Source organism: Pseudomonas sp. ENNP23, assembly GCF_001728945.1.
Classification (GTDB): Bacteria; Pseudomonadota; Gammaproteobacteria; order Pseudomonadales; family Pseudomonadaceae; genus Metapseudomonas; species Metapseudomonas otitidis.
In genome coordinates, this window is the sequence record NZ_LYSP01000012.1 from 56379 (window position 1) to 112927 (window position 56549).

A 56549-nucleotide genomic window follows, 5' to 3' on the forward strand; every position below is an offset into this window, starting at 1 on the left:
GAAATCGACAATCTTCAGCCCACCTACACCCAGCCGGGTCTCATAGGCGTTGTACAGGGCTTTTTCCGCGACACGATCGCGGGTGTCGTCATCAGAAGTGGTCAGCCGCGAAGGGGGGCGCGCGTCTTCTGAGTCGCTGGCCTGTCGAGGCTCTGTCTGCCCATCGGGCTGACCGATAAGCAGTTGGTGATAACGATGAATCGCCTCATCGATCTTGCCGCTGTAATGCACGCTACCGGCGTCGATGACGACACCGCGATCACATATCCTCAGCAGGGTGTCCGTGGCATGCGACACCACGAGGATCGTGCGCCCCTCGTTCATCAGGCTGCGAATCTTCTGATAACAGCGGTGCTGGAACTGGGTGTCGCCCACACTCAGTGCCTCGTCCACCACCAGGATTTCCGGGTCCACATGTATGGCTGCCGCAAAAGCGACGCGCACGAACATGCCTGACGAGTAGGTCTTCACGGGTTGATCGAAGAACTCGCCTATATCCGCGAATGCCTCTATATCCGGGAGTCTCTTGAGCATTTCCTGACGTGAAACGCCCATGATTGCGCCGTTGAGAATCACATTCTCGCGGCCGCTGAACTCCGGATTGAAGCCTGCCCCCAGCTCAAGCAATGCAGAGACACGCCCTTGGACCAGAACTTCGCCACGGGTCGGGCGCATGACGGAACAGATGATCTGCAGCAGGGTCGACTTGCCCGAGCCATTGCGCCCCAGTATCCCAACCACCTCCCCTCTGCGCACATCAAGGCTGACATTCTCTAGCGCCCAGAACTCATGGTGGTAGCGCTTGCGCAAGGGATGCAGGGCCTCGCGGATTCGATCGCCTGGAGACGGGAACAGCCGGAATTTCTTGGCGACATTGCGCACAGATATGACGATATCCTTCTCCATTCACGCCTCACATCACATCGGGGAATTCAGGCTTGAGCCGGTTGAAGGTGTAGTAGCCGAGCAACAGGAGCAACAACGTGATGCCCCAGAAACAGGCCGTTGACTCGACGGAAGGCAGGTGCACATCCGAGGAGATCAGCACGCCACGGTATCCCTCGACGATGTACTGAGCCGGGTTGAGTGAAAGCAGGCGCCAATAGGTTTCAGGAATCAGCTCGCGGTGCCAAACGATGGGAGTGACCCAGAACCAGATGTTGAGAATGATCGATAGCCCGTGGCCGACATCCCGGAAAAATACCTGGAGAGACGCCAGTACCCAGCCCAGTCCTATCAGCAATACGCAGGTGCAGCCGAGGAAGTACACAACCAACAGGCGCTCCGGGCGCAACGAGATGCCGTAGCCGAACAACAATCCCAGCAGCAGCAGCAGGAACACCGCATGCGGCAGCAACCCGGCGATCAGGTTCACCATCGGAAGCGTTTCGGTTGGAAACAGGGTCTTCTTCACTAGGTGCGAGTTGCCGATCACTGAATGGGTGATCGCCTGCAGGGTCTCGCTGAAGAACAGCCAAGGCACCAACCCGGCGACGAACCACGGCACGAACGGAGTCCCTTGCGGGCCCTGGGCACGAAAACCGACTGCAAACACAAAATAATAGACAGTCACCAGTGCCAGTGGCTGTGCAAGCGCCCACAGAAAACCACCGATGGAGCCTGCATACCGCGCCTGGAGATCCCGGATCGCCATGGCCCAGATGACGTGCCGGTGCCCAATGAAGTGACGTGCGATCTGGCTCGGCGTGCTCATGCCTCCACCTTAGGTTCGGGCGTCTCTGGCATCGCCGTGACATCGCCGTAGCCGAGCGTCCGGCAGAGTGAGTCCAGATCGGGCGCGAAGAGTCGCTTCACCTGGCTGATCATGTCGTAGTGGTGAGGGGCCAGAACGTTGACGTGATCGCCAGGCATGCCTTTGCGGAAGTGGGCGCCGGTCCCGGCCTCTCGTGCACGGACCTGCCGCATGCTGTCCAGGCTGGAGGCCTGGTATATCGCCTCGATCCGTTCAGGCGTTACCTGAATGCCCAGGTAATCGGCAATTCGCTGTATTTCCACCCGTTTGTTGAGTACCAACCGATCGTAGACAACCACCAGGCAAGGGTTCTCGGCGGCATAACGGAGCATTTCCTGGATCTGCCGCAGGTAATAGCCGTATCCGCTCCAGTGGAAACGCTCGGAAGTCGCCCCGCAGATGACCAACGACAACCCGGCGTGCAGGTTCATTCCGGCGAAATAGTCCCGTGTTCCCGTACTGAAGCCAATCTCCGCATCCACGTCATTGGCGAAGTGGAAGTACTGGGAAACCACCAGGTCGTAGATGTTGCGCACCAGGAAGATGGGGCGTGCCCCAGCATCCGCGATACGACGCTGAACCGCGTCGCTGGGAACGTTGTGCCAGGTAAAGAAATGACCCGGCAGAAAGCGTATAGGACTGGCGTCTTCGTAGTCAGGCTCGCTGTGGAAGGCAGGCGCATCAATGGCCAGTCCGGTCAGCTCGGAAACGATCAAGTCCAGAAGTTTGGTGCCGGACTTGAATACCGTTGCCAGGAAGACTGGCGATGCATCGACGTTGAAGCTCTCCGAGCGCGGCAGGTTCATGGTGGTCACAGTACATATCCCAGGTCAGTGAAACTCTTCTGCGCATTGGGGCTGACCAGCTTGTCGAATGCCTCGATCTTCCAGTCTGGCCAGCCTGCCCGCAGTTCGTCAGGGCGAACCCGCAGATTGTGCTCGCCCCGGAAGGGTTGCCATATCCAGCTGTAGATCTGATCCAGCAAACGATGGTCGTACTTGACCCGACCGTGGGTGATGTAGTCGATGATTTCGCAGAACAATCCCCTATCAGTGACGACACGCTCGATCGGAATCTGCCGGATCGGCATCTTCGAGTCCGCAGCCACGTCGTTCATCTTCCACATGCCCTGGTAGGTGGTCCAGATCTCGATATCGTCCTTGGTGTAGGGCATGAGGTCGAGCCGACGAAAGAGCTCGTGGTCGCAGCCATTGGCCCACTCATGCTCCAGAGGGGCACCCTCCCCCCCTAGCATCCGCATGTTGGTGGTGCGCCAGCGCACGTGGAAATACAACCAGGCATACGGATGGCGGGTCAGTTGGACGATGCGCACCAGATCGGGCCACTGCTCGAGCACGGGGTGCATCATGGTCGGCCGATAGGAATAGCAATCTCCGATTGCGGTGTAGGTCATCCCGACATCCGCCATGAAGCGGGTGAACTTGATCAGGTCCGGTCGCTGCGCACGCGTACGCTCCTCCGGGAAGTATTTTGGACGGGAACCCTCGTTTGCCAGGTAGGTCATGAGCTCCGGATGGGCATTGAGCGCTTTGACGAACCAGGCGAACCAGTGATCGGCGCCATACCCCCACGAGGTCACGTAGAACACATGGCTGAGCGCATCGCTGATTGCAGCGTCGGAAATGGGTCTGATGGACATGCTTGCTACACGGTCTCCTGAAAAAATTCGGCGATGCTGTTTCACATCGTCCGTCTCCGATCTCGTCATCGGTATCGCCCGGACTCTCCCCCTGGATGAGTCCGGGCGCTGCAACCCCCCTACCCTTGCATCCACTGGGCCAGCCTGCGCAAAAGCGAAGGCCGGGGTGGCGGTATCAACTCATGCAGTTCTTCGGACGCGGCCAACGGCTCGGGCAGTCGAAGGGGCTGAACCTCATCGATCTGGATCTCCTGAAGCGCAATAGAGCAACCACCCTGGGGTTTTCGCTGAGGCGGTGCTTCGTCGGACCAGGACACGAAATAGGTGGCACGTTGCTCATCGCTGAACGCTGGGCCGTCCACGTGAAGCATGGCGTCTTTAGCGCGTACATGATCAGGCGCCAATGACAGCGCCTGCTGGTAGTGCATTCGGGCGCCGCCCACAGCTCCAACCTGAAGCAGCGCATCTGCAAAATCACAGTGCCGCTCGGGATCGAACGGACGGGAGCCCAGCGCTGATCCATAGGACTTCAGCATGTGTTCAGCCGGGCCCAGTTGGCGATAGAAGTGCCCCATGAACAAACGAGCAGGACGTGCATCATGAACCTCCCTTGCGTTCGTTGATGGCAGCCTAGGACGACGCCTATCCGGCGGTGTCTGGTTCCCCGTGCACTCAGCACTCCAGGTCATCGAGCACCTGTTGGGCACGATGAATCCAGCGGTGGCGCTCACGGATGACCTTGGCAGCCCGCTCACCAACGGCACGTCGGGCAGAGTCATCGCAAAGCCATCGCTGGGCCTCGTCGTAGAAGTTCTCCGGTGTGTACATGCCGTAGTGCACACCCGGCTCGAACTCGGTTTGCATCCCCCCCGCCTTATTGTCGTGGGGAGAGTGGTGCATGAACACGAATCCACCGACAGCCATGCATTCCAGTGTGCGGCTGTGCAGCCCCAATCCGTGCGTGTTGTTGTTGAGGTTGAGTTTCGACCGGCAATAGACACGCAGCAGGTCATCCTGGTTGGTGATGATCCCCTTCAGGTGCGGGGCTGCGAACGCGTGGGCACTCAGGCCCGGCCCCCAGAGTTCGAGGGATGGCGAGACCTGCAAGGCCAATTCCACGAGCAGTTGCCTGTCCATGATTCGAGGGTGTGACTGGGAAAAGTAACTGATGGCTCGCTGCTCTGCCGTCAGATCCGCGTCAGCCTGGAACGCGGTCTCGTTAGCCAGGTAACGCGTCAACCGAGCACGCCAGTCGCGCCGTCCACGCGAGGCCGCGGCGTAGGGCTTGAGTATGCGGGCCAGCGATCCATCCTTGCGAGCTCGGGCCGCCGGTCGAGTGGGGCCTGCGCCTATCAACTCGACCTGCGCCTTCATTGCCTCGGCCAGTTCGTGTATATCCAGCTCCCCTCGCAACGGCCGGTAGAAGCCCTCCACGATCATGGCGATCGCTTTCAGGCTGGCATACGGCACGTAGTCCACGGGCAACCTCTTGCTGAACAAGGCCTTGCGCAAGAGCCAGAATGCCCGGGAGCGCCCAATGAACGGGAGCTGCTCCACCAGTTTGTCCAATGCCCAGAGCAAGTCTGCTCCGCCATTTGGCGTGATCTGAACAGGCGGGGGCAGACCGCCACAGAGCGACATGTCGAGATCTTGCACAACCGCACTTCGAGGGAACCGAAGCATGGCGTCGGTAACCCCGGTGAACAGGCTGTCGACACGACAGGGTACTGGCGCATGAAGGCCCAGAACCTTGGGGTTGCCCAGGGTGTAGAGAATATCGCTGTCCTTGAAGGTTTCCGCGAACCCATCCTGAGTCTCCGGATAGACGTCCTGGAACCAGGCCACGTGGCGCACACCGTCAGGCAGGGGCACTCCCAGATCACGGGTCCGGTTCACCTGAAGCACTACGTCGATGGAAAGGCTCCGGCAAAGCTGAAGCAACTCATGAGCGTCCACAGGGGTGTCTACAGCACCGGCGAAATGTCCCAACGCATTGAAACCCTCGGCAAGCCCCTTGACCATCCGCTGATCATAGGGAGCCGCCACATTCGGGGTTATCAGAATTCTGCGAGTCCTGGCAGTCATTGTGCGAATCCGAGCCTCTTCCTTGTCTTTTTCATGCATTTGAGCGAATAGGTACGACCAACCCACCAAGGCTTGGCCCATCGATACCAGAACGTTGGAAGTACGTCGTAATGGCGAAGCAGCAGGAATGCCAGCGCGATGCGCGCGCGCCCACTCGGTACGCATGGCCACAGGGCTCGCAGGCCCGCCAGCTCGGCTGTTTGCCAGGCAGGCCCCTTCGGCCAGGCCCGCCCCTCCATGGCACGCAAGGCGGCAAAGCGGAAGCGCTGCTCCGTTCGTTGGCAGAACCTGTCACTGAACAACTTCGGCGAGCGCTTCGGACCCTCTGTTTTCAGGGCCAGCAAGGCCTGTTCCAGCCGTTCCTCCCGAGTCAGGGTCTGCCAGAGAAAGCCACCCGCATGCATCCGCATGACGCCATAAGGTCTGGGAACCTGCACGGCACCCTTGAGGCTCGCAAGCGTCAGGGCTGCCAGGAGGTCAGCCAGCCCGCCATGGGTGACGTCAAGCCCGCCGATGGCTTGCAACGTCTCCCGATGGAACAGCAAGGTCGTTCCCGTGAACCAGTTGCCGAGCCTGCTGGCCTGGCTGATACAGGCATCTGGCGACAGGAACACTTCATGCGTTGACAGCAGCGCTGGTGCAAAAAGCCGCTGGGGCTCACCATCAACTCCGGCCATCCAGACCATGGCCGACCACACCCCGGGCCTACCCAGCCGCTCGATCGACTGGCGCGCATCGGCAATCAATTCCCCATGCAGGAAATCATTTGAAGCCAGAAACAGCACGTACTCAGAACAAACCCTGGAAAGTCCGAGATTGAGAGCTCCCATGGTGCCAAGCGGCTGGCCACTACGCAGAATCTGGCTCCCGGGGACATCCTTGAGCATCCGCTGAGCAATCGCGACGCTGTCATCGGTCGACGCATCGTCTACAAAGACGACCTCATCGGGCCGACCGGACTGCTCCAGTACAGAACGCAGGCAGTCGGAAAGATAGGCTGCATCATCACGGTTGGGGATCACTACCGCGATCGTTACCTCTTTGCCTTGGCCATTCATTGACCACCACCCCCTTGCCAAGCCGCCATGTGTACGGCGGCTTTCTGCAACCCTTGACTCACAGGAAGTTGTGGTGGAGCGGTTTAGCTCCGATACCTGGCTGGATTCGCTGAATCCCCTTGGCGTGGTTGTCGAGTGCCACACTCACATAGTGCTGGATAGGCAATGTACCCATCATGCTCCGCGCATCGAAGTTGGGTGACGCAAGATAATCCATTGCCCGCCAATAGCGTTCCGAGCGCCAGATATCGCGGAAGCGCTCCTCGGTAAAGTTGCCGATATGAAGCTTCGAATAACGGGCATTGAAGAACATGCCCGAAGGCGCCACCAATCCACTGCCACTGATCTGCAGGAGGAACTGAGGGCCATAGAACCGGCTGTAGCTCGGCTTGTCACCGTCACGGATCTTGCTCCACTTGACGATCACCTTGGTCTGCTCGTTGCTCATCCCTTCCGCCTGCTCGAGTAGTCCATGGAGGCTCTCGTACTGGCTGTAATCGATCCCCAGGGTGCCTTGCTCATCATCCGAGCAATGCTTGATGACGGCATAGTCCACACCCAGGTCCAGGCCAAGCTGTGCAAACGGGATGATTTCGTCACGCAGGTGGGGCATCAGGACCATTTGGATACCCAGGGTCACCGAGAGGCCGAGTTTGCGCTTGAGTTCAACCGCGTAGCGGATGTGGCTGATCGCCCTGTCAAATACCTGCGTATGTTCGGGCCCTTTGAACATGAGTTCTGCATAGCTCTCCGGTCGGCCAGCAGCGACCGTGAAGCGCACCCATGTCATGTAGGGCAGCACCTGGTCGATCTTCTCGGGCTCCCACTCCCAGGCATTGGTGGCGTTACCCACATCGATCCCCAGCTCCGCCGCGTGCTGGATAAATGGCACGTAAGCGCGCGAGAGCGTGCTCTCGCCGTCGCTGACCAGCGAAACACTGCGAACGCCGATCTCAGCGAAATCATCCAGCAGATTGAGGGCATGAGCCACCTTGATGCTGCTGCGTGCTTGGGACTCCTGCATCATCGCGTAGCAGAACGAACACATTGCGCTACATGCACGAGTCAGCGACATGTCGACGCTGACCGGGGCAATTCGCTCCCCCTCTTCCCAGGCCTGCACGCGGTCGTAGTGGTAAGAAAGCTTGTGCGAGTCGAGAATCAGCGCCCCTTCGCGGGTCTGTACAGCAGCGGTCATAGTGTCTTCACCTCGATTCCACGCAGGTTGCGCAAGGAGTTCTTGTCGCCCAGTGCCTCGGCCCAGACATTCAAGCCGACATCCAGCTTCTCTTTGAGCAACGCCTCGAAGTCCAGCAACAGAGCACCTCGTTCATTGACGGGTACGGGCTGCTCCAGACGAACAATCACCTGACCATCGGACTTGGCCGAAACCACCACCAGCGAATCACGGAAACGAGTTTCGCTGCTCGCATGCAACTGGAGAACCCGGCCCAGGCGCTCTTCGTCATTTGCCGTCACCCAGGCCGGTCCGGGCACGAAGGTGTCGACAGCGGCATAGCGCAGCTTTTCATTCATTTATTACGTCCCCATCACAGCGAATTATGGTTATGCCCAGTTCTAGAAAGGCCCGGAAAAATCCCGATTGGGAACGTCATGCGGCCCATTGCGCTTCATCACGGCCAGCAAGCACTCCCGTCGCCTCGCATCCAGCTCCATGTCCAGAAGGCTCAACACAGCTTCCGCAACATGCCAAGGCTCCGGGTAATAGTGCTCCGTCATGAATGGAGAAGATGGAGCCGGGTAGTCCGGCGAGGCAATGCGAATCGGCGCCTTGCGGAGCGATCCGAATGCACGCTCCGTGACTTGCGCCACCAGTTCTCCCGCCACTCCACCGGTCTTGTGGGCCGTATCGGCCACTATCAATCGACCGGTACGGCGCACGGACTCCAGTACCGAGTCGATATCCAGGGGGCGTGCCGAGCGCATGTCCAGCACCTCGACCGCAATCTCCAGCTCCGCCAGCAGCGCACGCGCTGCAATCAACGACTCGAAGGCCATGTAGGAGAACGCGGCAATGGTGACGCTGTCGCCCTGCTGAAGAACCCGTGCCTTGCCGATGGGAACACGGTAATAGGCCTCTGGTACGTCATCCTTCACATGGTGTAGCCAACGATGCTCGATGAAGATCACCGGGTTGTCGTCCTCGATGGCGGCAATCATCAGCCCCTTGGCGTCGTGGGCCGTGGTAGGCATCACCACCTTCAATCCGGGGATGTGTGCGAACAATGCCTGCAGACTCTGGGAGTGCTGGGGGCCTTGGCCCCAACCCCGCCCGACGATCATCCGAACCACCAGCGGCACGGAGGACTTGCCATCGAACATGTAATGCCACTTGGCGGCATTGTTGATGATCTGGTCCATCGCGAGCATTGCGAAGTCGATGCGCTGGTGGATCATCACCGGGCGCAACCCTGCTATGGCGGCACCGATACAGGCCCCTGTAAGGCCATTCTCGGCAAGCGGCATGTCGAATACCCGCTTGCTCCCGTATTTCTCGCGCAGCCCTGCGGTGGTGTTGAAGATGGCCTTGGGGTCCGGGACCCCTTCGCCGATCACGATGACCCGGCTGTCCTGTGCCATGGCCTGGTCCAGGCCTTCACGCAGAGCGTCGACGAATGTCAATTGGCGGATGATGTTAGGCATGGAGCTTCCCCCGTCCGTCTTCAGTGCTGGGCGTAGGGCTGGCGAGCGCGTAGTCGAAGGCATCTTCGACCTCACGCTCTATTTGCTGAAGCATGTCCTGGTGATCAGCAGAGGCCAATGCGCCTCGCGACATGAGGCTCTCAAGCTGGCGCTGGATCGGACACTGAGCAAGACCAAGCTCGACTTCAGCCGGAGTACGGTAGTTGAGGTGATCGTCGAAATCGGGGCCACAATGCTCGCGCCAGCGATAGACCTGGAACTCCAGGAACTGAGGCCCGGCACCTTCCCGGCAACGCTCGATGGCGGTGTGGGCGGTGCGGGCAATCTGCTCGACATCGTTGCCATCACCCCAGGCCGTTTGCAACCCGTGCGCTGCAGCAATAGGGTGGATTGGCCGCTCCGGCTGGCGTTCGTTGCGACGGGTGTAGACGGAGAAGTCGTTGTTCTCGCACACAAACACAATGGGAAGTCGATGCAGGGCCGCAAAGTTCAGCGACTCATGCACGACGCCCTCCTCGAAACAGCCATCACCGAAGAACACCACGGTCACCTCGTCGGTCCCCTTCAGTGACGCGGCCCAGGCTGCCCCGACCGCCAGCGGGACGGTCCCCCCGACAATCGGGGTAGCCCCCAGAAACCCGGCCGACAGATCGACCAGGTGCATGGAGCCTCCGCGTCCACCACAGCACCCGGTGGATCGGCCATAGAGCTCGGCGACCATCGCCTTCAGGTCCCCGCCCTTGGCCAGGTAATGTCCATGGGCCCGGTGATTGCTGAAAACCTTGTCGGTCGAGCGCAATGCGCTGCACACGCCGGCTGCGATGGCCTCTTGCCCAATGCACAGGTGCATCGGGCAGCGCATCTGCTGCTCCGCGTAGCGTGCGGCCAACACTTCCTCGATCCGCCGGATGCGCAACATCGCAAACAGCAGGCTGGTAGCAGTCATCGGGACGGTTTCCTTCATCATTTAAGTAGGGTGGAAACGTATTTCTTGAGTGCCACTGGATCGATGGGCTCACGGTTGCACACGATCTGTACATCCATGGCGGCTGCCACGCTGCCAACAAATGCAGCGACCTCGGCTGGCAGTCCCTTGCCCAGGCAAAGGGCTGCCAGAGACAGGAATGCATCGCCTGCACCGATCCGATCGATCACCCGCGACGACAGGGCAGGAACTCGATGGAAGGTCTGCCCCATGACCTCATGCATCATGACCCCTCGCGTACCCCGGGTAACGGCCACGTAGCGTGAGCCGAGGTTACCGGCGACACGCTCACTGATCAGCTCCAACGGGTCATGGCGGTTGTGAGCGGCCAGGCGCAACTCCGGCTCGTTCAGGGAGACGAAGCTGGCACTGGGGTAGCGGTTGATGACGTGATACCCACGATTGCCGCTGTTGATCTGGGTATTGACGGCAAGGAAACGCGAGCGTGTGCTCAGGACCTGGACCATTTCGGGGGTGATAAAGCCATTGCCGAAGTCCGCCACGACCACTAGGTCGTAGTCGGATACGTTCTCCACCAGCCAGCGCAGGATGCGTTCGCCATTGCCTTCCAGGACAGGTTCATCGTGAAAGAAGTACACCTCGAACAACTTGGCCAGATCACCGTCGACGAAACGCCGCTTGGTGACCGTGGGTGCATTATTGAAATAGGCGAAATTCGGGGTCACGTTCGGCTGGAGCTTTTCACGGATGAAGGATTCGTGACTGTCCCGGTCCCCTAGTCCTGCGGCCAGGGTCACTGACTCCGCGAAGCGTGCAATGTGGTTTGCAACGGCAATCGATCCCCCTGCGAACTGCTCTTCGGAGTCGTACTGCACGGCCAGAACGTTGCCTTTGCCAGTCTGCCCAAGAGGCGAGACATAGTGGTACTGGTCGATGATCGCATCCCCCACGACCAGCACTCGCAGGTCGCTCAGGCTGTCGACCAGTCCATGAAGCTCGCGATCAGTCCAGCGCTCCTTGAACTGGTCGAGGAAACGCTTGGTCTCCGGAGCGAAAACATCGAAATGCTCGTTGAGCAACTGGCTGGAGCTAAAGGTGATCTCATCGGTGAAGAACATCTCTCCACCGTGGGCTTCGACAGCATCCTGCTCGCGATTGATGTTACCGGTGACGTCATCCGCCTGGACGCGGTATTCGCTGCCCTTGGCGTACACGCTGGGCTGGATGGCATGAAGGGCTTCCACTGCCGTCATCGCTGGGTTGATTGCGACAAAGTCGACGCACTGGAGCGCTGCGAGGTTCTCTGCGCGCAGGTGTTCGTTGAAGATCGGCCGGCCAGGTCCCTTGTTCACGAACTCGTCCGCCGTGACCGTAACCAACAGCACATCACCCTCTTTACGAGCGCGCTGAAGGTAGCGGATGTGCCCTGTATGCATCAGGTCGAAGGTGCCATGGCAAAGTACCGTGCGCTTGCCCTGGCGCTTGAGCTCCAAGGCTCGTTCCGAAAGCTCTTTCAGGCTGAGGACCTTGCTGTTACTCATGCCAGCCTCCCCCTCGCCCCGAAACGGTCGGAAATGTTGTGCAACAGAAACTGATGGCCAATCTCGACAAGCCCGTAATCGTGTGAGTCGAGCCAGAGATTCAAGGTCCCTAGCTCTCGAAGCGGATTGTCCTGTGCAAAGCCCGTAAGCGTGACCACATAGCCACCAACGGAGTTGGCGGCTACAGCGGCATTTCGTATGTTCTGTGATTTGCCCGAGCTGCTGATCGCGATCAGCACGTCACCGGGCGACATCATCTGGCTCAGCATCCGTGCATAGGCATTCTCATAGCCGAAGTCGTTGGCCATGCAGGTCATCAACGAGCTTTCGTGCAACGTCACGGCCTTCAGCTTGCCAACATTGAAGAAATCGGTGGCGGCATGGGCGGCGATACTCGCGCTCCCGCCATTCCCCACTAGGTACAGATTGCGCCCCTGCGCCCGCAACGTGTCCAGCCGATCGCACAACGTGGCGACACCATCCTCCAGGAGCATCTTCAAGCGTGCCTGGTCAGTGATTTCGCAACGACCGATGAGTTCCGCGAACTCGGCTACCCGATTCGCCAACATAAGCGGTGAGTTCACTTGAATGCCCTTATTGGCCGAGGTACTGGAACCAGGCCTGCGTCGCCTGATCGATGCTCTTGGGGTCCCAGACAGGGGCATCGCGCCAGTCATCGATCACGGCAAGCATGTTTTCCACGCCCTGCTCGAAATTGACCCTTGGCTGCCAATCCAGAACCTGCTGGATCCGGGTGGTGTCCGCGAACGTGCAATCCGGCTCTCCAGGACGCTTGGGAATAAACTCAACGGAGCCTCCGAGCAGCTCGACCAAGCGGTTGACGCTGTAGTGACTGCCGCTGCCCACATTCAGGGCAAGGCCTTGGACATCGGAAGCTGCTGCACTAAGAAATGCTCGGGCGACATCTGTCACATAGGTGAAGTCGCGTGTCTGGGTCCCATCCCCCACCACGGTGAATGGGCGCTCAGCTAACTTCTGGGCAAGGAACACCCCAAAGACCGCGCCGTACGCTCCCGTGGTGCGCGAGCGAGGCCCGTAGACATTGAACAGCCGCAACGAGAGCGCTGGGAACCTGTAGACACTCGCCCAGTGCAGCACGAGTTCTTCACCCATGTACTTGGTCAGCGCATAGGGATACTGCGGACGAATGGGGGCGTTCTCCGGGGTAGGATAATGGTCAGGGATGCCGTAGCTGGAGGATGAGGCAGCGTAGACCAGACGCTTCACACCGCCAGCGCGGGCACACTCAAGGACGTTGAACGTCCCCGTGACGTTCGTGCTGTAGTACTGCGCGGGCATCTCGATGGAGGGCACGATATCGGCCAGACCAGCCAAATGGAAAACCCAGTCCACCCCCTCGAACAGCGAACGCATGGCCTCCAGATCGCGTATGTCGACTTGAGCGAAGCTGAATCCCGGCGCACCGCTTACCGGTTGAAGATTCGCAAGGCGCCCGGACGTGAGGTTGTCGAGGGCTATAACGTCGTGCCCTTCACTGATCAGCAATTCACAGAGATGGCTTCCAATGAAGCCGGCACCGCCAGTCACCAAGGCCTTCATGCCTATTTCCTTGTCTTATCGAGTTGACGACCAATACCGACCTGTCCGGCCGGCTCCCAGCAAGGCAGTCAGATGAAGTTCATGTGCTCGATGTTGCCTTCGCGCAGACTGAACAAGTAACGATTGATCTCGTCCATGCGGCAATTCTTGCGGCAATCCTTGATGTTCAACTGGTGCCTCACATAGCGGAAGTTCTCTTCACGCTCAGGGCCTTCCCAGACTGATTGAAAACTGCGCTCGTTGAGGTTCCCGTACATGAAGCGCTTGTCCAGGAGATAGGCGCTGCAGCCATACACCGAACCATCCGCCATGACATAAGCCCAGAAAAATGGTGTGGCATTGCAGTGCGTATAACGGCTTTCCTCCGACTCCATGTACTTCTTCATGGTGTTTTCACGAAACACCACCTGAAAGTCATCGGTGCTGAGCCCTCTGAGGTCGCGAGCCAGTGGCAGATAGTTGGTGTAGTTGATGCCCTCGTAAAGATGGGTATCGCTGAACAGGTGCTGCGAATACGGCTTGACGACCAGATAGTCCAGCCCAATGTCCCGACACAGCGTCGCGAGTGTCACCATCTCGTGCGCGTTCTCAGGCAACAGAACCGCCTGAGCGCCCAATGTGCAGGCGAGCCCGTGTCGGCGTTTGGCTGCCACCGCACTCTTCAGGTTCTCGACCACTCGGTCGAAATCTCGGGGCTTGGTACCGTGGATCTTGGCGTAGGTCTCTGCCGTTCCCGCATTGAGTGAAACCTTGATCCAGGACGTGAGGGGCAACGACCGCTCAATGAAAGCCTCATTCATTACGGTTGCGTTAGTGGTGAACGAGACGTCAATGCCAGCGGCTCGGGTCGCCTCCACAATTTCATTGATCTTCTTGTGCAGGAGTGGCTCCCCCTCTCCCGCATACATGATGCTGCGCACGCCGAGCTGCCCCATTTCTGTCAGTCGCTCGGCGAACCGAGCTGCGTCCAGCATGCGAGCCTGGTAGCCGATGTAGTCGACCGCACAGAATGTGCATCGGTGATTGCAAGCGCCGACAGGTGAAACCTCTACGTAAATCGGGTAGACCTTCTTGGCTTTTTCCCAGTCGTCTCCTGCGTCCAGCATCTGGGCCACCCGTTGCGGATGGTAAATAAGTTTGTGGCTGTCGATGCGGAATCTATCCATTGAACGTCCTTACCTATCCCGAAGCATGTACACCGACAAGGAGTGAAGCAGTCGATGTCCTAACTGGCACCAAGCATTGAAGAAACTGCCTGAAGCCGTATCCGTTCGTCCCTCGAACACACTACCTGATCGAAGCCCAAAGCCAAAGCCAAAACAGATCAGAAACCTAGTTCCAGTGTTATGCACCAAGGCTTTGACGTTTTGGTTACAAGCGCATTGGCACTAGAGCGTAGACCACTAAGCGAGAGTTCAAGAAAAATTTGAACAAGCATATTGCTGCAGTGATACAGGGATCGGTTTCTCGAGAGAGCCTGCACCGTCAACCCACTCGGATGTCCGCCAGCTCCCTCGCGGACTGAAGGCTTTCTCGGTCAGCAGATCTGGTTCAACTCGTCGCTGTTGTTCAGACGCCGAAGGATGCAGGCGTTGAGCAGCCCGAGCTGCGACGTGCCGCCCTTGCTGCGGAGAAACGGGGAAGCGTTCGCTGACTCAGCGGACCACGCGGTCGATGTCCAGGTGCCAAGACACATACCCCATGACGCAAGGCGGGCCGCAGCGACACACAGCCAGTCAGCCCCTTCCTGCGCGCCTGTAGCTCTTTGGGAGGGCCCCGCTACAACGTTTCGCGGATGCCTGCAAGCGCATGACTGAACGCTGACTGAACGGATCGCCTGGCGCGATTGACCTCATACAGGGACGCGCGTAGATTCCGCCCGCCCCTTCCCCAGTAACAGGAGAACCCCTTGGACAGTTGCCCCGGTCGATTGCGACAGGGCTGAACAGCGAGCACGTCCAGCGGTTTCCCCTGCCGCCGTCTCGCTGCCTTCAGCGGACGGTGGCCCGACACGCCCCCTCCTTGACGTTCATCGACGCGCTGCCTGCGCGACGGTGATGCCTGCCTGTGCAATCCACGCCCCTTCAGCGCCGGTCATCCGGCACACACCCCGGCCCCTCGGCCGGACATGAGGTGGAACATGGATTGGAAAGTCTTCCTGCTGCGGGTCGCCGCAGCACTCGCACTCGGCGCGCTGATCGGCGCCGAGCGTCAACTGCGCCAGCGCCTTACCGGCCTGCGCACCAATGCCCTGGTGAGCACCGGCGCCTGCCTGTTCGTGCTGATGAGCCAGGGCGTACCGGGCATGGCCGGCGATGCCTCGCGCATCGCCGCCTACGTGGTCTCCGGCATCGGCTTCCTCGGGGGCGGCGTGATCATGCGCGACGGCCTCAACGTGCGCGGCCTGAACACCGCCGCAACCCTCTGGTGCACCGCCGCCATTGGCGTGCTGTGCAGCATGGGCCTGCTGCTGGAAGCCGCTCTCGGCACCCTGGCAGTGCTCTGCGCCAACATCCTGCTGCGTGACATCGCCCAGCGCCTGAACCACCTGGACACCCTGCCCGGCAGCGAAGTTGAACAACGCTACAGCGTCGACATCGTCTGCCGCGCCGAAGACGAGATTCAGGTGCGCAGCCTGATGCTGCATGACCTGGAGGGCGGCAGCCTGCGCCTTCAATCGCTGCACAGCCAGGACCAGACCACACCCGGGCGCCTGGAAGTACGCGCCGAACTGCTCGGCAAACCCGGCACCACCACCCAACTGGAGCGCCTGGTCAGCCGGGTGAGCCTGGAGAAAGGCGTCAGCTCGGTGCGCTGGCGGCTTCATGACCTGGCAACGGAGGAATAGCCGCTCATGATCAGTACCCGTTTTCACAGATTATTCGTTACGTAACGCAAAAAACGCCAAACACCCTGAATGACGAGATCATCGAGGACTTGCAGGTTTTTGTTACGTAACGATAATCAGCCTCCGACGCCCCCCGGAACTTCCCCATGAGCACGACCGCCCCTCCGCCGCGCAAGCGCGGGCGCCCCTGCAACGGCCAGGCCCAGAGCAACGCCGAACGCCAGCGTGCCTGGCGCCAGCGCCAGGCTGAACAGCGCGAGCGCCTGGCTCTGGACGACCACGCCAGCAGCCGGCTTACCGAGTTCCTCCGCCAGGAGCGCGACCAGGCCCTGGCCGCCCTGGTGGAGGCGCAACACAGGCTGGAAGCCCTCGAAGCCCAGGTCCGGCAGCTGCAGCAGCGCCCCGACGACCGCGATGCGGCGCTGCCCTGGTACCAGGACCACGGCCTGGAGGCGGTCTTCGTCCTGGAGTCACGCCTGCGGGAGGAGCGCACCTGGAAGCGGGTCGCCTCCATGGGCGCCTTCACCCGCCGCGACGTGGCCGAGCAGTGGCTGCAGACCATGCAGGCCCACAGCAGCATGATCGACTACCGCGTCACCCGGCTGCGCTTCTGCGGCGACTGAGCCCTCGCGGCGGAACAGCGTCACCGAAGCCCGCAGCTTGTGGCGGCCGAAGGCGCTCATGCGGGCGAACGCTTCCCGGCTCACCGGCAGGTGCTGGCAATCCAGGGGCTGCCGGCTGTGGTCGACATCGGGGTCGTGGAGGTAGACGAAATCCTCGTCGCACCCGGTGACCACTACCCAGTGCGGTGACTTGGAACGGGTCAGCCGGTAGCTGCTGATCAACACCAGCAGCACCCCACCGGCCCGCAGGCCGCCGTCCAGTTCCGCCCAGGGCGCCTCCACCTGCTCCACGTCGGTACCGGCCAGGGCATCGAGAAACACCTCGTGCACCAGGCGCATCACCGCGCGCTTGTCCTCGCTGCGCACGCCTTCGAGGAACAGCGGCCCGCGCCGGCTCACCTGCAGGCGCACCCGGAAACCCCGTCGCCAGGCCGCCAGGGCCAGGCCCTGGGGGCTGCAGCCACCATGGCCGGCGGTCATGAACACCGTGGTCGCCTCGCGCCACAGCTGCACCTCCTCGCGACGCTCCATGGCCCGCTGCGGGTACAGCGCCGCCATGGCCATCAGCAGGCAGGCCGGGCCGCAGGTGAAGTCGGTGCTCTGTGGGTAATAGGGCACGCGGCGGGTGCCGGCCTGGCGCGGCTGGCGGATGCGCTTCTCGTAGCGCAGCGCGCCGGCGTGGTCCTCGTAGTAGTCGTCGATCACCGCGAAGCGCCGGTAGCCGGCGCGCTCGTAGAGGGCGATGGCCGCCGGGTTGTCGACCCGCACCTCAAGCCGCAGGTAGGCGCAGTCGTGCGCGTGGGCGCAGCGCTCCGCCTGCTCCAGCAACTGCCGACCGATGCCCCGGCCCTGCAGGTGCTCGGCAATGGCCAGGGAATACAGCCGGGCCAGGGAGGTGCCCCGGTGGAACAGCACCAGGGCATAGCCCACCACCGCCCCCTCATGCTCCGCCACGGTGAAGGCGGCATGGGCGCGGTTGACCATCCAGGCCAGGCTGCGGGGGCTGAGCCGGTCGTGACTGAAGGTGCGGTTTTCCAGGGCCACCAGTTCGGGCAGATCCGTCGCCCGAGCAACGCGAAAATCAAGTTTCATGGGAACTCCGTAAAGAGTGCGTAACGGTCCGGGACATTTCCAAAAGCGCGTGCTTAATAGAAAGCCTGTGTTCCCGAACGGATCGATAAATCCCATGAATGCGGTGCAGAACCGGTGGCAGGAAGTATTGGACAGAACACGAACGGCGGCAACTTTCAAATTGAGGCCGATTCAAACGGAAGAACTTTCCAACCATCCCCTGATCATTGTCGAGCGGACCGAAGACTGGTCGGCCTACTTCCCCACGGATTACCTGATCAGTGCGCGCGACTACCTGGAACAGTCGCCCGGCGGGCCTTCCAGGCCGCGCGCGCAGGTCATCAACCTGTGTCGCAACTACAAGTACCTGGGCCACGGTTATTACTGTTCGCTGTTGGCCGAGGCACGCGGACATAAAGTCATCCCGTCGGTGAAGACCATCAATGAGCTGACCCGCAAGTCCATCTACGGGCTGGCGCTGGATGAACTTGAGACGTCACTGGACGATGCACTCGAACAACAACCTTGCGGCAATACCGAAGGGTTCACCTTGAGTCTTTATTTCGGCCACACCGAACTTGAAAGTCTCCAGGACATTGCCCGCCAACTGTTCGAAGCCTTCCCCTGCCCGATCCTGCTGGTGGACTTCCGCAAGGGCGAACGCTGGCAGGTGACCGGTGTACGACCGGGTGCCCTGCACCGCCTGCGGGACGACCAGCAGGACCTCTTCGCCGACGCCCTGGACCGCTTCAGCCGCAAGGTCTGGCGCCAGCCCCGCGCACCGCGCCAGGCCCGCTACGACCTGGCCATCCTGCATGACCCGGGCGAAGCGCTGCCGCCCTCCAACCCACTGGCCCTGCAGCGCTTCGTCGAGGTGGGCGAGCGCCTGGGCATCGCCGTGGACCTGATCGGCCGCAAGGACTATGCACGGCTCGCCGAGTACGACGCCCTGCTGATCCGCGAGACCACCAGCGTCGACAGCCACACCTACCGCTTCGCCCGCAAGGCCGAGAGCGAAGGGCTGGTGGTGATGGACGATCCCAGCTCCATCCTGCGCTGCACCAACAAGGTCTACCTGGCCGACCTACTGGCCAGCCACGGGCTGGGCATGCCCGCCACCGAGATCCTCTACCGCGAGCGCCTCGGCGAGATCGAGCAGGTCGGCGAGCGACTGGGCTTCCCCCTGGTGCTGAAGATCCCCGACGGCTGCTTCTCCCGCGGGGTGATCAAGGTGACCTCCGCCGCCGAGCTGCGCCGCGCGGCCGGCGAGCTGTTCGAGCACTCGGTGCTGCTGCTCGCCCAGGAGTACTGCTACACCGAGTACGACTGGCGCATCGGCGTCCTCAACCGCAAGCCGCTGTATGCCTGCCAGTACTTCATGTCAAAGGGCCACTGGCAGATCTACAACCACAAGGCCAAGGGCGCCGACATCAACGGCGAGTGCCGCACCCTGCCGGTGCACGAGGCGCCCCGTGCCGTGGTTGACCTGGCCCTGCAGGCCGCCGGGCTGATCGGCGATGGCCTCTACGGGGTGGACCTGAAGCAGGCCGGCGACCGCGTGGTGGTGATCGAGGTGAACGACAACCCCAACCTGGACGCCGGCATCGAGGACGCCTACCTGCAGGACGACCTCTACGCTCTGGTGCTGGAGGAGTTCATCCGCCGCCTCGACCTCCGCCGTCGCGGCCAGGCCTGGTGAGCCCATGCTCGATGCCTACCGCCTGGGCGAGGGCCGCCTGCAGCGCACCACCGAAGCGGACGCCAGCGTGCTGCTGTGCGTCGACCCCGATGCCGGCGAACGCGAGCACCTGTGCCGCACCTGGCAACTGGACCAGCACGCGCTGGACTCGGCCCTGGACCCCGACGAGGTGTCGCGCATCGAATTCCACGGCGAGCGGCTGTTCCTGATCTGGAAGCGCCCGGAGCGCTGCACCGGGCAGGACGGCATGGTCTTCGAAGTGAGCGCCTTCGGCATGCTGCTGGAGCCGACACGGCTGCTGGTGATCGCCGCCGGCGATTCGCTGCTGCAAGGGGTCGGCCAGCGTGGAGCCCTGAACTGCCCACGCGACGTGCTGCTGGACATGCTGTTCAGCAGCGTCCACCACTACCTCGGCCACCTGCGGGTCATCAAGCTGGTGGCCCGCGAGCTGCAGGCCCGCTTCAACCGCTCGCTGGACAACAGCCACCTGATGCAGATGGTCAACCTCAGCGAAAGCCTCATCCACTACCTCAACGCCATCCAGAGCAACGCCACCGTACTGGTACGCCTGCGCAACCACGCCACCGAGTACCAACTGGATGCGGCAGCCCTGGCGACCCTGGACGACCTGATCATCGAGAACGAGCAGTGCTACAAGCAGGCGCGGATCTACTCCACGGTGTTCGCCGCGCTGATGGACGCACGGGGCAGCCTGGCCAACCACGGCATCAACGACATGCTGCGCAAGCTGACGCTGATCAACGTGGTGTTCCTGCCGCTCAACCTGGTGGCCAGCATCGGCGGCATGTCGGAATTCAGCATGATGACCGCCGGCGCGCCCTGGTGGATCGCCTACCCCCTCCTGCTGTTCGGGATGCTCCTCCTGAGCGGCGTCATGCTGGCCTTTCTCAGGCGAATGGCGCACCCTCGCCACCAGCCCTGAGCCCACCGCACCCATTGGAAACGGAATCCATGATGCAGAACGCTCATCTCGGTCTGGCCGTCTCGGCGATCATCGTCGCCTTCGGCCTCGTACTCTTCTATTTCGACCACCTGCGCGGCCCGCGCGGGCAACGGGACGAGGAGGACCCGGGACACTGACCAGCGGGGGCCTCGGCCCCCGCTTCAGCCTCACGCACAGGCCTTCCCGCGGCTGTGCACGCTCCACTCCCCACCCTCAGCCACGGCTGCGCTGCAGCCAGGCCGCCCCCAGCCCACTCAGGCAGACGATGCCGATGCCCACCAGAGTGGTCAGGTCCGGCGCATGGGCGTACAGCAGGTAGCCCAGCAGCCCGGCGAACACGATCTGGCAATAACCGAAGGGCGCCAGCAAGGCTGCCGGCGCATGGCGGAAGGCCTGGGTCAGGAACAGGTGCGCCGCCATGCCCAGCGTGCCCAGGGCCACCAGCAGCAAACCGTCGAACAGGCTCGGCACCTGCCAGAAGAACGGCACCAACAGGCTCATCACCAGGGTGTTGCACACCCCCGCGAGGAAGTTGCTGGTGGTGGGGCTGTCGTGGGCCGAGAGAATGCGCGTCAGCAACTGATAAGCGCAGAAGCCCAGGGCCGACCCCAGCGGGAAGAGGATCGCCGGGGTGAACAGCGCCCAACCCGGGTGCACGATCACCAGCACGCCGACGAAGCCCATCGCCACCGCCAGCCACTGACCGGCGCTGACCCGTTCCTTCAGCAGCGGTGCCGAAAGCGCCGTCACCAGGATCGGCGCCAGGAAGTTCACCGCGGTGGCCTCAGCCAGCGGCACGAACTGCAGGCCGGTGGTGAACAGCAGGCTGGTGCTCAGCAGGCTCAGCGCCCGCAGCACCTGCAGCACCGGTCGCTGGGTGCGCAGCCCGCGCAGGCCGGCGCGGGGCAGGAACAGCCCGGCCATCAGCAGGCTGTGCACCAGGTAGCGCGCCCACACCACCATCACCACCGGGTACAGACCCCCCAGGTGCTTGGACAGCGCGTCGTGCCCGGCGAACAGGAAGGTCGCCAGCAGGACCAGCGCCACGCCACGCAACGGCTGGCTGACAGCGGTTGAAATCGGATCGCTCATGACACCTCGAGAACCGGCGCAAAGGCCGATGGATCAGAGACCGGCCAGCAGCGCCAGGGTTCGCGCCGATGCCTGGTTCGCCAGACGCGCGGCGCAACAGCCGAAATGGAGAACGCCCAGCAACCTCAAGTCGGCCAGGGAGCACGCCTGCTCGGGCATGGGCAGCTTCCGGCCGGAAAGGTGTCAGCAGGCACGCATGAACAACCGGCTGTGCAACCGGTCGCCAGGGAAATGGGTGGGCACGCACGCCTCGCTGGAAGGTGTTCCAAAAATGAATTCGCGATATTTAGAACGTAATTCCATTTTCACGCAATAGCCCCACAGCCATCTACGGAAGCGGGCAGCACACGCAGGAGACCTCACATGAACAGCTCGGACGCCTGGCTCGCGTCCGCCAGCTCACCGGCAGCGGCCAGCAGGTACGGCGCCAATTCGTGCATGCGTACTTCCGGCAGGCGGGCGCTCGGGCCGGCCACGCTGAGCACGCCGATGACGTGGCCATTGACCGGGTGGCGCACCACGGCGGCCATCGCCGACATGCCCACGGCGGAGCTTTCCACCACCCAGGCATAACCGCGCTCACGGGCGCAGCGCAGGCGCTCCAGCAGCTCGATGTTCGAGCGCGGCGCGTTGGGGCCGAAGCCGGCCGGGTCGGCGATGCCCTGGCGCTCCACCAGGGCCAGCGCCTCGGCGTCGCTCAGGGCCGCCAGCCAGGCGTGCCCCGAGGCGGTGTAGAACAGCGGCGCGTCCCGCCCCATGTCCGGGTCGTAGCGCAGGCCGGAGCGAGCCCCCTGGGACTTGGCGATCCAGGTCAGCCGGCCGCCCTCGGTCACGCCCAGGCGCACCAGCTCGGCGCTCTCCCGGGCCAGGCGGTCGAGGATCGGCTGGACGATGTCCGCCCCGCTGCTGGCCAGGTGGCGGAAGGCCATGGCCACCAGCCGCGTGGACAGTTGGTAACGGCTGTTGTCGGGGTTCTGCCGCACGTAGCCGAGGCGGATCAGCTCGGCCAGCATGCGGTGGGTTGCGCTCTTGGGGATCTGCAGCTCATCGGAGAGGGCCTGCAGCGCCAACCCCTGGGGATCGGAGGTGAGACGTTCAAGGAGACTGAAGGCGCGTTCGATCTGGCTACCGGCCATGGCGTGGGTCCTGGATGCGGGTGCGGCGATTCTAGAAGACACGGCCCCCATGCTGAAACCTGGAACACACCTGCAGCGTTACGCAGAAATGTACGAAGCAGTTACTTTGCGTTCGCTGACCGAACACAAGCGCTTGCGGCGAATTGAACGGCGCCCTGCCGCCCACCACTATCGGCCCAGGCCCGACTCCCGGATACCGGCGCCCCGATAACGACAAGAAAGGTCCTCCCGATGCCCCTCACCTGCTTCCCCTTGTGCCCCCGTGCACCTGATCGCCAGCCCCCTGCCGTCTGCCCGGCGCGGCGGAGCCTGCGCTCGGCCTGATCGCCCTCCACCTCGTAACCCGTACCCATTCGCGCCCTGCGAAGGGCGTTCTGCGCCCCGACAACAACAAGACAGAGGCCACCATGCCCCTCACTCATCGCCACGCCCTGCATACCACCCTCCTGGCCAGCGCCCTCGCCAGCCAGGCCGCCCAGTCTGCCGAGAACCCGGGATTCATCGACGGCAGCACCGCCACGCTCAACCTGCGCAACTTCTATATGAACCGCAATTTCGTCGGCACCAGCACCCAGGACCAGGCCGAGGAATGGACCCAGGGCTTCATCCTCGACGCCAAGTCCGGCTTCACCCAGGGCACCGTCGGCTTCGGGGTCGACGTGCTCGGGCTGTACGCCCTCAAGCTCGATGGCGGCAAGGGCACCCGTGGCACCCAACTGCTGCCGGTGCACGACGACGGCCGCCCGGCCGACGACTTCGGCCGCCTGGCGGTGGCCGGCAAGCTAAAGGCCGCCAACACCGAGCTGAAGGTGGGCGAGTGGATGCCGGTGCTGCCGATCCTGCGCGCCGACGATGGCCGCTCGCTGCCGCAGACCTTCCAGGGCGCCCAGGTGACCTCCCGGGAGATCACCGGGCTGACCCTCTACGGCGGCCAGTTCCGCGGCAACAGCCCGCGCAACGACGCCAGCATGGAAGACCTGTCCCTGATGGGTAAGGCGGCCTTCACCTCCGACCGCTTCAGCTTCGCCGGCGGCGAATACAGCTTCAACGAGCACCGCACCCTGGTCGGGCTCTGGTACGCCGAGCTGCAGGACATCTACCGCCAGAACTACCTGCAGGTGGCGCACAACCAGCCTCTGGGCGACTGGACCCTGGGCGCCAACCTCAGCTACTTCACCGGCCGGGAAGACGGCTCCGCCCGGGCCGGCGACCTCGACAACCGCACCTGGTCCGCCCTGCTCTCCGCCAAGTACGGCAGCAGCACCTTCTACCTGGGCCTGCAGAAGCTCAGCGGCGACAACGCCTGGATGCGCGTCAACGGCACCAGCGGCGGCACCCTGGCCAACGACAGCTACAACTCCAGCTACGACAACGCCAGGGAGCGTTCCTGGCAGCTGCGCCACGACTTCAATTTCGCCACCCTCGGCGCGCCCGGCCTGACCCTGATGAACCGCTACATCCACGGCAGCAACGTCCATGTCGGCAGCGTGACCGATGGCAAGGAATGGGGTCGCGAGAGCGAGCTGGCGTACATCATCCAGTCCGGCACCTTGAAGAACCTGTCCGTCAAATGGCGCAACTCCAGCCAGCGCCGCGACTGGGGCAACACCAACCGCTTCGACGAGAACCGTGTGATCGTGAGCTACCCGCTCTCGCTGCTCTGACACACCATCCCTCGCTGGACCTCGGGCCCGCCTTGGCGGGCCTTGTTCTTGTTGTGCACCCCTCCCTCACCCACCTGGCACCGGCACCCCGGAACGCCGTGCTCCCCTTGTCCATCCACGACACAGGCTGCCGTTTCGCTTGCCGTCGGGTTGCAAACGGCCAAACCTCCTCAAGAATGAATACCGACCCTCCAGGTATTCAGCCGCCGATGCCCGCGTCCCAGCCTTTTTTCAAACGCCTGAAGCAGCTGTGGCTTGCCCACGACCTGGCCTTGATCGGCCAACGCCGCGAGCGGCGCATGCGGATGCTGGCCAGCCTGGTGATGCTAGTGATCGGTGGGCTCTGGGGCGTCGTGTTCGCGGTGCGTGGCGCCTGGCTGATCGTGGCGATGGACCTGCTGCTGGTGCTCTGCGGGCTCGGCGTGCTGGCCCTGACCCTGCGCAACCGTGCGCGCAGCGCCAACCTCCTGCTGTTCGCCGTGCTGGTGGTGGTCATCAGCATTTCCACCCTGGTGCTGGACGAGCCCAGCCCGGCTGCCCCACGGGCGTCCCATCTCTACCTGCTGCCGGTGTCGGTGGCCGCGCTGATGGCCTTCCGCGACGAGCCGATGTGGCTGCGCTATGGCGTCTCGCTGTTCTGCCTGGCGCTGTTCACCTTCATGGCCTCCACCACCTGGAGCCCGGGCCTGGGCTACGGCCTGCCGGACGAACTGCGCGTGGTCGGTTCCTGGGTGCAGAGCATCGCCGCCGCGGTGATGCTGTTTCTGCTGCTGCACATCCTGCAGACCGATGCGGCCGAGCGCTCCGAGCTGGACCGCGACCTGCGCACGGCCCTGCGGGAGCAGCAGTTCGTGCTGCACTACCAGCCGCAACTGGACATCCAGGGGCGCGTGCTCGGCGCCGAGGTGCTGATCCGCTGGCTGCACCCGCAACGCGGCCTGCTGGCGCCCGGCGAGTTCATCGACCACGCCGAGAAGACCGGGCTGATCATCCCCATCGGCCAGTGGGTGTTGCACGAAACCTGTGCCCAACTGGCCACCTGGAAGGCCAACCCGCTGTTCCGCGAGCTGCGCCTGGCGGTGAACATCAGCCAGAACCAGTTCCGCCAGGCCACCTTCGTCAACGACGTGCTGGGGCTGATCCAGCAGTCGGGAATCGAGGCGCGCAACCTGGAACTGGAGCTGACCGAGACCCTGATCGTGCAGGACATGGAGGACCTGTCGCGGAAGATGGCCGCCCTGGTGGAACACGGCGTGCGCTTCACCCTCGACGATTTCGGCACCGGCTTCTCGTCCCTCAGCCACCTCAAGCGCCTGCCCCTGGACAAGCTGAAGATCGACCGCTCCTTCGTCTGCGACGTGCTCACCGACAGCAGCAGCGAAACCATCGTGCGCACCGTCATCGCCCTGGGCCAGAGCATGGGCATGAGCGTGATCGCCGAGGGCGTGGAGACCCAGGCGCAGCAGCGCTTTCTCGCCGACAACGGCTGCCTGCAGTTCCAGGGCTACCTGTTCAGCCGCCCGCTGCCGCTGCAGGCGTTCCAGGCCTTCGTCAGCGAACGCGCTGCGCGGCAGGCCGACGCCGCCGGCTGACCCTCAGCGCTCCACCTGCATCAGCGCGTCATGCTGGTCCCGGGGCAGTTCGAGGCGTATCGGCAGTTCAGCCGCACCGGGTAATTGGCTGATCCGTTCCAGGTCCTGGAGCACCAGGTGCAGCGGGCGGAAGGTGTTGATCATCACGTGGGGGCGCTCCCCTTCCTGATGGGTGCGGATGCGGTACTGGCGCCACTGGTGGATGCGGCTGCCCTCGCGGTTGACCTTGGACTCCATCACCAGGTCCTGCAGGGTCGCGAAAGGGATACGCACCTCCCGCCCCGGCTCCGACTCGCGTGCCGGCACAAGCTTCAGCAACAGGCCCTCGGCGTCAAAGTAGGCCTCTTCGCGCGCCGGCGGGTGCAGCCAACTGCTCACCCCCAGCATGACGAGCGGCACCACCACGGCACCCAGCAGCCCCAGGGCCACCAGCCACTCCTGATCACTCCATAAGCCCAGCACGAACAGCCCGAGCATGCCCAGGATCACGGCGAGGATGAGCTTGCCCAGCGTGCTGTTGACGGGGCCCAGGGGTTGCGGGCGTCGGAAATCGGTGTCGACGAAATGGACGTTGTCCGCGAAGAGGCGAATGCGTGGCGTGCTCATGGACCTTCCGTGGTGATGTCGAGGGACGGCCACTCTACCCACAAGTGGCCCGGCAGGGCCGTGCACAGGCCCCATTCCCGAACACGCCTCAGCAGGACGGCCCCACTTCCCGAGCCAAGGCGTTGCGCAGCGCCTCCAGGGGGAAGCCCGCCTCGGCGATCCGCTTGGGCAGCACGTAGAAGACCCGGGGCGCGATGAACAGCACCAGGAACGCCTCGTTCTCCCGCCAGCCATGGAAGTTGGCCCAATGGACCACCGCCTCGCCCACGGCGGACTGGAAGTGCAGCCCTTCGGGTGCGAAGCCAACCCGCTGCTCCTGCTTCATCAGCGCGTAGCGGCGGTACTGCCGGCGCATCAGCATGGGTTGCACCAGCAGGCGCAAGGCCAGCGCGACCAGCCCCCCGCCACCGATGCCGGCCACCAGGGGATAGGCCGTCGCCCGATCACCGACCTTCAGCGAATACAACGCCATGGCGACCAGCACGAAAACACCTGCCAGCAGCAGGTTGCGGTGGCGCGTGCGCAAGCGTCCGCCAAGGCGGCTGCTGCGCAGGTAGTCCTGCTCGCTGATGCGATAAGGGGTGAGGGTCGGCTCGCTCATCCGGGGTGCCCTGCGGTGATCGGTCGCGCAGCATAACGGAGCGGCGACCATCCAGTGATGACGACCCGCACAGAACACCTGCAGGCCCCGAATGGTCGCAGCCTCGCTTTCACCCCATGAAGCAAAGGGCCAAGCCTTTCATTTGGCAGGGAAATTTCGGACACGTCCGTATCGCGCCAGCACCGCCGACTGATAAAGTCGCCGCCCATGAAACCCGCCCCCTCGACCCGGACACTGACCGCCTGGCTGCTCTACGCGAGCGTCCTGTTCAGCCTGTTCGCCTGCGGGTTGCACCATGGCCAGATGAGCGGCCTGGAGCTCAGCGGTCTCGACGGCGGCTACTGCAGCCTCGGTCACGATGCCTCCGACGGCCTCGACGACAACGGCAGCGACCACGCGCCGATGCAGTTCACCTGCCCGCTGTGCTCGTCCTACGCCGCCGCCGTCGCACTGAACAGCGACGCCTGGCAGCTCGACCTGGGCATTGCCCCGCGCGGCGTCACCCTCGACGCCAACCAGCACCCCCAGCCACCGCCCCGCGAGCGCTGGCCCTCGCTCAATCCCCGCGCCTCCCCTGCCCTTTTCCTGCCCGCCTGAACCGCCCCGGCGCCTGACGCGCCGGCTCGCTGCTGCACGCTTGCAAGGAAAGAGTCTCCATGACCCCGAAGTACACCTGCCTGGCGCTGGCGATCTGCGCCTGCAACCTCGCCTACGCCGCTGAAAAGAAGCACGACGCCCTCGAACTGCCCACCAGCACCGTCAACGCCGACGCCGAGAAGCAACCCGGCCTGGACCTGGACAGCCAATCCCCCGGCACCTCGCGCCTGGGCCTGAGCCTGCGGGAGAACCCCGCCTCGGTGGCGGTGGCCGACCGCGAGAAGATCGACCGCATCGGCGCGCGCAACTTCCTCGACGTGGCCAACGCCCTGCCCGGCGTCAACGCCTCCGCCCCGCCCGGCTGGGGTGGCTACGTCGCCTACCGCGGCTTCAACGGCGCCCAGGTCAACCAGCTGTTCAACGGCATCAGCCTGCAGTACAGCGCCGCCAACCGCCCGGTGGACGCCTGGATCTACGACCGCGTCGAGCTGGTCGGCGGCCCCTCCTCCTTCCTCCACGGCAGCGGCTCGGTGGGCGGCAGCCTCAACTACATCACCCGCCTGGCCAGCCGCGAGGACAGCGGCGAAGCGCGCATCCGCTACGCCCGCTTCGATGACCGGGAAACCTCCATCGGCATCAACCGCGCCCTCAACGATGGCCCCGGCCCGCGTCATTACGCGCGCCTGGACTTCAGCCGCAACGACAGCAACGGCTACATCGACCGCCAGGAGCGCGGCGCCAGCAACGTCGCCTTCTCCCTGCTCAGCGACCTCACCGACCGCCTCTCCCACACCCTGGCGGTGGAGTACCTGGAAGAGAAGGAAGACAGCCCCTACTGGGGCGCACCGACGCTCAACGCCAACCGCACCGGCGAGCTGAAGATCGACCGCCACGACCGCTTCAGCAACTACAACGTCGACGACGGCCGCTACGAGCAGCGCACCCGCTGGCTGCGCTCCATCACCGACTACCAGGTGGATGACGCCACCAGCCTGCGCAACACCTTCTACCACTACGAAGGCCAGCGCGATTACCGCAACCTCGAGGTCTACAAGTACAACGCCGCCGGCAACATCGTCCGCAGCGGCGCCTACCTGCAGCGCCACGACCAGGAGCTCAACGGCAACCGCCTGGAGCTGCTGCACAAGGGCGAGCTGTTCGGCCGCGTCAGCGACTGGGCCTTCGGCCTCGACTACAGCGTCAACCAGCAGAGCGTCTACCCGCGCTCCAGCAGCGGCACCGTCGACATCGTCACCCCCGGCAACCCAAACCCCGGCAGCTTCGACGAGATCCCCGGCATGGCCAGCGGGCTGGTCAAGGCCCGCAGCAACGAGGTGCGCACCACCTCCGGCTTCGCCGAAAACCGCCAGCAGTTGACCGACAGCTTCTCGCTGATCACCGCCCTGCGCTACGACCACATCGAGCTGGACGCCACCAACCACGGCACCGTCAGCGCCAACGCGCCGTCCTCCTTCGAGCGCCGCTGGGACGCCATCACCGGGCGTGCCGGGCTGGTCTGGCAGTTCACCTCCGACGCCAACCTCTACGTGCAATACAGCACCTCGGCCGAGCCGCCGGGCGGCACCCTCACCGGCGCCTCCTTCACCCAGGTGCGCGACTACGACCTGAGCACCGGCAAGCAACTGGAAGTGGGCAGCAAGCTGGACTTCGACGAAGGCCGTGGCAGCGCCACCGTCGCCGCCTACCGGATCGTCCGCAAGGACTTCCCCATCAGCGACGTCAACAACCCCAACGGCACCGTCCAGGCCGGCCAGCAGACCTCCGACGGCGTGGAACTGGCGGCCTCCTACCGCTTCACCCCGCAGTGGACCCTGGAAGGCAACGTCGCCTGGGTGGACGCCCGCTTCGACGACTTCAACGAGACCGTCGGCGGCGTCAACGTCTCGCGCAAGGGCAAGACCCCGGTGAACATCCCCGACCGCCTGGCCAACCTCTGGCTCACCTGGGAGCCGGTACAAGGCTGGCGCACCGGCGTGGACGCGCGCTACGTCTCGGCGGTGTACGCCAACAACGCCAACACCCAGTGGGTGCCCTCCTACACCCTCTACGGCGCCTTCGTGGAGCATCAACTGGACGCCAACACCAAGGTCAGCGCGCGGCTGCGCAACCTGACCGACGAGGTCTACGCGCGCTTCATCCACCAGAGCAACGCGCAGTACTACCTGGGTGAACCGCGCAGCCTCGAAGTAGCGCTGGACCTGCGTTTCTGAGGCGGCCGTGATGAAACGCCACCTCTACCTCTGGCACCGCTGGCTGGGCATCGCGCTGTGCCTGTTCATGGCGCTGTGGTTCGTCTCCGGCATCGTCATGCTCTACGTCGGCTACCCCAAGCTGACCCAGGCCGAGCGCCTGCAGCACCAGGCCCCGCTGGCCTGTGCCGGCTGCGTATCGCCGGCCCAGGCCCTGCAGGCGGCCGGCGGCGAGCCGCCGCGCAGCCTGCGCCTGGCCCAGGTGGCGGGTGAGCCGCGCTACCTGCTCGGCTACGCCAGCGGCAACCGCGCGGTGGACGCCCGCAGCGGCCAGGTGCTGGACGGGGTCGGTTCCGCCGAAGCGCTGGGCATCGCCCGGCACTTCGGCGACGCCGAGGCGGGCCACCTCGGGCTGGTCGACGAAGACCTCTGGAGCCACAGCCGTGCCCTGGACGGGGACCGGCCCCTGCACCGCGTGCAACTGCGCGATGCCGCCGGCACCCAGCTCTACCTGTCCTCGCGCACCGGTGAAGTGGTGCGCGACGCCAGCGCCCACGAACGGGCCTGGAACCTGCTCGGGGCCTGGCTGCACTGGCTGTACCCGCTGCGCGGCGGGTGGCTGGATGGCGCCTGGTCGAACATCGTCATCTACCTCGCCCTCGCCGCCACGCTGATGGCCCTGCTGGGCATGGTGGTCGGGCTGCTGCGCTGGCGCTTCTCCAAGCCCTACCGCAGCGGCTCGCGCTCGCCCTACCCCTCGGGGTTCGGTCGCTGGCACCACATCAGCGGGCTGCTGTTCGGCACCCTGCTGGTGCTGTGGGTCTTCAGCGGGCTGATGTCCATGCGCCCCTGGCACCTCACCGAAGGCCGCTCGGCCTTGACGCCAGCAGTCTTCCAGGGCGCTCCGCTCAGCGCGGCGACACTGCAAGGCGACCTGGCGGACGCCCTGCAGCGCCTGGAGCAATCGGGCCTGGCGCCGGTGGAGCTGGAATGGCGGATGCTCGGCGGGCACGCCTACCTCAGCGCGCTGGATGCCCAGGGCAACAGCCGCGTGCTGCCCCAGGACGGCACCGGCGCGGCGCTGGAACGGCTGCCCCAGGCCACCCTGGAAGCGGCCGCGCCGATCCCGGTGGCCCACGCCGAATGGCTGCAGCACTACGACGCGTACTACTACGCCCGCGGTGATGCCAGCATGTACGGCGGCCAGCCCCGCCGCCTGCCGATGCTACGACTCCAGTTCGAGGACGACGGCCACAGTTGGGTCCACCTGGACCCGCACACCGGCGCGGTGCTGGATGTGCTGGACGGCAACCGCCGGGCCGGCCGCTGGCTATTCAACCTGCTGCACAGCTGGGACTGGCCCCCGCTGCTGGAGCGGCCCCTGCTGCGCGAGGCGCTGGTCATCGGCTTCAGCCTCGGTGGCCTGGCGATCTGCCTCAGCGGCGTGGTGATCGGCTGGCGCCGCTTGCGCCCACGGCAGCGCAAGCGCTGAAACACCGTGCGCGCCGGTGCAACCCGGCGCGCACGGGCTTCCCGCCCAGCAATCTTGTGCACACCCACCGTTCATAAAACCACCAGCCCGGCACAGGCCCCGCCTGCCGGGCGCCGAGGTCGTCGGTCAACCGCTTATCCACAGCGTCATCCACCGTTTCTGTGGGTAGCACCCGGCCATCACGCCGGGTTGCACCTGCCCTCAGACCTGTGGCAGATGCTTGGTCACGCAGTGGATGCCACCACCCCCGGCGGCGATCGGGTCGATGTTCAACTGCTCCACCACCCGCCCCGGGTAGAGCCGGGTCAGCAGCGACTTGCAGTAGGCGTCCGCCGCCGCATCGCCGAACTGCGGGGCGATCACCGCACCGTTGAGCAGCAGGAAGTTGATGTAGCCAGGGGCGAAGTCCGGGTTGCCCCGGGTGTACGCATTGCTGCGCACCTTCAGCGGCGGCGGCAGCGTGTGCACCACCAGGCGACGGCCATCGGCGTCGGTGGCCGCCTTGAGGATCTCCAGGTGGCGGCGGGTCACCGCGTAGTCGTAGGACTTGGGATCGTTGTCCAGGTTGGCGATGACCACGCCCGGCTCCACGAAGCGCGCGTAGAAGTCCACGTGGGCGTCGGTGATGTCCTTGTCCTTGATGCCGGGCAGCCAGATGATCTTGCGCAGCCCGAGGTTGGCCTTCAGCTCCGCCTCGATCTGTGCCTTGCCCAGCCCCGGGTTGCGGTTGCCGTTGATCCAGCAGCTCTCGGTGAGGATCGCCGTGCCGGCGCCGTCCACTTCGATACCGCCGCCCTCGCCCACCAGCGCGCTGCGCAGGTAGCTGGCCTCCATCTCCTCGCTGAGAAGGTCGGCGACGTGGGTGTCATTGCCGGCCGCCTGCTTGCGCCCCCAACCGTTGAAGTTGAAGTCCACCAGCCCCAGGCCGCCGGCACCGTCCGTCACGAAGCAGCCGCCGTAGTCGCGCACCCACACGTCATCCAGCGCCACCGGCAGGTACTCGACGTTGACCGTGCCGCAGGCACTGCGCGCCTGGGCCAGTTGGCCGGGGCGGTGCAGCACGGTGACCGGCTGGTACTTGGCAATGGTGCGGGCCAGCTTGCCCAGGGTGGCGTTCACCGCGCCGGCCCAGTCCTCCCAGATGGCGGGGGATGCGGCGTAGGCGATGATCACCCGCTCCTGGCGGTGGTGCTCGCCGGGCATGTACCAGCTGGCGGCCAGCGCCGCCGGCACCCGCGCCGCGCCGAACCCCAGGCCCAGGGTGGCCGCTGCACCGAGCCCGCTGGCCAGCATCATGTGTTTCATGAAATCGCGTCGTGTCGTCATTGCACGTGCTCCGTTCAACGGGCGGTCACGGGGACCGGGCGGTCTTGAAGGTGGTCCAGGCACGCATCCGCGCGCGCATGTCCCGCTGGGGGATGTCCTTGCCGGGAATCAGCCGCTGGTAGGTGGCCGCGTCGACGTAGATGTCCGGGTTGTTGCGCATGTCCTCGGCCACCAGGGGCCGCGCCGCCGCGCTGGAGGTCGGGTAGCCGGTGGCATTGCTGATGGCTGCCATGCGCTCGGGGCGCATGAGGAAGTTGATCAGCGCGTAGGCGTACTCCGGGTGCATGGCGTCGGCGGGAATGGCCATGGTGTCCATCCACACAGTGGTGCCTTCGCGGGGCACCCGGTACTGGAAGCGCACGGCCTTGCCGGCCTCGTCGGCGCTGCGCTGGGCCTGGGTCATGTCGCCGCTGTAGCCGAGGGACAGGCAGATGTCGCCGTTGACCAGTTGGGTGACCGGCTGTGACTGGAACTTGCGGATGTAGGGCTTGATGCCCTTGAGCAGCGCCACGGCCTCGGCCAGGTCCTCCGGCCGTGCGCTGCGCGGGTCGTGCCCCAGGTAGTTGAGCACCACTGCCAGCACCTCGTCGGGGGAGTCGATGAGGGAGATGCCGCAATCGGCGAAGCGCGCGGCCAGCTCGGGCTTGAACAGCATGTCCAGACTGTTGACCGGTGCACCGGGCAGGCGCGCGTCGATCTGCGCCTGGTTGTAGGTGAGGCCGATGGTGCCCCAGGTGTAAGGCACGGTGGCATGGCGCGAGTACGGGTAGCGGGTCTGCAGGGTCTTGAGGCCGGGCTCGATCTCGTCCAGGTGCTCCAGCCTGGCCGGGTCCAGCGGCTGCAGCGCACCGGCGCGCATCAGCCGCTCGGCCACGGTATCGCCGGGGAAGATCAGGTCGTAGCCGCTGTGGCCGGACATCATCTTGGCCTCCAGTGTCTCGCTGCTGTCCATCACGTCGTAGATGACGCGGATGCCGGTCTCGCGGGTGAAGGCTTCCAGGGTGTCGGGGGCGAAGTAGTCCGCCCAGTTGTAGAGGCGCAGCAGCTTCTCCTCGGCGTGCGCGCTGCCCAGGCCGAGCCCGAGGGCCAGGACCAGCAGGGATCTGCCCAGGTTCATCGGCCGGCCTCCGTGGGGTGCCAGTGGCAGTGGGTGTGGCGCCCGTCCAGGCCCAGCAGCGGGCGGTACATTTCCGGTCGGCGGTCGCGGTAGACGCCCCAGGTGAGGCGCTCCTCGGCCATGGCCGGGAGGTCCAGCGCCTGCACCCACACGCCTTCGGATTCACGGTCCGCCTCGGCCAGCAGGCGGCCCTTGTGGTCGGTGATGAAGGACGAGCCGTAGAAGCGCATGCGCAGGTCGGCGTCGCTGCCGGCCACTTCCTCGCCGACGCGGTTGGCGGCGATCACTGGGAGGATGTTGGCGGCCGCGTGGCCACGCTGGGTCAGCTGCCAATGGTCGCGAGAGTCCAGCCCGGCCGCCCCCGGCTCAGAGCCGATGGCCGTGGGGAACAGCAGCACCTCGGCGCCCATCAGCGCCAGGCAGCGCGCGGTCTCGGGGAACCACTGGTCCCAGCAGATGCCGGTGCCGATGCGCCCATGGGCGGTATCCCAGACGCGGAAGCCGGTGTCGCCGGGGCTGAAGTACTCCTTCTCCTGGTAGCCGATGGCGTTGGGGATGTGGGTCTTGCGGTAGACACCCAGCAGGCGGCCGTCGGCATCGGCCACGCTGAGGGCGTTGAAGTAGGCGTTGCCGGCCCGCTCGAACCAGCTCAGCGGCAGCACCACGCCCAGCTCCCGGGCAAGGTCGGCGAAGCGCGCGAGGATCGGGCTGCGCCCGTATTCCTGGGCCAGGGCCAGGTGGCGGTGGTCCTGTTCGATGCAGAAGTACGGGGTGGCGAACAGCTCCTGCAGCAGGATCAGCCGGGCGCCCTGGGCGGCCGCTTCGCGCACCAGCGCTTCGGCCCGGTCCAGGTTGCGCGCCAGGTCCCAGCTGCAGGCGAATTGCGTAGTGGCAACAGTGAGGAGGCTCATGGGCTCAACCCTCCACCGGCCAGGCCGGCTGCTGCTGGGTGATGCAGTGCACCCCGCCGCCGCCATGGGCCAGGTGGTTGATGCGCACCGGCACCACTTCGCGGCCGGGGAACGCCAGGCGCAGCGTGGCAGCCGCTTCGTCGTCCGCAGCAATGCCGTAGGCCGGCATGATGATGGCGCCGTTGGCGATGTAGAAGTTGGTGTAGGAGGCGCAGAACACCTCGGCCTCGGTGTCCACCGCGTCGGTGGCCTCGAAAAGCTCCAGCATCTCGAAACGACGGCCCCGGGCATCGGTGGCCAGCTCCAGTGCACGGCGGTTCTCCCGCACCACGTCGGCGTACACCGAGCCGCTGTCGCGGGTGGCGTCCACCAGCAGCGCGCCGGGTCGGGCGAAGGCACAGACGCCGTCCACGTGGCCGTCGGTCATGTCGCCGGTGACGTGGTCCGGGTCGCCCGGCAGCCAGATGGTCTTGCGCACCCCCAGCAGGCGGGCGAACAGCGCCTCCATCTCGGCCTTGCTCACGCCGGGGTTGCGGTTGGCGTTGAGCAGCACCGACTCGGTGGTGATCAGCGTGCCCTGCCCGTCCACATGGATCGCGCCGCCCTCGTTCACCAGCGGCGCATGGAGGCAGTCCAGGCCCAGGTCCGCCAGGATGCGCGCGCCCAGGGTGGCGTCCAGACCATGGGCCGACTTGCCGCCCCAGGCATTGAAGCGCCAACTGACGCCGGCAACGCCCAGGCGTGGGTGCAGCACGAAGCTCGGGCCGGAGTCGCGGCACCAACTGTCGTCGATGGCCATCACCACCAGTTCGACATTGGGCCCGCACAGCGCCCGTGCCCGCTCCACGGCGGACGGGTCCACCACCAGCTTCACCGGCTCGAACCGGGCAATGGCGTTGGCCACCCGGGCGAAGTCGTCCTGGACGTCTGCCAGGGTCACGCCCCAGCCGTGCTCCCAGAGCGTCTGGTTGTGGGGAAACGCCATCCAGGTAGCGGCGTGGGGTGCCCATTCCGCTGGCATGAACCAGCCGTCGCGTGCATCGTCGAGTTGCATACAAAGTGCCTTCAGTTAAAAATTTGTTATCACTGAAAACCGTGGCCGCGGTGATGGCCTGCATGCTAGGCCCTATGGTTCGGGCCAACAAACGATGCTTTTTCCATATATCTGATTAGACAGGCTTATCAATCATGCTCAAGCACTGGCCTCCCCTGAACGCCCTGCGGGGCTTCGAAGCCGCCGCACGGCTGGGCAGCTTCCACAAGGCGGCGGACGAGCTGCACCTGACCCAGTCGGCCATCAGCCAGCAGATCCGCAGCCTGGAAAGCTACCTGGAGCAGCCGCTGTTCTTCCGCAACGGGCGCAGCGTGGCCCTCACCGACGCCGGCCTGGACCTGCTCAGCACCACCCAGTCGATGCTTCAGCAACTGGCCGTGGGCATCCGCCGGCTGGACCAGTACCGCAAGCCCAACCAACTGGTGGTGAACACCACGCCGGCCTTCGCCCGCCACTGGCTGGTGCCGAACCTGGCGGACTTCCACCGGCACCACCCCGAGGTGGACCTCTGGCTGCTGACCACCGACGAAACCCCGGACATGGCCACCCAGACCATCGACATCGCCGTGCGCGACGACCTCAGCGCCCAGGCCGAGTGCAGCTTCCGCGTGCTGCTGGAGGACCGCCTGCAACCGGCCTGCCATCCGCAACTGCTGGCCACGCCCACAGCGGCGCGCACCACCCTGCATGGCGAACGGGAAATGGACTGGAGCCACTGGCAGGTACAAGGCGGCGAGGATGTGGGGCAACAGAGCCAGGGCCTGAACTTCTCCGACCCCGGCCTGCTGCTGGACGCCGCCGTCCAGGGCCTGGGCATTGCCCTGGTGAGCCGCCTGCTGTCGGCCCGGGTACGCCAGCAGGGCCTGCTGGTGGCGTTGTCGACACGCGAGGTCCGCGGCCCGAACTGGAGCTGGCTGGTGCACCGTGACAGCGAGGGCGATGCCCTCACCCGCAGCTTCTGCAAGTGGCTGCTGGCGCGCCTGGAAACGGACGTCGGCGTTACGGGTTGAGGCGTTGCAGACAGCCCGTCGGCTCCACCGGGAAGCCGACGGGCAGAGGCGTTATGGCGCGGTCTTGGCGGCCTGGAACTGCAGGGCGTCGCGGGTGAGCTGGTCGATCACCGGGGCCAGGTCGGCGGCGGTGACCTTCTGCCGGTCGTTGCTCAGGGTCTTGCCAAAGCCCTTGCGCACGACCCGCATGACGGACTTGCCAGTGGCGTTCTCCACCAACTCGCCTTCCAGGAACAGCTCGGTGTTCTGGTCCCGCTCACCGGCGGCGGCCATGGCGCCCCCCAGTACCAGGGCGATCGGCAACACCTCGTAGGGGCGCAGGCCCTGGTTCTCGGCAGCAACGCCGGTGATAGCGCCACGGAACACCAGGGTGCGCGGGCCGGCCTGCTCGGGGCTGACCAGCGGCAGGCGCTGGGCCAGAACGGCAGCCATCTGCTGGTTGGCACGGGCCAGCACGGCATCCAGGGTAGCCTGATCGACCCGTGCATCGGGCTTGGGTTGCGGGTAGAAGCCCAGCGGTTGCAGCACCAGGCTGTCGTAGCGGGACAGTTCGAAGCCGGGGTCCATCCAGCGCATCACCGGCACCCCGGAGGCGGAACGCGCGCTCTCCAGGCCGTCGTAACTGGAGAGGAAACCGGAATACTGGCCCTCGCTCACGGTCTTGCTGGTGCAACCACCGAGGGCGATACCCACGGCGAGGACAACGGGGAGCAGCGTGCGGATCGGGTTCATGCAGGTGTTCCTCAAGGGAGAGTCATCATTTCGGCGCTCACGACGGTCAGCGCTCGCGGGGCCAGGCGAAGCCCCCCATTAGTGATAGGCCATCCCGAGGAAAATGCCCGGACCGCTCCCCTCAGTTGCCGGCCGACAGCCCGCAGTCGATGGCCAGGTCCGCCCCAGTGATGGAGCGCGCCAGGGGCTGGCAGAGGAAATGGCACAGCTCGGCCACTTCCTCCGGTTGGATGAAGCGCGCCTGTTCGCCCTGGGGGTACTTGGCCAGCAACTCGCGGTAATAGCCGTCAGGGTCGCCGTTGCCATAGCGCTCGGCCTGGAAGGTCAGCATCGGGGTGACGATGTCGCCGGGGGATACCACGTTGCAGCGCACGCCGTCGGGGGCCAGGTCCAGGGCCAGGGTCTTGGTCAGCAGCGCCACCCCGCCCTTGCTGGCGCAGTAGGCGGCGGCGTTGCGGTTGCCCTGGCGCCCGGCATCGCTGGAGATGTTGACGATGCTGCCGTGGGTGGCGCGCAGGTGCGGGATGGCCGCCTTGCACATGAAGAACACGGCCTTGAGGTTCACCCCCAGCACCAGATCGAAGTCCGCCTCGCTGAAGTGCTCCACCGGGCCTTCGCGCCAGATGCCGGCGGCGTTGACCAGCGCATCCAGCCGACCAAAGGCGCTGATCGCGGCCGCGACCACCGCCTCGCAGTTGTCCGGGCGACGGATGTCGGCGACGGCGATGGTACAGCCGGGGAACGCCTCGCGCACCTGCTCCAGGCCAACGGCGTCCACGTCGGTGGCCAGTACGTTCCAGCCGGTCTGGTGGAAGCGCCTCACCAGGCTGCGCCCCAAGCCTCCGGCGGCGCCGGTGATGATGATGCTGTTCATGCGGTGCTCCTCAGGGGGCCTTGTTTTCGATCAGGCAGTTGCCGCCATCCACCACCAGCAGCTCGCCGGTGATGTAGCTGGCTTCGGGGGAGGCCAGGAAGGCCACGGCCGCCGCCACTTCCTCCGGCCGGCCGGCACGCCCCACCGGCACGTAGCCGGCGGCATGGCGCTCCTCCTCGGTGCTGGACGCGGTGGCGATCCAGCCAGGGGCCACGCTGTTGACGGTGATGCCGTGGCGCGCCACTTCCAGCGCCAACCCCATGTTCATCCCCACCATGGCGGCCTTGGCCGCGCTGTAGGCCGCCTCGCCGGGGTTGCTGCCACGGGTGCCGGTGGTGGAGCTGATCTGCACGATGCGCCCGTAACCCCGTGCCTGCATGCCCGGCAGCACGGCCCGGGTGAGCAGGAAGGCGGTGGTGAGGTTGCGCGCCAGGGACAGGTTCCAGGTCGCCAGGTCCATCTCCGCGACTGTGGCGAAGGGCTCCGGGCTGCCCTGCATGGCCATGCCGGCGTTGTTGACGAGGACGTCGATGCGGCCCCAGCGGGCTTCGGCCCAGCTCGCCAGTTCCGCCACCTGGGCTTCGTCGGTGAGGTCCGCCGGGCGGCCTTCCACCTCGAACCCCTCGGCGCGCAGCTCGGCCACCCGCTGGGCGATGCGCTCGCTGCTGGCGGTGATCACCAGGCGTGCACCCGCCTGGCCCAGCCGCCGGGCGATGGCCAGGCCGATGCCTGCCTCGCTTCCGGCGCCGCTGATCAGCGCCACCTGCCCTTGCCACCCTGTGGTTGCCATGGTCCTGCTCCTGCTGGTTGTGATGGCGCTGGAAACTAGGCCCCTTTCGCTGATAGAAAAAGACGACCGTCATCAGCCGAACTGACAACCATGGCCTTCAGCCGCGACACCCTGCGCACCTTCCTCGCCGTGCTCGACCACGGCTCGTTCTCCGCCGCCGCGCGCCAGCTCGGGCGGGTGCCCTCGGCGGTGAGCATGGCCGTCTCGCAACTGGAGGCGGAGCTTGACCTGGTGCTGTTCGACCGCTCCACCCGCAGGGCCCTGCCCACCCAGGCGGCACTGGCCCTGGAGCCCCAGGCCCGCCAGGCCGCCAGCCAGCTCAACCTGCTGGACGCCCACGCCCTGCAACTGCACCAGGGGCTGGAGCGCCGGCTCAGCCTGGCCATGGCGCCGGAGCTGCAGAGCGGCCCCTGGAGCCGCCCGCTGGCCAGCCTGGCACGGGAGTTCCCGGCCCTGGAGGTGGAGGTGCGCTCGGCGCCCCAGGCCGAAGCCATCCGCCTGCTGCATGCCGGCGAAGTGCAACTGGCGCTGGTGTTCGAACGGCCGGGCATCGACGAGCGCGAAGCCTTCCAGGAAGCCGGCAGCCAGGTGCTGGTGGCCGTGGCGGCTCCGGACTTCGCCCCCAGCCCCCTGGACGAGCGGGAGATGGCCGCGCGCCGGCAGATCATCGTCGCCAGCGGCGCGCCCACGGCCTCGGACCCGCAGATCGTCCTGGCGCACCGGGTCTGGCTCTGCGACAACCACCTGGCCGCCCTGGAACTGGTGCAGGCCGGCGTCGGCTGGGCCTACCTGCCCGAACCCCTGGTGGCGCCGCTGGTGGCCGGTGGAGCGCTGCAGACGGTGCGCTTCGACAACATGAGCAGCCACCTGCGCATCGGCGTCGACATCGTCTGGCTGAAGGCGAACCCGAGCGGCCTCGGCGCCCGACGCTACCTGGCGCTGATGCGCGCGCTACTGGCCTACAGCCCCCCGGTGTGACCCCGGGCTGCCGCGGCCGGGGTCCCCCCTACGGGAGTCGGGTTGCACCCCTGCGATTTCACCTCCACAGTTCCGGCATCCACGCCCCTCGACGGACACGGGCGACAACAGAAGAACGTCCCATGCGATTCCTTTCTGCCTTCCTGATCCTGCTGCTCCCGGCGTTTGCGCTGGCCGGAGCCGACACGCTGCGCGTCGACCTGCGCGACCGCCCGCCCGAAATCTGGAGCATCGACGGGCGCCCCACCGGCCCCTTGGTCAAGGTGCTGGAGGTGGCCGCCGAGCGCGCCGGCCTGCACCTGGAATGGCGCTACGCGCCCTTCGCACGCAGCCTGGCGGACCTGCGTGAGGGGCGCATCGACCTGGTGCCCAGGGTGTTGCCCGACCCGGAGCGCGACCACTACCTGCACTACCTGCCGAGCATCGGCACCCAGCACAAGTACATTCTCTTCGCCATACGCCCCACTCAGCGGCTGGAGCGTTACGAAGACCTGGCACCGCTGCACATCGGCATCAAGCGCAGCACCCTGTACTTTCCGCGTTTCGACACCGACGCCAGTCTCAACAAGCAACCGGCGGTGGACGACGACATCCTGGTGCGCATGTTCCGCGCCGGCCGCATCGACACCATCGCCGCGCTGGACAAGGCCGCCATCGACACCGCCTTCGAGAACATCGGCTTCAGCGACTACACCTACGCCGGGCTGCGCGAGCCGATCCGCGTGGAAAACCGCTTCGCTGCCTCGCAGAAGCTGTATGACAGCGGCCGCGCGGCACTCTACGATCGCCTCGGTCGCGAGCTGGAGGCCATGCGCCGCAACGGCGACGTGCTGTCCATCTACCGCGAACAAGGCGTCGAACCGCCCACCCCGTGACCCCATCGATGCCCGGCCCCGCCGGGCCGCCGTATCGAGTACCGCATGACCCCTTCACCCGATGCCCTGCTCCTGCTGCCGGGCCTGCTCAACGACTCGCGCCTGTGGGCCCATCAGGCCGATGCCCTGCGCGCGGAGCGGCCGGTGCACATCGCCGACCTGACCCGTGACGACAGCATTCCCGCCATGGCCCGCCGGGTGCTGGCCGAGGCGCCGCCACGCTTCGCCCTGGGCGCGCTCTCCATGGGCGGCTACGTGGCCTTCGAAATCCTCCGCCAGGCCCAGGAGCGGGTGACCCGCCTGGCCCTGGTGGACACCATGGCCAGCCCGGACAGCCCCGAGCGCGCCGCCAACCGCAAGGGCTTGCTGGAGCTGGCGCGCCACGGCCGCTTCGTCGGCGTCAGCCCGCAGTTGCTGCGCCGGCTGATCCACCCCCGCCACCTGGGCACTCCGGTGGCCGACACCGTGCGCGCCATGGCCCGCGATGTGGGACGGGAGGGTTTCATCCGCCAGCAGCAGGCGATCATCCAGCGCCAGGACGCCCTCGACCTGCTGCCCCGTCTTCAACTCCCCACGCTGGTCGTGGTGGGCGCCGACGACCTGATCACCCCACCCGCCGAAGCCTACTTGATGCACGCCGCCATACCCGGCTCGCGCCTGGAGATCATCCCCGGGTGCGGCCATCTGCCGCCCCTGGAGGCGCCGGAGCAGACGCTGTCGCTGCTGCGCGAGTGGTTGGCCTGAGCAAAAATCTGCCAGCATTTCGCCACTGATCCATACTCCTTCGGTCGCATCGCACGTGATCGGGGGAGTCATGGGCCACAGCGCTGAGGGAGACATCTTTCGCCGGGCATTCGAGTCGTCGTCGGTGGGCCTGGTCCTGCTCGAACTCGACGGCCGTATCCAGCACGTAAACCGGGCCCTGGTGGAGATGCTCGGGCGACCCGGTGCCGACCTGCTTGGCGAGCCACTGGAGACACTGTTGCACCCGCGCGACCGCCATGCGGTACGCCGCGCCTTCGACCGTGCCCTGCGCCAGCATGAGGACATGGAGTGTGGCGAAGTGCGCCTGGCCTCACCGGCCGCCAATCCCCACTGGCTGCACCTGAGCCTGCGCATGGTCGAGGACGATCACGGCCAACCCACCCACTACCTGGTGCGCCTGCAACCGCCCCTGGGACACCGTCAGCGTGCCGAGCAGATGTACCTGCTGAGCTACGCCCTGGACTACACCGCCGACGGGGTGCTTCTGCTGGATGGCGAACGGCACATCCGCTACCTCAACGAGGCTGCCTGTCGCCTCACCGGACAATCGCGCCAGAGCTTGCTGGGCCAGTCCCTGTCACAGGTCCTCGCGCCACTGGTCGGCACACTGGCGGACCTGCTGGCCGACGACGAGAGCCTGCAGGAGGCGTTGGAAAACCAACGGATACTGAGCTGCGAACTGCAGGTGCCCGGCGAAGACTCGCCGCGCTACGTCACCCTCCAGTTCAGCCATTTCCACTACAACCAGCGCCCCTACAGCCTGGCGCTGGTCCACGACTTCACCGAACAGCGGCGTATCGCCAACGCCCTGCTGCGCAACGAGCGGCAGTTCCGCGCGCTGATCGAGAACACCCCCGATGCCATCGGCCGGCTGACCCCCGACTTCCGCCTCATCTACGCCAACCCAGCCCTCGAGGCGCTGTGTCGCCTGCCCTTGGTGGAGGCCCGAGGCCGACCGGCGCGAGAAGCCTTCGGCGACAACTCCCAGGTCGACATCATGGCCGACCTGGTGCGCGAGGTGGCCGCCACCGGCGAGTCCATGGAGGAGGAGCTGATCCACGGCATCGACGGCCCCGCCGACCGGCAGATTCACTACCTCATGCAACTGGTGCCGGAGCGCAACGCCGAGGGCGAGGTGACCAGCGTCATCTCGGTGGCCCGCGACATCAGCGGTATCCGCAAGGCGGAGCGCCGCCTGGCCGCCAGCAACCGCCAGTTGCGCGAGCTGTCCAGCCGCCGGGAAAGCGCCCGCGAGGAGGAGCGCAAGCTGATCGCCCGGGAGATCCACGACGAACTCGGCCAGCACCTCACCGCCCTGCGCATGGGCATCTCCCTGCTGCGCCTGCGGCACGGTGAGCAGGCACCGGGGCTGAGCGAGGGCGTGGAGCGGCTCATGGCGCTGTGCGACCGCACCATCGGCGTGGTCCGCTCCATTGCCACCACCCTGCGCCCCTCTGCTCTCAACATGGGCCTCTACCCGGCCCTGGAATGGCTCATCGACGAATTCCGCAGCCACCACGCCCACATCACCTGCGAACTGGTGGCCCACAGCGGAGCCCCAACCCTGGACGACAACCAGGCCACCACCGCCTTCCGCATCGTCCAGGAAGCGCTGACCAACATCGCCCGTCACTCCGGTGCCAGCCGTGCAGTGATCAGCCTGGAGCGGCTCGACGACCGCTACGTGCTGGACATCACCGACAACGGCCAAGGCTTCGACCCGACCAAGGTCGGCAAGCGCTCCCTGGGCCTGGCCGGCATGCGCGAACGCGGCACCAGCCTGGGCGGCGAAGTGGTGATCTTCAGCCACCCGGGCCAGGGCACCACGGTGCAAGCCACCTTCCCCGTCAACGAGCCTACGGAGTCCCCATGACCCGCATCCTCATTGCCGACGACCACGCCATCATGCGCGGCGGCCTCAAGCAACTGATCGAGTTCGACACCCGCCTGCAGGTGGCAGCCGAGGCGGAAAACGGCGCCCAGGTGCTGGAGCAGCTGCGGGTGGGGGAATTCGACCTGCTGCTACTGGACATGAGCATGCCCGGCCTCAGCGGCGAGGACCTGATCAGCCGCGTTCACGGCCGCTACCCACGCCTGCCGATTCTGGTGCTGAGCATGCACAACGAGGCGCAGATCGCCCAACGCGCCCTGCGTGCCGGGGCCAGCGGCTACCTGACCAAAGACCACAACCCCGAAACCCTCCTGGCCGCGATCCACCGGGTCGCCGGCGGCGGCCGCTACCTGGACCCGCGCATCGCCGAGCAACTCGCCTTCGCCAGCAGCAACCCCGTGGACGATACTGCTGCACAGCTTTCCGACCGCGAGTTCCAGATCCTCCGCCTGCTGGGTCAAGGCCTCAGCGTCAACCAGATCGCCGACCAACTGGTGATCAGCAACAAGACCGTCAGCACCCACAAGACGAGGCTGATGGAGAAAATGGGCTTCACCTGCAACGCCGACATCATCAAGTACGCCATGACCCACGGGCTGACGGCCTGAGCAGCGACGCCACATGCCGGGATGTCGTGCGTGACCTCGCCACATCCCATGGACTGCGGTAACGCGGCCCCTCGGGAAATCCCTACAAAAAAGCAGGATGTCCTGATGCCATCACCGGGATAGGACGATAGGGCCGATCGCGCCCCGCGCCCATGCTGGACACAACCCCGCAACGCATCGCCGCTGCGGGCCCCGTGTCCTGAAGGAGCGTGACCGTGACGAGCCCGACCCCCACTTCCAGCGTCCCCTGGCTGCCCATCGCCCTCTGCGGTGCCGGTTGCGCGGTGCTGTTCTGGACGGCCAGCCAGTTCCCCTCCCCGGTCTGGGCCCTGGCGGCCGTGGCACCCACGCTGCTGATGTGGGTCGTCCTCGCCCAGCGCGGGGCCACCCATGAACAGGCACTCAACCGGGCCCGCGACGAGGCCCTGGCCGAAGGGGCCCGGATCGAGGCCGAGCGCCATGTGCAGGGCCTGCCCGAGCTGTGCGTCAGCATTGCGCCGATCTGGTCGGCGCAGATCGAATCCGCCCGCCACCAGACCCAGACCGCCATCGAGGCCCTTTCCGAGCGCTTCGCCCGCCTCGCCGGCCGCATCAGCGAGGCCGTCTCCAGCGGCATGCAGGCCGACAGCGATGCCCTGGTCACCCTGCTGGCCCAGAGCGAGGTGGAGCTGGAAGACATCGTCAGCCAACTGCGCCTGGCGCTCTCCAGCAAGGAGAGCCTGCTGCAGGAGGTGGAGCGGCTGAACAGCTACACCGCCCAACTGCGCACCATGGCCAAGGAAGTCGGCGACGTGGCCAAGCAGACCAACCTGCTGGCCCTCAACGCCGCCATCGAAGCCGCCCGCGCCGGTGAGGCCGGTCGCGGCTTCGCCGTGGTTGCCGATGAGGTGCGCAAGCTCTCCACCCTCTCCGAGGAAACCGGCAAGCGCATCGGCGACACCATCGAGACCGTCAGCGGCGCCATCGAACGCACCCTGCAGGTCTCCAACGAACACGCCACCCGCGACGCCGGGACCCTGGAGCACGCCAGCCAGGTGATCCGCCAGGTGATCGCCCAGTTCCGCTCCGGCGCCACCCGCCTGATGGAACACGGCAACGCCCTGCGCCAGGACAACGCCGTGGTCGGCGAAGAAATCTCCGAGGTGCTGGTGGCCCTGCAGTTCCAGGACCGGGTCAGCCAGATGCTCGGCCACATGCGCGACGACATCGGCCGCCTGGCCCAGCACCTGGAGGAGGACGATGCCAGCCACGTGGATGCCCGCTCCTGGCTCGACGAACTCTCCCGCACCTACACCACCCCCGAACAGCACGCCATTCACCAGGGCCGCAAGAACGGCTCGGGCACTCCCGGCACCAGCCATTCCGCTTCCGACATCACCTTCTTCTGAGGACCGATCCATGGCCAAGACCATTCTCATCGTCGACGACTCCGCCTCCATCCGCCAGGTAGTGGGCATGACCTTGAAAAACGCCGGCTACGACGTCCTCGAAGGCGTCGACGGCAAGGACGCGCTGACCAAGCTGGACGGCCGCAAGGTCCACCTGATCATCAGCGACGTGAACATGCCGAACATGGACGGCCTCACCTTCCTGAAGAACGTCAAGCAGCTGGCGGCGTACAAGTTCACCCCCGTGATCATGCTCACCACCGAGGCCGGCGATGCCATGAAGTCCGAAGGCCAGGCCGCCGGGGCCAAGGCCTGGGTGGTCAAGCCGTTCCAGCCGGCGCAGATGCTGACGGCCGTTTCCAAGCTGATCCTGCCCTGATCGGGAGACCGCCATGAGCACCCTGGAATCCGCCGATGGCAGCCGCCGCCTCACCCTGGACAGCGCGCTGACCATCTACACCGCCGCCGACACCAAGCTGCTGCTGGCCAACGCCCTGCAAGGGGCCGTGGCCCTGCACCTGGACCTCAGCGCCATCGAGGAAGTGGATTGCGCCGGCCTGCAGCTGCTGCTGGCGGCCTGCCAGGAGGCTCGGCGCCAACACGTCAACCTCAGCCTCGAAGGGGCCAGCCCGGCCATGACCGAGATCCTGCAATTGAGCGGCCTGCGTGACCTGCTCCCCATCGGAGGGCTGCACTGATGAACCTCGACAGCGTGATCGGCACCTTCATCGCCGAAAGCCGGGAACTGCTGCAGCAGATGGAAGACGCCCTGCTGCAGATCGAGCAATCCCCGGAAGACCCCGAACTGATCAACGCCATCTTCCGCGCCGCCCACACCATCAAGGGCTCCTCCGGGCTGTTCGGCTTCGACTCCATCGTCGCCTTCACCCATGTCGCCGAGAGCGTGCTGGACCGCGTCCGCGCCGGCGAACTGCCGTTCAGTGCCGACCTCAGCGCCCTGATGCTGCTGGTGGGCGACCACCTGGCCGGCCTGGTCAACCACCTCGCCGAGGGCCGAGACCTGGCTGAGCTGCCGGAGGTCATGGGCATCCACGAAGCCGAACTGGTGCAACGCCTCAGCCAATACCTGAACGGCACCCCGGCCGTCACTGCCGAAACGCCCTCCGAATGCGCAGCCGCGCCCCGCGATGGCGTCGCCAGCCAGCACTGGCACCTGTCCCTGCGCTTCGGTGCCGACAGCCTGCGCGACGGCATGGACCCGGTGTCCTTCCTGCGCTACCTGGCCACCTTCGGCGACCTGCTGCACATCGAGCCGGTGCTCGACCACCTGCCCAGCTTCGAGGCCCTCGACCCCGAAGCCTGCTACCTGGGCCTGGAAGTGGCCTTCACCACCGAGGCCGACCAGGCGGTGCTCGAAGGCGCCTTCGACTTCGTCCGCGAGGAAGGCCGCATCCGCATCCTGCCCCCCAACGCCCCCCTCGCCCGCTACGCCGAACTGCTGGCCGAGCAGGCCGATGAAGGCGAGACCCAACGCCAGCGCCTGCTGCGCTGCGGCACCCTCAGCGAGGCCGAACTGGCCAGCCTGGACGCCCTGCGTCCGGCCGAGATGTACGACGCCACGCAGGCAGAAACGCTGGCCGCCGAGCCGAGCGAAACCACCGCGGTCGGCAAGGCCCTCAAGGAAACTGCCCGTACCAGCGGCGACACCAACCTGATCCGCGTCGACGCCGGCAAACTGGACCAACTGATCAACCTGGTGGGCGAGCTGATCATCGCCGGCGCCAATACCCGCATGCTCGCCCAGGGCTGCGGCCTGGTGAACATGAGCGAATCCGCCGAGACCCTCTCGCGCCTGGTGGAGGAAGTCCGCGACTCCGCCCTGACCCTGCGCATGGTGCAGATCGGCGCCACCTTCAACCGCTTCCAGCGGGTGGTGCGCGACGTCTCCAAGGAGCTGGGCAAGGACATCGTCCTGCGCATCAGCGGTGGCGACACCGAGCTGGACAAGACCGTGGTGGAGAAGATCGGCGACCCGCTCACCCACCTGGTGCGCAACGCCATGGACCACGGCATCGAGCCGGCCGAGCAGCGTCGCGCCAGCGGCAAGCCCCTGCAGGGCATGGTGCGCCTGAACGCCTACCACGAGGCCGGCGGCATCGTCATCGAAGTGAGCGACGACGGTGGTGGCCTCAATCCGCAGAAGATCCTCGCCAAGGCCGTGCAGCGTGGCCTGGTCACCGAAGGCCAGCAACTGACCGACAAGGACACTTTCAACCTGATCTTCGAGCCCGGTTTCTCCACCGCCGACCAGATCAGCAACCTCTCCGGTCGCGGCGTCGGCATGGATGTGGTCAAGCGCAACATCGCCGCCCTGCGCGGCACGGTGGAGCTGGACAGCCGACTGGGCGCCGGTACCTGCGTGCGCATCCGCCTGCCGCTGACCCTGGCCATCATCGACGGCTTCCTCATCAGCGTCGGCAGTTCCAGCTACGTGGTGCCCCTGGACATGGTCGAGGAATGCATCGAGCTGCCCAGCAGCGAGCTGGACGACCTCGACCAGTTGGACCTGCGCGGTGACGTGCTGCCCTTCATCCGCCTGCGCAACCTGTTCGAGGAAGCCAGCCTGCGGCCCCGCAGGGAGAACGTGGTGGTGGTCAGTTACGCCGGGGTCCGCGCCGGCCTGGTGGTGGACCAGCTCCACGGCGAGTTCCAGACCGTCATCAAGCCGCTCGGCAAGGTATTCGGCCAGGTCCCGTCGCTGTCCGGCTTCACCATCCTCGGCAGCGGCGCGGTGGCACTGATCCTCGACATCCCCGGCCTGCTCGCCCAGTTCACGCAACCTGGCAGCGCATACACCGCTGGCCAGTCCAACCAATCCAGGAGTGCTCTGCAATGAACCTCTCTCTTCGCATCGTTACCCTGACCGCTACCGCCATCCTCGCCCTTCTCCTTCTGGCATCGGGCCTACCCAGCAGCGCCACAGTACCCCTGGCTATCCTGGCAGCCGCTGCCGTAGGTATTCAGGGCCTGCACCTGCAGCGCAGGCTGAACCAACAGCTGGGTGGCGACCCCCAGGCGCTGATCGAGTTCGCCGAACAACTGGCACAAGGGGCGGTCGATCCCCTGCCCCCCAGCCAGACCACCAACGGCTCCCTGCGTAACTACCTGCAATGCATCGGCCACTCGTTCAATGGAGTCGCACAGAACCTACGCCGCGTTAGCGACGAACACGCCCGCGGGGACATCGATGCCATTCTCGACACCCGCCTGCCAGGGCTCTACGGCGACATCAGCCAAGGCATCAACGCCCTGGTGGCCAGTCACATCGAGGTGAAGAAAAAGGCCATGGCCTGCGTCAAGGCCTTCAGCGAAGGCGATCTCACCGCACCCCTGGAAACTTTCCCCGGCAAGAAAGCCTTCATCAACGACACCATCGAAACCCTGCGCCGCAACATCACCGGCCTGATGGACGAGATGCGCCACATGTCCGACGAGCACGACAAGGGCGATATCGATGTGGTGATCGACGCCTCGCGCTTCCAGGGCAGCTACGGGGAGATTGCCCGCGGCATCAACGCCATGGTCACCGGCCACATCAGCGTGAAGAAGAAAGCGATGGCCTGCGTCAAGGCCTTCAGCGAAGGCGACCTCACCGCGCCCCTTGAGCAGTTCCCTGGCAAGAAAGCCTTCATCAACGACAACATCGAAACCCTGCGCCGCAACATCCAGGCACTGATCGAAGACACCCAGATGCTCAGCCAGGCCGCCCTGGACGGCCGCCTCGATACCCGTGCCGATGCCGGCCGGCACCAAGGGGACTTCCGCCGCATCGTCAACGGCATCAATGACACGCTGGAGGCCATCATCGCCCCGCTGCGTGCAGCCATGAGCGTCATCGAGGGCCTGGCCGATGGCGACCTGACCCGCACCATGGGCGGACGCTACAACGGCCACCTCGACGAACTGCAGCAGTCGCTCAACGCCACCGTGCGCAAGCTCGCCGACGTGATCGGCCAGGTGCACCAGTCCACCAGCATGCTCAGCAGTGCCGCAGAAGAAATCTCCGCCACCGCGCAGAACCTGAGCCAGGCCGCCTCCAACCAGGCCGCTTCGGTGGAGGAGACCAGCACCGCCATGGAGCAGATGTCCGCCTCCATCGCGCAGAACACCGAGAACGCCAAGGTCACCGACGCCATGGCCGGTAAGGCCGCTCGGGAAGCCAACGAAGGAGGTCAAGCCGTTCGCGAGACCGTATCGGCCATGAAAACCATCGCCGACAAGATCAGCATCGTCGACGACATCGCCTACCAGACCAACCTGCTGGCACTCAACGCCGCCATCGAGGCCGCCCGAGCCGGCGAGCATGGCAAGGGCTTCGCGGTAGTGGCCGCCGAGGTGCGCAAGCTGGCCGAACGCAGCCAGGTGGCGGCCCAGGAGATCAGCGAAGTGGCCAAGAACAGCGTCTCCCTGGCCGAGCGCGCCGGCACCCTGCTGGACCAGATGCTGCCCTCCATCACCAAGACCTCCGACCTGGTGCAGGAAATCGCGGCAGCCTCGGAGGAGCAGACCACCGGCGTCAACCAGATCAGCGATGCCATGACCCAGCTCAGCGACATCACCCAGCAGAACGCTGCCGCCTCCGAGGAGTTGGCGGCCACCTCCGAGGAGATGACCGTGCAATCGACCAATCTGCAGGACCTGATGCAGTTCTTCCAACTGAGCAGCTCGAACGAGGCAAACAGCCGCTCACGTGCCCACCCCTCGGCAACGCTGCCGCACCGCAGCACCTCCTCGTTCCAAGGCGGTGACCAGGATGGCGGTTTCGTCCGCTTCGGGAGCTGAACACCATGAACCTCGACCTCGCATTGCAATCAGGCGAAGAGCAACGCCAGTACCTGACCTTCCGGGTCGGCCGCGACCTGTTCGGCGTCGCCACCCGCTACGTGCGGGAGATCCTCGAGTTCCACGCCATCACCCAGGTGCCGATGATGCCGCCGCTGGTGCGTGGTGTGATCAACCTGCGCGGCGCCGTGGTGCCGATCATCGATCTCGCCGAACGCTTCGGCCTCGGCAGCACCGAACTGGGCGCACGCACCTGCATCGTCATCGTCGAGCTGCAGGACGGTGACGAGGCCCAGTTGATGGGTGCCCTGGTGGACGCCGTCACTGCGGTAGCGGAGATCGAGCCGCTTGCCCTGCGCCAGGCCCCCGCCTTCGGCAGCCGCGTGCCACCGGAATACATCGAAGACCTCGCCCGTGTGGACGAACGCTTTCTCACCCTGCTGCGCATGGAGCAGGTGCTGAACGTCGACCAGATCGCCGCGCTGGCCGGCCAGCGCAACACCTCCCGACTGTCCCTCGTCTGATTGCGCAGACGCGCACAGGAGCCCTGAGAATGACCATCAGCAAGAAAATGATCCTCCTGGTGATGTCCGCCCTGCTCGGCATCCTCCTGCTCTCGGGGGTCGGCTACCAGCAGATGAACCAGGTCTACACCGCCGCAAACTTTGCCAATGTCAACTCGGTACCCGCTATCGAAGCGTTGAGCGAGTTGCGCAATGCGGTCGATGCCAAGACCCAGCACATCTATGCCCACATCCTGACAACCGACGACAAGGACATGGAACGGATCGAGGCCAAGATCAAAGCCGACCAGGCAGCATTGATGACGGCCATTGCCGACTATGAAAAAACGATCATCGATGCCGAGGACCAGCAACTCTTCGACATGGACAACGAGCTCATCTCGGAACTCATGCAGAAAGCGGAAGCGATTCTGTCGCTGTCTCGCGCCAACAAGAACGAGCAGGCCCGAGACGCCATGATCGAGATCCAGAACAACTCCATCGAAACAACGCGAACCGCACTGAGCAAGCACCGTGACTACAACATCCGCATGGCTACCGAAGGCAGCCAGCGTGCCGAAGCCATTCTCAAACAGGCCACACTGATTTCCATCATGGTTTCCATCGTCACCCTGGTGATAGTTGGCCTGATCGGCGCCCTCATCACTCGTAATCTGCTACGCCAGCTCGGCGGCGAACCGGCCTACGCTGCGGACGTGGTCAGCCGTATCGCTGCCGGCGACCTGACCGCCACCGTCGAGACCAAGCCCGGCGACACCGGCAGCATGCTGGCGGCCATCAAGACCATGGTGGAGAAACTCAGCCAGATCATCGGCGAGGTGCGCAGCAACGCCGACGCGCTGACCAGTGCCTCGGAGCAGATCTCCGCCACCGCCCAGAGCATGAGCCAGGGCGCCTCGGAACAGGCGGCTTCGGTGGAGGAAACCAGCGCCTCGATGGAACAGATGTCCGCCTCCATCGCACAGAACACCGAGAACGCCAAGGTCACCGACGGCATGGCCAGCAAGGCTGCCCGTGAAGCCGATGAAGGTGGCCAGGCCGTGCGCGACACCGTATCGGCCATGAAGACCATCGCCGACAAGATCAGCATCGTCGACGACATCGCCTACCAGACCAACCTGCTGGCCCTCAACGCCGCCATCGAGGCTGCCCGTGCCGGCGAGCACGGCAAGGGCTTCGCGGTGGTCGCCGCCGAGGTGCGCAAACTGGCCGAGCGCAGCCAGGTGGCCGCCCAGGAGATCAGCGAAGTGGCCAAGAGCAGCGTGTCCCTCGCCGAACGCGCCGGCACCCTGCTGGGCCAGATGGTGCCCTCCATCGCCAAGACCTCCGACCTGGTACAGGAGATCGCCGCCGCCTCGGAAGAACAGACCACCGGCGTCAACCAGATCAGCGATGCCATGACCCAGCTCAGCGAGATCACCCAGCAGTCCGCCTCCTCCGCCGAGGAGCTGGCCGCCACAGCCGAGGAGATGAGCGGCCAGGCCGAGCAACTGCAACAGCTGATGGACTTCTTCAAGGTCACCAACGCCGGCAAGGCCGGCCGTGATGCCGGTGCCAAAGGCAAGGTCGGTGCAGCCCGCAAGGCAGCCCGTCGGGTGGTGGAAGACAGTGACGACGACGCCTTCGACGACGCAGTACCCGCCGGCTTCGTCCGCTTCCAGCACTGATCCGACCTTTCGTTACCGTGACCGGGGCACCTGCCGGTGCCCCCAGGAGCCAAGCATGTCCAGCGTCTTCAGCCGCCCCGGCGACACCACCCAGCCGGATGCGCCCCAGCAGTACCTGACCTTCACCCTGGCCGATGAAGTGTTCGCCGTCGGCACCCGCAGCGTGCGCGAGATCATCGAGTACGGTCACCTGACCCCGGTGCCGATGATGCCGCCCTGCGTGCTCGGGGTGATCAACCTGCGCGGTGGCGTGGTGCCGATCATGGACCTGCGCCAACGCTTCGGCGCCGGGCACACCGCCATCAGCCGGCGCAGCTGCATCGTCATCCTGGAGGTGGAACGCGGCGACCTGCGCCAGGTGATGGGCATCGTCGTCGAGGCGGTCAACGCCGTGATCGAGATCGGCACCCAGGACATCGAACCGCCCCCTAGCTTCGGCACCCGCATCCACACCGACTTCATCCATGGCATGGCCAAGCTCGATGGTCGCCTGGTGGTGCTGCTGGACATCGGCCAGGTGTTGTCCCTGGACGACCTGCAGCACCTGGCCGAAGCCGGCGCCACCGCCGACCTGCAACAGTCCGCCTGACCGGGAGCCTGCCATGACCGATCTCAGCCTCTCCAACCGCGAGTTCCAGCAGTTCCGCGGGATGATCCACGAGATCGCCGGCATCGCCATGTCGGAGGCCAAGCGCCAGCTCATCGCCGGCCGCCTGAACAAGCGCCTGCGCCATTTCGGCCTGGGCAGCTACGGCGACTACTACCAGTTGCTGATGAAGGACAAGGGCGAGCTGCAGATTGCCGTCGACCTGCTCACCACCAACGAGACCTACTTCTTCCGCGAGCCCAAGCACTTCGAGTTCCTGCGCGAAAAGCTCGGCACCGAACTGCGCAGCGGCAGCGGCCCGCTGCGCATCTGGAGCGCCGCCTGCTCCAGCGGCGAGGAGCCCTACACCCTGGCCCTGCTGCTGGCTGACGCTGTTGCCGCCCGCCCCTGGGAGATCCTCGCCTCGGACATCAGCACCCGCATCCTCGACAAGGCGTGCGCCGGGCTTTACCTCCTGGAGGACGCCGAAGGCATCCCCAGCGACCTGCGCCAGCGCTTCTGCCTGAGGGGCACCGGGCGCAACGAAGGGCTGTTCACCCTGGACCCGGCACTCAAGCGCCGCGTGCAGTTCCGCCAGATCAACCTCAACAACGCCCTGCCGGACGTGGGCCTGTTCGACGTGATCTTCCTGCGCAACGTGATGATCTATTTCGACACCGACACCAAGCGCCAGGTGGTGAAGCGCCTCTGCGCGCACCTGCGCCCCGGCGGCTACTTCCTGGTCAGCCATTCGGAGAGTCTCAACGGCATCAGCGACGAGCTGCAGTCCGTGCGCCCGTCGATCTACCGGAGGCCCCATGCGTAAGCCCCAGGGCGTCATCGAGGTGTTCCTGCAGCCGGGCGAGTTGTATTTCGGCGACCGCTACACCCGCCTGCGCACCCTGCTGGGCTCCTGCGTCTCCATCGTGCTCTGGCACCGCGAGGCGCTGCTGGGGGGCATGTGCCACTACATGCTGCCCACCTGCCGCCACCCGGGGCGCGAGCCGGACGGACGCTACGCCGATGCCGCCCTGCACCAGTTGCTGCAGGAGATCCGCAACAGCGGCACCCAGGCCAAGGACTACCGCATCAGCCTGTTCGGCGGCGGCAACATGTTCGGCGCCCGCGAGCGCCGGCACATCGGCCAGCAGAACGTCGAAGCCGGCCTGGCCCTGCTGGCCGCCCACGGCCTCACCTGCCACACCCGCCACGTCGGCGGCGGAGGCTACCGCAACCTGATCTTCGATGTGTGGAGCGGCAACGTCGCGCTCCGCCACCCCAACCCGCAACAAGTTGCCAGTCGGCGCTACGAGGCCTGCTCGCCATGAACAAGATCAAGGTGATGATCGTCGACGACTCCGCCGTCGTTCGGCAGGTACTGACCGGCAGCCTGTCCGGTCACAGCGGCATCGAGGTGATCGGCGCGGCCGCCGACCCGCTGTTCGCCCTCGAGCGGATGAACCGCAACTGGCCGGACGTGATCGTGCTGGACGTGGAGATGCCGCGCATGGACGGCATCTCCTTCCTGAAGAAGCTGATGGCCGAACGGCCCACGCCTGTGGTGATCTGCTCGACCCTGACCGAGAAAGGCGCCGCCACCACCATGGAGGCCCTGGCCGCCGGTGCCGTGGCCATCGTCACCAAGCCCCAGGGCAACCTGCGCCAGTTCCTCATCGAGGCCACCGAGGAGCTGGTGGGGGCCATCAAGGCCGCGTCACAGGCACGCCTCAAGCGGCTGCCCGGTGCCACGGCTGCCCCCGCACACGCCCTGGAACCGAAACTCACCGCCGACGCCATCCTGCCGGCTGCCGGGCCGGGCGCCATGACCCGCACCACAGAACGCATCGTCGCCCTGGGCACCTCCACCGGCGGCACCCAGGCCCTGGAATACGTGCTCACCGCCCTGCCCCGGGTCTGCCCGGGCATCGTCATCGTCCAGCACATGCCGGAGAAATTCACCGCCGCCTTCGCCGCACGGCTGAACGGCCTCTGCCAGATCGAGGTGCGCGAGGCGCGCCACGGCGACCGTGTGGTCCCTGGACGCGCGCTGATCGCACCCGGTGGCCGGCACATGCTGCTCAAGCGCAACGGTGCGCAGTACGTGGTGGACATCGTCGACGGACCGCCGGTGTCCCGGCACAAGCCCTCGGTGGACGTGCTGTTCCGCTCCACGGCCCGCGCCGCCGGCGCCAACGCCACCGGCATCATCATGACCGGCATGGGCGACGACGGTGCACGCGGGCTGCGGGAAATGTACGAGGCCGGTGCCTACACTCTGGGTCAGGACGAGGCCACCTGTGTGGTCTACGGCATGCCCAAGGAAGCGCGCAAGCTGGATGCGATTCACCGGGAAATCCCCCTGGAGCAGGTCCCGGCCTACATCCTGAGGGGCGACCGCCCCTGATTTCGCGGTCCGGCGATGCGCAGTCGGCGACATTCCCACTCCGTCGCCGGTGTCGCTGGGCCCTTTTGAATGCGGGCGGGTGTGTTGAACACACCCGCCCGACGCAGCCCTGGAGCGAAACGAGATGATGCTATTCAGTGCCGCCCTGAAAAACGAACTTGCCCAGTGCCAGGACGCACTGGCTGAAGCCACGGCACTGCGCCAAGCGCTGGACCGCTCCCAGGCCATCATCGAGTTCCTGCCCGACGGCACCATCGTCTCGGCCAACGATAACTTCCAGCGCACCATGGGCTACCGCCTGGACGAGATCGTCGGCCGGCACCACCGCCTGTTCTGCGAGCCCGCACTGGCTGCCAGCGCCGAATACCGGCGCTTCTGGGAACGGCTGAGCCAGGGCGAGTTCATCCGCGAGCGCTTCCTGCGGCTGGACAAGCAAGGGCGCGATGTGTGGCTGGAGGCCACCTACAACCCGGTGCGCGATGCTAGCGGGCGGGTGACCAAGGTGATCAAGCTGGCTACCGACATCACCGCCAACCTCCTGCATGAACATGAGGAGGACGCGATCATCAATGCCATCAACCGCTCCATGGCGGTCATCGAGTTCAACCCGGCCGGCGAGGTGGTCGCCGCCAACGAGAACTTCCTGTCGGTAACGGGCTATCGCAAGCAGGACGTCATCGGCCAGCACCATCGGATTTTCTGCTCCCATGAAGAGTCCGGCAGTCCGGCCTACCAGCAGTTCTGGCAGCGGTTGAATCGGGGG

52 protein-coding genes and 3 pseudogenes (2 of these 55 cut by a window edge) are annotated in these 56549 nt (G+C 65.4%); 28 read left to right on the forward strand and 27 right to left on the reverse strand.

The annotated features are described in order from the left end of the window. From A9G05_RS09260 to A9G05_RS09330, 15 genes are all read right to left on the reverse strand, one after another. On the reverse strand, nt 1-906 hold the 5' portion of the coding sequence (locus tag A9G05_RS09260) for an ABC transporter ATP-binding protein (RefSeq protein WP_069560686.1). It extends 435 nt beyond the left edge of the window; the window shows 906 of its 1341 coding nt (coding positions 1-906); its start codon is at nt 904-906; its stop codon lies beyond the left edge, outside the window. Nucleotides 907-913: 7 nt separating this feature from the next. Further along, complete coding sequence (locus A9G05_RS09265; RefSeq protein ID WP_069560687.1) at nt 914-1714, reverse strand: ABC transporter permease; 801 nt, start codon at nt 1712-1714, stop codon at nt 914-916. Beyond that, on the reverse strand, nt 1711-2559 hold the full coding sequence (locus tag A9G05_RS09270; protein WP_139131108.1) for a sulfotransferase domain-containing protein: 849 nt from the start codon (nt 2557-2559) through the stop codon (nt 1711-1713). Before A9G05_RS09270 ends, A9G05_RS09265 begins: the two co-directional genes overlap by 4 nt. A 5-nt stretch (nt 2560-2564) precedes the next feature. Further along, nucleotides 2565-3413 (reverse strand): hypothetical protein, encoded by an 849-nt coding sequence (locus A9G05_RS09275; protein ID WP_069560689.1) that lies wholly within the window; start codon nt 3411-3413, stop codon nt 2565-2567. A gap of 119 nt (nt 3414-3532) precedes the next feature. Then, entirely contained in the window at nt 3533-3949 is a 417-nt protein-coding gene (locus tag A9G05_RS27105) for a hypothetical protein (protein ID WP_139131109.1), read from the reverse strand. A gap of 136 nt (nt 3950-4085) precedes the next feature. Next, nucleotides 4086-5498 (reverse strand): glycosyltransferase, encoded by a 1413-nt coding sequence (locus A9G05_RS09285; RefSeq protein WP_069560691.1) that lies wholly within the window; start codon nt 5496-5498, stop codon nt 4086-4088. Further along, nucleotides 5495-6556, reverse strand: coding sequence for a glycosyltransferase family A protein (locus tag A9G05_RS09290; RefSeq protein WP_069560692.1), 1062 nt, complete (start codon nt 6554-6556; stop codon nt 5495-5497). The genes A9G05_RS09285 and A9G05_RS09290 overlap by 4 nt, the downstream gene beginning before the upstream one ends. Before the next feature lie 58 nt (nt 6557-6614). Continuing rightward, nucleotides 6615-7754 (reverse strand): radical SAM protein, encoded by a 1140-nt coding sequence (locus A9G05_RS09295; protein ID WP_069560693.1) that lies wholly within the window; start codon nt 7752-7754, stop codon nt 6615-6617. Beyond that, a complete protein-coding gene (locus A9G05_RS09300; RefSeq protein WP_069560694.1) occupies nt 7751-8092 on the reverse strand; it encodes a hypothetical protein in 342 nt (113 codons plus the stop codon). Before A9G05_RS09300 ends, A9G05_RS09295 begins: the two co-directional genes overlap by 4 nt. Nucleotides 8093-8134: 42 nt before the next feature. Continuing rightward, nucleotides 8135-9220, reverse strand: coding sequence for an alpha-ketoacid dehydrogenase subunit beta (locus tag A9G05_RS09305; protein ID WP_069560695.1), 1086 nt, complete (start codon nt 9218-9220; stop codon nt 8135-8137). Next, a complete protein-coding gene (locus tag A9G05_RS09310; RefSeq protein WP_083272531.1) occupies nt 9213-10166 on the reverse strand; it encodes a thiamine pyrophosphate-dependent dehydrogenase E1 component subunit alpha in 954 nt (317 codons plus the stop codon). Before A9G05_RS09310 ends, A9G05_RS09305 begins: the two co-directional genes overlap by 8 nt. A 17-nt stretch (nt 10167-10183) precedes the next feature. After that, on the reverse strand, nt 10184-11707 hold the full coding sequence (locus A9G05_RS09315) for a PfkB family carbohydrate kinase (protein ID WP_069560696.1): 1524 nt from the start codon (nt 11705-11707) through the stop codon (nt 10184-10186). Then, nucleotides 11704-12201 carry an SIS domain-containing protein gene (locus A9G05_RS09320; protein ID WP_256548332.1) on the reverse strand — a complete coding sequence of 166 codons (498 nt, stop codon included), beginning with the start codon at nt 12199-12201 and terminating at the stop codon, nt 11704-11706. The genes A9G05_RS09315 and A9G05_RS09320 overlap by 4 nt, the downstream gene beginning before the upstream one ends. 100 nt (nt 12202-12301) lie before the next feature. Next, nucleotides 12302-13288: an SDR family oxidoreductase gene (locus A9G05_RS09325; RefSeq protein ID WP_069560698.1), complete on the reverse strand. Its 987-nt coding sequence runs from the start codon at nt 13286-13288 to the stop codon at nt 12302-12304. 68 nt (nt 13289-13356) lie between these two features. Continuing rightward, nucleotides 13357-14454, reverse strand: coding sequence for a radical SAM protein (locus A9G05_RS09330; protein WP_069560699.1), 1098 nt, complete (start codon nt 14452-14454; stop codon nt 13357-13359). A gap of 974 nt (nt 14455-15428) precedes the next feature. On the opposite strand from A9G05_RS09330, the gene A9G05_RS09335 reads away from it, so the two are divergent. Next, on the forward strand, nt 15429-16136 hold the full coding sequence (locus tag A9G05_RS09335; RefSeq protein WP_069560700.1) for an MgtC/SapB family protein: 708 nt from the start codon (nt 15429-15431) through the stop codon (nt 16134-16136). A 470-nt stretch (nt 16137-16606) separates the two neighbouring features. Here the strand turns inward: A9G05_RS09335 and rimI are convergent, their stop codons facing one another. Further along, nucleotides 16607-17851 carry a ribosomal protein S18-alanine N-acetyltransferase gene (rimI, locus tag A9G05_RS09345; RefSeq protein WP_083272528.1) on the reverse strand — a complete coding sequence of 415 codons (1245 nt, stop codon included), beginning with the start codon at nt 17849-17851 and terminating at the stop codon, nt 16607-16609. A gap of 94 nt (nt 17852-17945) precedes the next feature. Between rimI and A9G05_RS09350 the strand changes: the two genes are divergently transcribed. Genes A9G05_RS09350 through A9G05_RS28040 form a run of 3 tightly spaced genes read left to right on the forward strand, consistent with a single transcriptional unit; the run spans nt 17946 to nt 20630 of the window. Further along, a complete protein-coding gene (locus A9G05_RS09350; protein WP_069560702.1) occupies nt 17946-19529 on the forward strand; it encodes a RimK family protein in 1584 nt (527 codons plus the stop codon). Between the two features lie 4 nt (nt 19530-19533). After that, on the forward strand, nt 19534-20472 hold the full coding sequence (locus A9G05_RS09355; protein WP_069560703.1) for a magnesium transporter CorA family protein: 939 nt from the start codon (nt 19534-19536) through the stop codon (nt 20470-20472). Between the two features lie 32 nt (nt 20473-20504). Further along, the gene (locus A9G05_RS28040) at nt 20505-20630 is read left to right on the forward strand and encodes a hypothetical protein (protein ID WP_256548326.1); all 126 of its coding nucleotides are present in this window, start codon (nt 20505-20507) and stop codon (nt 20628-20630) included. A 76-nt stretch (nt 20631-20706) separates the two neighbouring features. Here A9G05_RS28040 and A9G05_RS09360 read toward each other — a convergent pair whose 3' ends face one another. Together A9G05_RS09360 and A9G05_RS09365 are read right to left on the reverse strand one after the other, a co-directional pair. Next, nucleotides 20707-21585 carry a DMT family transporter gene (locus tag A9G05_RS09360; RefSeq protein WP_069560704.1) on the reverse strand — a complete coding sequence of 293 codons (879 nt, stop codon included), beginning with the start codon at nt 21583-21585 and terminating at the stop codon, nt 20707-20709. 359 nt (nt 21586-21944) lie between these two features. Beyond that, nucleotides 21945-22721 (reverse strand): IclR family transcriptional regulator, encoded by a 777-nt coding sequence (locus A9G05_RS09365; protein ID WP_069560705.1) that lies wholly within the window; start codon nt 22719-22721, stop codon nt 21945-21947. A gap of 407 nt (nt 22722-23128) precedes the next feature. Here A9G05_RS09365 and A9G05_RS09370 point away from each other — a divergent pair, with 407 nt between their 5' ends. Continuing rightward, the gene (locus A9G05_RS09370) at nt 23129-24385 is read left to right on the forward strand and encodes an OprD family porin (protein ID WP_083265528.1); all 1257 of its coding nucleotides are present in this window, start codon (nt 23129-23131) and stop codon (nt 24383-24385) included. Between the two features lie 209 nt (nt 24386-24594). Next, complete coding sequence (locus A9G05_RS09375; RefSeq protein WP_069560706.1) at nt 24595-25977, forward strand: bifunctional diguanylate cyclase/phosphodiesterase; 1383 nt, start codon at nt 24595-24597, stop codon at nt 25975-25977. A 3-nt stretch (nt 25978-25980) separates the two neighbouring features. Here the strand turns inward: A9G05_RS09375 and A9G05_RS09380 are convergent, their stop codons facing one another. Both A9G05_RS09380 and A9G05_RS09385 read right to left on the reverse strand, forming a co-directional pair. After that, nucleotides 25981-26583 (reverse strand): hypothetical protein, encoded by a 603-nt coding sequence (locus A9G05_RS09380; protein ID WP_069560707.1) that lies wholly within the window; start codon nt 26581-26583, stop codon nt 25981-25983. Between the two features lie 88 nt (nt 26584-26671). Then, nucleotides 26672-27184 (reverse strand): YcxB family protein, encoded by a 513-nt coding sequence (locus A9G05_RS09385; RefSeq protein ID WP_069560708.1) that lies wholly within the window; start codon nt 27182-27184, stop codon nt 26672-26674. Nucleotides 27185-27391: 207 nt separating this feature from the next. Between A9G05_RS09385 and A9G05_RS09390 the strand changes: the two genes are divergently transcribed. Genes A9G05_RS09390 through A9G05_RS09400 form a run of 3 tightly spaced genes read left to right on the forward strand, consistent with a single transcriptional unit; the run spans nt 27392 to nt 31483 of the window. Then, entirely contained in the window at nt 27392-27781 is a 390-nt protein-coding gene (locus tag A9G05_RS09390; RefSeq protein ID WP_069560709.1) for a DUF2946 domain-containing protein, read from the forward strand. Between the two features lie 59 nt (nt 27782-27840). Continuing rightward, nucleotides 27841-30012, forward strand: coding sequence for a TonB-dependent siderophore receptor (locus A9G05_RS09395; protein WP_069560710.1), 2172 nt, complete (start codon nt 27841-27843; stop codon nt 30010-30012). A 10-nt stretch (nt 30013-30022) separates the two neighbouring features. Then, nucleotides 30023-31483: a PepSY-associated TM helix domain-containing protein gene (locus A9G05_RS09400; protein ID WP_069560711.1), complete on the forward strand. Its 1461-nt coding sequence runs from the start codon at nt 30023-30025 to the stop codon at nt 31481-31483. Between the two features lie 201 nt (nt 31484-31684). Here the strand turns inward: A9G05_RS09400 and A9G05_RS09405 are convergent, their stop codons facing one another. The 4 genes from A9G05_RS09405 to A9G05_RS09420 are packed head-to-tail and all read right to left on the reverse strand — an operon-like array spanning nt 31685 to nt 35891. After that, the gene (locus tag A9G05_RS09405; RefSeq protein ID WP_069560712.1) at nt 31685-32809 is read right to left on the reverse strand and encodes an agmatine/peptidylarginine deiminase; all 1125 of its coding nucleotides are present in this window, start codon (nt 32807-32809) and stop codon (nt 31685-31687) included. 25 nt (nt 32810-32834) lie between these two features. Continuing rightward, nucleotides 32835-33926 (reverse strand): extracellular solute-binding protein, encoded by a 1092-nt coding sequence (locus A9G05_RS09410; protein ID WP_069560713.1) that lies wholly within the window; start codon nt 33924-33926, stop codon nt 32835-32837. Further along, nucleotides 33923-34837, reverse strand: a complete 915-nt coding sequence (aguB, locus tag A9G05_RS09415) for an N-carbamoylputrescine amidase (RefSeq protein ID WP_069560714.1) — start codon at nt 34835-34837, stop codon at nt 33923-33925. The genes A9G05_RS09410 and aguB overlap by 4 nt, the downstream gene beginning before the upstream one ends. Nucleotides 34838-34841: 4 nt before the next feature. Further along, a complete protein-coding gene (locus A9G05_RS09420; protein ID WP_069560715.1) occupies nt 34842-35891 on the reverse strand; it encodes an agmatine/peptidylarginine deiminase in 1050 nt (349 codons plus the stop codon). A 134-nt stretch (nt 35892-36025) separates the two neighbouring features. On the opposite strand from A9G05_RS09420, the gene A9G05_RS09425 reads away from it, so the two are divergent. Next, nucleotides 36026-36901: a LysR family transcriptional regulator gene (locus A9G05_RS09425; RefSeq protein WP_069560716.1), complete on the forward strand. Its 876-nt coding sequence runs from the start codon at nt 36026-36028 to the stop codon at nt 36899-36901. Nucleotides 36902-36952: 51 nt separating this feature from the next. On the opposite strand, the gene A9G05_RS09430 is transcribed toward A9G05_RS09425, so the two are convergent. The 3 genes from A9G05_RS09430 to A9G05_RS09440 form a co-directional block, all read right to left on the reverse strand. Further along, a complete protein-coding gene (locus A9G05_RS09430; protein WP_069560717.1) occupies nt 36953-37633 on the reverse strand; it encodes a DUF3313 domain-containing protein in 681 nt (226 codons plus the stop codon). Between the two features lie 121 nt (nt 37634-37754). Continuing rightward, complete coding sequence (locus A9G05_RS09435; RefSeq protein WP_069560718.1) at nt 37755-38507, reverse strand: SDR family NAD(P)-dependent oxidoreductase; 753 nt, start codon at nt 38505-38507, stop codon at nt 37755-37757. Nucleotides 38508-38517: 10 nt separating this feature from the next. After that, nucleotides 38518-39297 (reverse strand): SDR family NAD(P)-dependent oxidoreductase, encoded by a 780-nt coding sequence (locus A9G05_RS09440; RefSeq protein WP_069560719.1) that lies wholly within the window; start codon nt 39295-39297, stop codon nt 38518-38520. 90 nt (nt 39298-39387) lie between these two features. Here A9G05_RS09440 and A9G05_RS09445 point away from each other — a divergent pair, with 90 nt between their 5' ends. The 18 genes and pseudogenes from A9G05_RS09445 to A9G05_RS28415 form a co-directional block, all read left to right on the forward strand. Beyond that, nucleotides 39388-40275, forward strand: coding sequence for a LysR family transcriptional regulator (locus A9G05_RS09445; protein ID WP_069560720.1), 888 nt, complete (start codon nt 39388-39390; stop codon nt 40273-40275). A gap of 122 nt (nt 40276-40397) precedes the next feature. Then, a complete protein-coding gene (locus A9G05_RS09450; protein WP_069560721.1) occupies nt 40398-41150 on the forward strand; it encodes an ABC transporter substrate-binding protein in 753 nt (250 codons plus the stop codon). Nucleotides 41151-41195: 45 nt separating this feature from the next. After that, nucleotides 41196-41894 carry an alpha/beta fold hydrolase gene (locus tag A9G05_RS09455; RefSeq protein ID WP_069560722.1) on the forward strand — a complete coding sequence of 233 codons (699 nt, stop codon included), beginning with the start codon at nt 41196-41198 and terminating at the stop codon, nt 41892-41894. 70 nt (nt 41895-41964) lie between these two features. Continuing rightward, on the forward strand, nt 41965-43788 hold the full coding sequence (locus tag A9G05_RS09460; RefSeq protein WP_069560723.1) for a PAS domain-containing protein: 1824 nt from the start codon (nt 41965-41967) through the stop codon (nt 43786-43788). Next, complete coding sequence (locus tag A9G05_RS09465) at nt 43785-44414, forward strand: response regulator transcription factor (RefSeq protein WP_069560724.1); 630 nt, start codon at nt 43785-43787, stop codon at nt 44412-44414. Before A9G05_RS09460 ends, A9G05_RS09465 begins: the two co-directional genes overlap by 4 nt. A 614-nt stretch (nt 44415-45028) precedes the next feature. After that, nucleotides 45029-45802, forward strand: a complete 774-nt coding sequence (locus tag A9G05_RS09470) for a methyl-accepting chemotaxis protein (protein ID WP_371850558.1) — start codon at nt 45029-45031, stop codon at nt 45800-45802. Between the two features lie 10 nt (nt 45803-45812). Continuing rightward, on the forward strand, nt 45813-46181 hold the full coding sequence (locus A9G05_RS09475; protein ID WP_069560726.1) for a response regulator: 369 nt from the start codon (nt 45813-45815) through the stop codon (nt 46179-46181). 13 nt (nt 46182-46194) lie between these two features. Beyond that, nucleotides 46195-46500 carry a lipid asymmetry maintenance protein MlaB gene (locus tag A9G05_RS09480; protein WP_069560727.1) on the forward strand — a complete coding sequence of 102 codons (306 nt, stop codon included), beginning with the start codon at nt 46195-46197 and terminating at the stop codon, nt 46498-46500. Then, nucleotides 46500-48659, forward strand: coding sequence for a chemotaxis protein CheA (locus A9G05_RS09485; protein WP_069560728.1), 2160 nt, complete (start codon nt 46500-46502; stop codon nt 48657-48659). The genes A9G05_RS09480 and A9G05_RS09485 overlap by 1 nt, the downstream gene beginning before the upstream one ends. Before the next feature lie 449 nt (nt 48660-49108). Then, nucleotides 49109-49696: pseudogene (locus tag A9G05_RS28405) on the forward strand (methyl-accepting chemotaxis protein); the annotation flags it as partial. Between the two features lie 321 nt (nt 49697-50017). Continuing rightward, nucleotides 50018-50605, forward strand: a pseudogene (locus A9G05_RS28410) (methyl-accepting chemotaxis protein); the annotation flags it as partial. Nucleotides 50606-50610: 5 nt separating this feature from the next. Then, nucleotides 50611-51129, forward strand: coding sequence for a chemotaxis protein CheW (locus A9G05_RS09495; protein WP_069560730.1), 519 nt, complete (start codon nt 50611-50613; stop codon nt 51127-51129). Between the two features lie 29 nt (nt 51130-51158). After that, a complete protein-coding gene (locus tag A9G05_RS09500; protein WP_069560731.1) occupies nt 51159-52796 on the forward strand; it encodes a methyl-accepting chemotaxis protein in 1638 nt (545 codons plus the stop codon). Nucleotides 52797-52851: 55 nt separating this feature from the next. After that, complete coding sequence (locus A9G05_RS09505) at nt 52852-53385, forward strand: chemotaxis protein CheW (RefSeq protein WP_069560732.1); 534 nt, start codon at nt 52852-52854, stop codon at nt 53383-53385. Between the two features lie 13 nt (nt 53386-53398). Continuing rightward, complete coding sequence (locus A9G05_RS09510) at nt 53399-54208, forward strand: protein-glutamate O-methyltransferase CheR (protein ID WP_069560733.1); 810 nt, start codon at nt 53399-53401, stop codon at nt 54206-54208. Then, nucleotides 54201-54710, forward strand: coding sequence for a chemotaxis protein CheD (locus A9G05_RS09515; protein WP_069560734.1), 510 nt, complete (start codon nt 54201-54203; stop codon nt 54708-54710). The genes A9G05_RS09510 and A9G05_RS09515 overlap by 8 nt, the downstream gene beginning before the upstream one ends. Beyond that, entirely contained in the window at nt 54707-55786 is a 1080-nt protein-coding gene (locus tag A9G05_RS09520; protein WP_069560735.1) for a chemotaxis response regulator protein-glutamate methylesterase, read from the forward strand. Before A9G05_RS09515 ends, A9G05_RS09520 begins: the two co-directional genes overlap by 4 nt. A 127-nt stretch (nt 55787-55913) precedes the next feature. After that, nucleotides 55914-56549 (forward strand): annotated as a pseudogene (locus A9G05_RS28415) (PAS domain-containing protein) (its annotated part continues 129 nt past the right edge of the window); the annotation flags it as partial.

Bases quoted from the DNA above. Each gene is read 5' to 3' on its own strand.
- A9G05_RS09375 (WP_069560706.1), top strand. From the start codon at position 24,595: ATGCCCGCGTCCCAGCCTTTTTTCAAACGCCTGAAGCAGCTGTGGCTT.
- A9G05_RS09380 (WP_069560707.1), bottom strand. From the start codon at position 26,583: ATGAGCACGCCACGCATTCGCCTCTTCGCGGACAACGTCCATTTCGTC.
- A9G05_RS09450 (WP_069560721.1), top strand. From the start codon at position 40,398: ATGCGATTCCTTTCTGCCTTCCTGATCCTGCTGCTCCCGGCGTTTGCG.
- A9G05_RS09445 (WP_069560720.1), top strand. From the start codon at position 39,388: ATGGCCTTCAGCCGCGACACCCTGCGCACCTTCCTCGCCGTGCTCGAC.
- A9G05_RS09320 (WP_256548332.1), bottom strand. From the start codon at position 12,201: ATGCTCCTGGAGGATGGTGTCGCCACGTTGTGCGATCGGCTGGACACG.
- A9G05_RS09440 (WP_069560719.1), bottom strand. From the start codon at position 39,297: ATGGCAACCACAGGGTGGCAAGGGCAGGTGGCGCTGATCAGCGGCGCC.
- A9G05_RS09370 (WP_083265528.1), top strand. From the start codon at position 23,129: ATGCCCCTCACTCATCGCCACGCCCTGCATACCACCCTCCTGGCCAGC.
- aguB (WP_069560714.1), bottom strand. From the start codon at position 34,837: ATGAGCCTCCTCACTGTTGCCACTACGCAATTCGCCTGCAGCTGGGAC.
- A9G05_RS09350 (WP_069560702.1), top strand. From the start codon at position 17,946: ATGAATGCGGTGCAGAACCGGTGGCAGGAAGTATTGGACAGAACACGA.
- A9G05_RS09265 (WP_069560687.1), bottom strand. From the start codon at position 1,714: ATGAGCACGCCGAGCCAGATCGCACGTCACTTCATTGGGCACCGGCAC.
- A9G05_RS09300 (WP_069560694.1), bottom strand. From the start codon at position 8,092: ATGAATGAAAAGCTGCGCTATGCCGCTGTCGACACCTTCGTGCCCGGA.
- A9G05_RS09385 (WP_069560708.1), bottom strand. From the start codon at position 27,184: ATGAGCGAGCCGACCCTCACCCCTTATCGCATCAGCGAGCAGGACTAC.
- A9G05_RS09315 (WP_069560696.1), bottom strand. From the start codon at position 11,707: ATGAGTAACAGCAAGGTCCTCAGCCTGAAAGAGCTTTCGGAACGAGCC.
- A9G05_RS09360 (WP_069560704.1), bottom strand. From the start codon at position 21,585: ATGAGCGATCCGATTTCAACCGCTGTCAGCCAGCCGTTGCGTGGCGTG.
- A9G05_RS09455 (WP_069560722.1), top strand. From the start codon at position 41,196: ATGACCCCTTCACCCGATGCCCTGCTCCTGCTGCCGGGCCTGCTCAAC.
- A9G05_RS09295 (WP_069560693.1), bottom strand. From the start codon at position 7,754: ATGACCGCTGCTGTACAGACCCGCGAAGGGGCGCTGATTCTCGACTCG.
- A9G05_RS09395 (WP_069560710.1), top strand. From the start codon at position 27,841: ATGACCCCGAAGTACACCTGCCTGGCGCTGGCGATCTGCGCCTGCAAC.
- A9G05_RS09365 (WP_069560705.1), bottom strand. From the start codon at position 22,721: ATGGCCGGTAGCCAGATCGAACGCGCCTTCAGTCTCCTTGAACGTCTC.
- A9G05_RS09290 (WP_069560692.1), bottom strand. From the start codon at position 6,556: ATGAATGGCCAAGGCAAAGAGGTAACGATCGCGGTAGTGATCCCCAAC.
- A9G05_RS09400 (WP_069560711.1), top strand. From the start codon at position 30,023: ATGAAACGCCACCTCTACCTCTGGCACCGCTGGCTGGGCATCGCGCTG.
- A9G05_RS09500 (WP_069560731.1), top strand. From the start codon at position 51,159: ATGACCATCAGCAAGAAAATGATCCTCCTGGTGATGTCCGCCCTGCTC.
- A9G05_RS09425 (WP_069560716.1), top strand. From the start codon at position 36,026: ATGCTCAAGCACTGGCCTCCCCTGAACGCCCTGCGGGGCTTCGAAGCC.
- A9G05_RS09305 (WP_069560695.1), bottom strand. From the start codon at position 9,220: ATGCCTAACATCATCCGCCAATTGACATTCGTCGACGCTCTGCGTGAA.
- A9G05_RS09460 (WP_069560723.1), top strand. From the start codon at position 41,965: ATGGGCCACAGCGCTGAGGGAGACATCTTTCGCCGGGCATTCGAGTCG.
- A9G05_RS09410 (WP_069560713.1), bottom strand. From the start codon at position 33,926: ATGAACCTGGGCAGATCCCTGCTGGTCCTGGCCCTCGGGCTCGGCCTG.
- A9G05_RS09330 (WP_069560699.1), bottom strand. From the start codon at position 14,454: ATGGATAGATTCCGCATCGACAGCCACAAACTTATTTACCATCCGCAA.
- rimI (WP_083272528.1), bottom strand. From the start codon at position 17,851: ATGAAACTTGATTTTCGCGTTGCTCGGGCGACGGATCTGCCCGAACTG.
- A9G05_RS09405 (WP_069560712.1), bottom strand. From the start codon at position 32,809: ATGACGACACGACGCGATTTCATGAAACACATGATGCTGGCCAGCGGG.
- A9G05_RS09335 (WP_069560700.1), top strand. From the start codon at position 15,429: ATGGATTGGAAAGTCTTCCTGCTGCGGGTCGCCGCAGCACTCGCACTC.
- A9G05_RS09470 (WP_371850558.1), top strand. From the start codon at position 45,029: ATGCAGGCCGACAGCGATGCCCTGGTCACCCTGCTGGCCCAGAGCGAG.
- A9G05_RS09475 (WP_069560726.1), top strand. From the start codon at position 45,813: ATGGCCAAGACCATTCTCATCGTCGACGACTCCGCCTCCATCCGCCAG.
- A9G05_RS09465 (WP_069560724.1), top strand. From the start codon at position 43,785: ATGACCCGCATCCTCATTGCCGACGACCACGCCATCATGCGCGGCGGC.
- A9G05_RS09515 (WP_069560734.1), top strand. From the start codon at position 54,201: ATGCGTAAGCCCCAGGGCGTCATCGAGGTGTTCCTGCAGCCGGGCGAG.
- A9G05_RS09510 (WP_069560733.1), top strand. From the start codon at position 53,399: ATGACCGATCTCAGCCTCTCCAACCGCGAGTTCCAGCAGTTCCGCGGG.
- A9G05_RS09310 (WP_083272531.1), bottom strand. From the start codon at position 10,166: ATGACTGCTACCAGCCTGCTGTTTGCGATGTTGCGCATCCGGCGGATC.
- A9G05_RS09325 (WP_069560698.1), bottom strand. From the start codon at position 13,288: ATGAAGGCCTTGGTGACTGGCGGTGCCGGCTTCATTGGAAGCCATCTC.
- A9G05_RS09390 (WP_069560709.1), top strand. From the start codon at position 27,392: ATGAAACCCGCCCCCTCGACCCGGACACTGACCGCCTGGCTGCTCTAC.
- A9G05_RS28040 (WP_256548326.1), top strand. From the start codon at position 20,505: ATGCAGAACGCTCATCTCGGTCTGGCCGTCTCGGCGATCATCGTCGCC.
- A9G05_RS09275 (WP_069560689.1), bottom strand. From the start codon at position 3,413: ATGTCCATCAGACCCATTTCCGACGCTGCAATCAGCGATGCGCTCAGC.
- A9G05_RS09355 (WP_069560703.1), top strand. From the start codon at position 19,534: ATGCTCGATGCCTACCGCCTGGGCGAGGGCCGCCTGCAGCGCACCACC.
- A9G05_RS09480 (WP_069560727.1), top strand. From the start codon at position 46,195: ATGAGCACCCTGGAATCCGCCGATGGCAGCCGCCGCCTCACCCTGGAC.
- A9G05_RS27105 (WP_139131109.1), bottom strand. From the start codon at position 3,949: ATGCTGAAGTCCTATGGATCAGCGCTGGGCTCCCGTCCGTTCGATCCC.
- A9G05_RS09285 (WP_069560691.1), bottom strand. From the start codon at position 5,498: ATGACTGCCAGGACTCGCAGAATTCTGATAACCCCGAATGTGGCGGCT.
- A9G05_RS09435 (WP_069560718.1), bottom strand. From the start codon at position 38,507: ATGAACAGCATCATCATCACCGGCGCCGCCGGAGGCTTGGGGCGCAGC.
- A9G05_RS09420 (WP_069560715.1), bottom strand. From the start codon at position 35,891: ATGCAACTCGACGATGCACGCGACGGCTGGTTCATGCCAGCGGAATGG.
- A9G05_RS09495 (WP_069560730.1), top strand. From the start codon at position 50,611: ATGAACCTCGACCTCGCATTGCAATCAGGCGAAGAGCAACGCCAGTAC.
- A9G05_RS09520 (WP_069560735.1), top strand. From the start codon at position 54,707: ATGAACAAGATCAAGGTGATGATCGTCGACGACTCCGCCGTCGTTCGG.
- A9G05_RS09270 (WP_139131108.1), bottom strand. From the start codon at position 2,559: ATGAACCTGCCGCGCTCGGAGAGCTTCAACGTCGATGCATCGCCAGTC.
- A9G05_RS09430 (WP_069560717.1), bottom strand. From the start codon at position 37,633: ATGAACCCGATCCGCACGCTGCTCCCCGTTGTCCTCGCCGTGGGTATC.
- A9G05_RS09505 (WP_069560732.1), top strand. From the start codon at position 52,852: ATGTCCAGCGTCTTCAGCCGCCCCGGCGACACCACCCAGCCGGATGCG.
- A9G05_RS09485 (WP_069560728.1), top strand. From the start codon at position 46,500: ATGAACCTCGACAGCGTGATCGGCACCTTCATCGCCGAAAGCCGGGAA.